Genomic DNA, 57,671 nt, shown 5'->3' with positions numbered 1-57,671 from the left:
CGCCATCACCCAGATAAAGCCCGACGGCAGCGATATGATGCTTCTTCGCCCACGCCAGCAGGGTTTTGTTCGCCGTGCCCGCCAGCGCGCCGGTAATGATGTCAATCTGGTCGGCAGGCGTCACGCGCAGGCCGTTTTTCTTTTTGACCGGCAGGTTCAGTCCTTTCATCAGTTCGTCGACCACACAGCCGCCGCCGTGAACAATCACCAGCGGGCGTTGATGTGATTCACGATAGTTAACCAGCGCGGTAAACAGACGCTCCAGCGCCTCTTCGCTATCCAGTAATACACCGCCCAGCTTGATAATTAATGGATTCATCATTGCACCCTTAAATAAGAGACTGCGCTTCAGCGAAGCCGAAACGAATATTGGCACACTGCACTGCCTGCGCAGCCGCACCTTTCAACAAGTTATCTTCGGTGGCCACCAGGATCAAATGCTCGTCCTGTACGGCAAAACCGATATCACAGAATGGTAAACCAACCACATTCTTCAGCGCCGGGACGCCTTTGTCATACAGGCGCACCAGGGGCTTATCGCGATACGCCTGCTGCAAGGTCTGGGCAACGTGCGCCTGCGTCACGCCCGGCTTCAGGCGGCAGGTGATGGTTTCAAGGATCCCGCGTGGGAAGTTGCCCAGATGCGGCGTGAAGATCACGTCTGCCCCCAAATGGGTGGCGATTTCCGGCTGGTGACGATGGGTAAACACCCCGTACGGCTGTAAGCTCACTTCGCAGAAACTGTTAGATAGGGCTGCTTTACGCCCTGCGCCGCTCACGCCGCTGGTGGCATTGATCACCGGCCATTGCGTCAGATCCAGCAGTTCGTCATCGATCAACGGCTTCAGCGACAGTTGCGCCGCCGTCGGGTAGCAGCCCGGCACGGCAATCAGGTTCGCTTCTTTTAACGCTTCCGCGTTCCATTCCGCCAGACCATAAACCGCGGTTGCCAGCAGCTCAGGGTATTGATGGGTAAAGCCATAATATTTTTCATAGAACCCGGCGTCATTCACCCGAAACGCGCCGGAAAGGTCGAAGACCACGCAACCGGCGGCAAGAAACTGCGGCGCCAGGTCATGGCTGACTTCGTGGGCGGTGGCTAAAAACACCACGTCCACGCCGTCGGTAAACGCGCTGATGTCGGACATCGGCTGCAAAGGCAGATCGACAATGCCTTTAAGCCACGGATGCAAATCGGAAATTAACTTTCCTGCATCATTGCTTTGCGCTGAGACGGTCAAAGCGGTTATGGTCATATGAGGGTGGCGATTTACGTAGCTTACAAGCTCTGCGCCCGCATAACCGCTAGCGCCTACAATCAGCGTATTCAACATCGGGTTCCTTTATGCTCAACGTTAATGTATTTTTATTCACATTTATTGCATGAATATTGATACTATCACGACCTAAGGTGTGTCAACAATGAAAATGAACTTACCGCCATTTATCGAGATTTACCGCGCCCTGATTGCCACGCCGTCCATCAGCGCCACCGAAGAAGCGCTGGACCAGAGCAACGCGACTTTAATCAATCTGCTGGCGGGGTGGTTCAGCGATCTTGGCTTTAAGGTGGAGGTTCAACCGGTTCCGGGAACCCGAAACAAATTCAATCTGCTCGCCAGCGCCGGACAGGGCGCGGGCGGTCTGCTGCTAACGGGCCACACCGATACCGTGCCGTTTGACGACGGGCGCTGGACGCGCGACCCCTTCACGCTCACCGAGCACGACAACAAGCTCTACGGTCTGGGAACCGCGGACATGAAGGGCTTCTTCGCGTTTATTCTCGACGCCCTGCGTGACGTCGACGTGACGACGCTGAAAAAACCGCTGTACATTCTGGCGACTGCCGATGAAGAAACCAGCATGGCGGGCGCGCGCTATTTTTCTGAAAATACATCGATTCGCCCGGACTGCGCCATCATCGGCGAGCCAACGTCACTGCAACCGATTCGTGCCCATAAGGGCCATATCTCCACGGCGGTGCGGGTGCTCGGTCAGTCCGGTCACTCCAGCGATCCGGCGCGCGGCGTGAACGCCATTGAGCTGATGCATGACGCGATAGGCCGCATCATACAACTGCGCGACTCGCTAAAAGAACGCTACCACTATGACGCGTTCACCGTACCGTATCCGACACTGAACCTCGGCAGCCTGCACGGCGGCGACGCCTCGAACCGCATCTGCGCCTGCTGTGAGCTGCACATGGATATCCGTCCCTTGCCGGGCATGACGCTGAGCGATCTTGACGGCCTACTGAACGAAGCGCTGGCTCCGGTGAGTGAACGTTGGCCGGGTCGCCTGACGGTGGCGGAACTGCATCCGCCTATTCCGGGCTACGAATGTCCCCCGGATCACCAGTTGGTTGAAGTGGTGGAAAAACTGCTCGGCGAAAAAACCGACGTGGTGAACTACTGCACCGAAGCGCCATTTATTCAAACGCTGTGTCCGACGCTGGTCCTCGGTCCGGGTTCTATTAATCAGGCCCATCAGCCGGATGAATATCTGGAGACGCGTTTTATTAAACCGACCCGGGAATTAATCACTCAGGTCGTGCATCACTTTTGCTGGCATTAAATGTTCATCGCCGCGTTAACACTTTTGAGTTAATCGCGGCGTTTATTTTACATTTTCATAAGTAATGCTTATTTGATCCACGAGGAATTAACTTTCGTAAATTGGCCGCGATTTATCGGTTTGCTGAACCGATTTCGCAGCAATTGACGACAGGGGTTTTACGTGGCTTTATAAAAGACGACGAAGAACAATGTCCAACATATTTCGTGGTGTAGCAAGGCGGCAAACAAGCACATCCAGGGGACTGACATAAGCCGGTAACCTCGGGTGTCGAGCGCCGCTACGACGCGAAAAGCGCAGGACAATTACAACAGAGATGGGGTGTCTGGGTTAATATGAACGAACAATATTCCGCGTTGCGTAGTAATGTCAGTATGCTCGGCAAAGTGCTGGGAGAAACCATCAAGGATGCGCTGGGAGAGAACATTCTTGATCGCGTAGAAACAATCCGTAAGCTGTCTAAATCTTCACGCGCTGGCAATGAGGCAAACCGCCAGGAGTTGCTCACCACGTTACAGAATTTGTCGAACGATGAGCTGCTGCCCGTTGCCCGCGCGTTCAGCCAGTTCCTCAATCTGGCCAATACCGCCGAGCAATACCACAGCATTTCGCCGAAAGGCGAAGCCGCCAGCAACCCGGAAGTGATTGCCCGCACCCTGCGTAAACTCAAAAATCAGCCGGATCTTAACGAAGCGACCATCAAAAAAGCGGTGGAATCCCTGTCGCTTGAACTGGTGCTAACCGCCCACCCGACGGAAATTACCCGCCGCACGCTGATCCACAAAATGGTGGAAGTTAACGCCTGCTTAAAACAGCTCGACAACAAGGACATCGTCGATTACGAACGTCACCAGCTGATGCGCCGTCTACGCCAACTGATCGCCCAGTCCTGGCATACCGATGAAATTCGTAAGCTGCGCCCCAGCCCGGTAGACGAAGCAAAATGGGGCTTCGCGGTGGTGGAGAACAGTCTCTGGCAGGGTGTTCCTAACTACCTGCGCGAGCTAAACGAACAGCTTGAAGAGAATCTGGGCTACCAGTTGCCGGTTGATTTCGTGCCCGTGCGATTCACCTCGTGGATGGGCGGCGACCGTGACGGTAACCCGAATGTTACCGCCGACATTACCCGCCATGTCCTGCTACTGAGCCGCTGGAAGGCCACTGACCTGTTCCTGAAAGATATTCAGGTTCTGGTCTCAGAATTGTCGATGGTTGACGCCACGCCGGAACTGTTAGCGATGGTGGGTGAAGAAGGCGCCTCGGAGCCTTATCGCTATCTGATGAAAAATCTGCGCGCCCGCCTGATGGCGACACAGGCCTGGCTGGAGGCACGCCTGAAAGGCGAAAAGCTACCGAAACCGGCGGGTTTGCTGACGCAAAACGAACAGCTTTGGGAACCGCTTTACGCCTGCTATCAGTCCTTACAGGCTTGCGGTATGGGGATTATCGCCAACGGCGAACTGCTCGATACCCTGCGCCGCGTGAAATGTTTCGGCGTACCGCTGGTGCGTATTGATATCCGTCAGGAAAGCACTCGCCACACCGAAGCGCTGGGTGAACTAACCCGCTATCTCGGCATCGGCGACTATGAAAGCTGGTCAGAAGCGGACAAACAGGCGTTCCTGATCCGCGAACTGAATTCCAAGCGTCCATTGCTGCCGCATCACTGGGAGCCAAGCAACGACACCCGTGAAGTGCTCGACACCTGTAAAGTCATCGCTGAAGCGCCGAAAGGGTCTATTGCCGCCTACGTGATTTCCATGGCGAAAACGCCGTCTGACGTGCTGGCGGTACACCTGCTGCTGAAAGAAGCGGGCATTGGTTTCGCCATGCCGGTTGCCCCGCTGTTTGAAACCCTCGACGACCTGAACAACGCCGACGATGTCATGACCCAACTGCTGAACATCGACTGGTATCGCGGTTTGATCCAGGGCAAGCAGATGGTGATGATCGGCTATTCCGACTCGGCGAAAGACGCCGGAGTCATGGCGGCGTCCTGGGCACAGTATCAGGCACAGGATGCGCTCATCAAAACCTGTGAGAAAGCGGGTATCGAACTGACGCTGTTCCACGGTCGCGGCGGCTCGATTGGTCGCGGCGGCGCGCCAGCTCACGCCGCATTGCTGTCGCAGCCGCCAGGCAGCCTGAAAGGCGGTTTGCGCGTGACCGAACAGGGCGAAATGATCCGCTTTAAATACGGTTTGCCGGAAGTGACCGTCAGCAGCCTGTCGCTGTACACCAGCGCCATCCTGGAAGCGAATCTGCTGCCGCCGCCGGAACCGAAAGACGGCTGGCGTCATATCATGGACGAGCTGTCGGTGATCTCCTGCGATCTGTACCGGGGCTATGTGCGTGAAAACAAAGACTTCGTGCCTTACTTCCGCTCTGCAACGCCGGAACAGGAACTGGGCAAACTGCCGCTCGGTTCACGTCCGGCGAAACGCCGTCCGACCGGCGGCGTGGAATCACTGCGCGCCATTCCGTGGATCTTCGCCTGGACACAAAACCGTCTGATGCTGCCCGCCTGGCTGGGCGCCGGTACCGCGCTGCAAAAAGTGGTTGAAGATGGTAAGCAAAGCGAACTGGAAGCCATGTGCCGCGACTGGCCGTTCTTCTCCACCCGTCTCGGCATGCTGGAAATGGTGTTCGCAAAAGCGGATTTGTGGCTGGCGGAATATTACGATCAGCGTCTGGTGTCGAAAGAACTGTGGCCGCTGGGTAAAGAGCTGCGTGACCTGCTGCAAGAAGACATCAAGGTGGTGCTGGATATCGCGAACGATTCACATCTGATGGCCGATCTGCCGTGGATTGCCGAATCTATCCAGTTGCGTAATATCTACACCGACCCGCTAAACGTCCTGCAGGCAGAGTTACTGCACCGCTCGCGTCTGACGGAAGAACAGGGTAAAGAGCCGGATCCGCGCGTTGAGCAGGCGCTGATGGTGACCATCGCTGGGGTGGCGGCTGGTATGCGTAACACCGGCTAACGTTCCTTCTCTCGTCACCCTCGTGCGATGGCGCGAGGGTGATCTGAAATATAACTGTCATAAATACTTCGTTTTAAATATATTCCTGTCTGTTTTTTCCACCGTAAGAATTTTCAGGCGCTCCCTTCCCCCTTCGGGCGGGGAGCGCTTCAGAATTTCTTAAGGTTTTGTCGTTACGTTTTGCATCACGTTTAAAGACAGGCTATTCACATGCATTCCACAAAACTCCCGTCTCCCTCTGCGTTTAGCGGAAAAGCGCTGGGCTGGGCGCTTCTCTATTTTTGGTTTTTTTCAACTTTACTTCAGGCAACCATTTTTATCAGCGGCTACAGCGGCACTAACGGGCTGCGGGACTCTCTGCTGTTCAGTTCCCTGTGGCTGATTCCGGTGATCCTGTTTCCGAACCGCATCCGCGTCATTGCGGCGGTCATCGGCATTATCCTGTGGGCAACGTCACTGGCCGCGCTCAGTTATTACGTCATTTACGGCCAGGAGTTCTCGCAAAGCGTCCTGTTCGTCATGTTTGAAAGCAACGCCAATGAAGCCAGCGAGTATCTGGCACAGTATTTCAGTCTGAAACTTGTGCTTATCGCACTGGCCTATACGGCGGTCGCGATCTTCCTGTGGACGCGTCTGCGCCCGGTTTATATTCCTTCGCCGTGGCGCTATCTGGTGTCATTTGCCCTGCTTTACGGGCTGATCCTGCATCCGATGGCGGTGAATACGTTTATCAAGCACAAGCCGTTTGAGAAGACGCTGGACAGCCTGGCGTCACGCATGGAGCCCGCCGCGCCGTGGCAGTTTATCTCGGGCTATTATCAGTACCAGCGCCAGCTTTCTTCGCTGAATAACCTGCTCAGTGAAAACCACGCTCTGCCGCCGCTGGCGAATTTCAAAGACAGCAGCGGCGACGCGCCGCGCACGCTGGTACTGGTCATTGGCGAATCCACTCAACGTGGTCGCATGAGCCTGTACGGCTATCCGCGAGAAACCACGCCGCAACTGGACGCGCTTCGTAAGACTGACCCGAATCTGACCGTCTTCAATAATGTGGTGACCTCGCGCCCCTACACGATTGAGATTCTTCAGCAGGCGCTGACCTTCGCTAATGAGAAGCATCCGGACCTGTATCTGACCAAACCGTCGCTGATGAACATGATGAAACAGGCGGGATATAAGACCTTCTGGATCACTAATCAGCAGACGATGACCGCGCGTAATACCATGCTGACGGTGTTCTCTAAACAGACTGATAAGCAGTTCTATATGAACCAGCAGCGCACGCAGAGCGCGCGTGAATATGACACCAATGTGCTTGCGCCGTTTAAAGAAGTCATGGCCGACCCGGCGCCGAAAAAATTCATCATCGTCCATTTGCTGGGAACACACATAAAGTACAAATTCCGCTATCCCGAAAACGAGGGGAAATTTGATGGAAATACCGACCACGTCCCGCCAGGTCTGAGCGAAGAGGAGCTGGAGTCGTACAACGATTACGACAACGCCAACCTGTACAACGACAAGGTGGTGGCGAGTCTGATCCGCGATTATAAAGCGACCGACCCGAACGGCTTCCTGCTCTATTTTTCCGATCACGGTGAAGAAGTGTACGACACGCCGCCGCACAAAACGCAGGGACGCAACGAAGACAATCCGACGCGCCATATGTATACCGTACCGTTCCTGCTGTGGACGTCGGAAAAATGGCAGGCGGCGCATCCGCGCGACTTCTCGCAGGACGTAGACAGGAAGTACAGCAGTTCTGAACTGATCCACACCTGGTCGGACTTAGCAGGTTTAAGCTACGACGGTTTCGATCCTACTCGCTCTGTCGTCAACCCGCAGTTTAAAGAGATCACGCGCTGGATTGGCAATCCGTACAAGAAAAAAGCGTTGATTGATTACGACACCCTGCCGTATGGCGATCGCCCCGGCAATCAGTAACCCACGGCAGTGCCGAATGGCGGCAGCCCCCTTACCCGGTCTACAAATGTAGGCCGGGCAAACGACGCGCATCCGGCAATAATCACTTGAGACCATCGGTTTTCAACGATACTGTTTCCCTGTCTGCGCTCTGCAAGGGATCAACATGTTTCAAGACGTCAGCCATCTTCTTTCCCGCCTGATTAATGGCCCCGCTCCGCTGCGCCAGATTTACTTTGCTGGTACCAGCGCGCCTTCACCGGAACTGGCCTATCAGGTGGATTTTCCTCGGCTGGAGATCGTACTGGAAGGCGAACTGACCGACGCCAGCGTTGGCGATACGCTGACAGACTGCGACGCGCTCTACGTTCCGGCGAGCGGCTGGAACCTCCCACGCTGGCAGGCGCCGACAACGACGCTCAGTATTCTGTTTGGCAAACAGCAGCTAGGCTTCAGCGTTGTGCAATGGGACGGAACAACCTTTCAGAACCTGACGAAGCAGCACGTTGCGCGACGCGGCCCACGCATCGGCTCTTTCCTGCTACAAACGCTTAATGAAATGGAGATGCAGCCGCAGGAGCAGCAAACCGCGCGGTTAATTGTCGCCAGCCTGCTTAGCCACTGCCGCGACCTGCTCGGCAGCCAGATTCAGACCTCATCCCGGAGCCAGGCGCTGTTTGAAGCCATTCGCGATTATATCGACGAGCATTACGCCTCGCCGCTCACCCGTGAGTCAGTGGCCCAGGCGTTTTATATTTCGCCTAACTATCTCTCGCACCTGTTTCAAAAAACAGGCGCTGTCGGCTTTAACGAATACCTTAATCACACACGGCTGGAACACGCGAAAACGTTACTGAAGGGCTACGATCTGAAAGTAAAAGAGGTGGCTCACACCTGTGGATTTGTGGACAGCAATTACTTTTGCCGCCTGTTTCGTAAAAATACGGAACGCTCGCCGTCTGAGTACCGTCGCCAGTACCACAGTCAATTGACGGAAAAGCAGGCTAGTTCAGAATAAAATGGGTTTGCTGCGGGGCGGAAAGCAGTTTACGTACCACGCTGATTACCCGCTGCGGTTCGCGCAAAAAAGCGCTGATCCCCGACTGCACGTAACGGCTATGAATAAAACGCTCCGCGCCAGCCAGCTCGATGTCGGTAATCAACAGAACGGCGTCGGCCCGGCTGATATCCTCTTCCGTTAACCGGTTTTCTATCCCCAGCGCGCCCTGCGTTTCAATTTTAATGCTCCACTTTTCCTGCTGACAGAGCTTCTCCAGACGTTCTGCCGCCATGTAAGTATGCGCCACGCCGCTGACGCACGCGGTCACCGCAACCAGATAGCGTCCCGTTGAGCTGGACATATTAACCTCCTGTGGTCACCTCAAAACCAGCTCTCTCGGCCATGGCGCGGTAAATCGCCACGGTTTCTGCCGTCGGGGCCGGAATATCCTTCATCGCCCACGCCTGCCCGAGCAGGCGATATTTCGGTTCACCATATAAATGAAACGGTAACAGGTGAACGTGTTTTATACCAAGCGATAACAGCAGGCTCAGCGCGTGCTGCATATTCCCGGGCGTGAGGGTATAACCCGGGATCAGCGGCAGACGCGGAATGACATGAACACCTTCCGCCACCAGCAGTCGCAGATTCGCCAGCACCCGCGGCTGGTTCATGTTTACGATATCGCGCGCCTGCTCCGACGACATGATTTTTAAATCAAAGAGCACCTCATCGCAGGCTTTCGCCAGCGGCAGAAGACGACTGGCAGGCGCATCACCCGCGGTTTCAATCGCGCAGCGCACGCCCCAGCGCCGCAGGCGGTGCAGGAAGCGGGTTGCGAAGGGAGCCTGCATCAAGACCTCGCCGCCGGAGAGGGTCACGCCGCCACCGGACGTGCGAAAGAAAATGTCGTCTTTCATGACTTCACCCTCCAGCTCATCCAGCGTGATATCACGCCCAATTCGCTCAAACGCCCCGGAAGGACACTCGTCAGCATCCCGCAGACACGGCGCGCAATGCAGGCATTTGCTTTCCCGCCGCACGGTTTCGATACGCGGCGAAATAGATTCAGGATTGGCGCACCACGGACAGGTATGTGGGCAGCCTTTAAAAAAGACTACCGTGCGTATCCCCTGTCCGTCATTCAGCGAGTAACGCTGAATATTGAAGATGCGCGCAACGTCTTCGCTACGCGGATCCAGCACCTCACAACTGATGCGCGGTGCGCCGAATGATGTCATCCTGGATCTCCTTCGACAGCTCAACAAAGAAGGCGCTGTAGCCCGCCACGCGAACCACCAGACCAGCAAAATCCTGAGGACGTTGTTGCGCTTCGCGCAGCGTTTCGGCGTTCACGACGTTAAACTGGATATGCTGCAGCTTCAAATGGGTAAATGCACGCAGGAAATCGGCCAACTTGCGCAGGCCCGCTTCGCCTTCGAGGGTCGCTGGCGTAAACTTCACGTTCAGCAACGTGCCATTAGAAAGCAGCATGTTGTCGAGTTTACTGACTGATTTCAGCACCGCCGTCGGCCCTTGCATATCCTGCCCAAGCATGGGCGACAGCCCCCCGTCCGCCAACTGTTCTCCGGCGAAGCGACCGTCTGGCGTCGCTCCAACTACCGCGCCCAGCGGCACATGCGCGGAAACGGTATAAGAGCCAGGCGTAAACTGGCCGCCGCGCGGGTTCTGATATTTTTCGACTTCTTTGCAGTAATGACGCAACAGTTCAGCGCTAATGTTATCGACATCATCAATGTCGTTACCGTATTTTTCGAAGCGGTTGATCAGCCGGGCGCGGATTTTTTCCCCTTCCGGCGTCGCAAAATTGGCTTTCAGCACTGCGAGCAGTTCATCGAAACTCAGGCGCTGCTGCTCAAACACCAGCCCGTTCAGGGCATGCAAAGAGTCGCTCAGGTTGGCGATGCCAATTCCCTGAACGCCCGAGAAGTTATAGCGCGCACCGCCGTCGGTAATATCGCGGCCCTTCTCCAGGCAGTCGCTAATAAACGATGAAAGCAGCGGCACCGGCGCCCAGTCGCGATGGCCGATATCGCAAATATTGCTGCCTTCCACCATCAGAGTGATGTAGTGGCTGATTTTAGCGCGAATATGCGCCAGCAGGCTTTCATAGCTGAGTTCGTTATTGCCTTCGTTTTCAAACAGGCTGATTTCCATAACTTTCAGCAGGTTAAACATGGCGATGTCATGCAGACCATAGGTTCGTCCCGGTATCGACAGCTCCACGCAGCCTACCACGGCATAATCTCGCGCATCTTCCAGCGACACGCCGCGATTCAGAAAAGCCGGTACCACCACTTCATCATTGAAAATTTGTGGAATACCGGTGCCGAGACGAATGGTCTCCGCCGTTTTCATCAGGAATGGCGTATCGATTAACGCATTGGTGCGCACGCCGAGGTTTGGCTGCGGCAATTGAACGCTCTGGTAGGCATCAAGACACAGGAAAGAGAGGATGTTTACCGCGCTGCGTCCGTTTTCGGTTAATCCGCCAAGCAACGCAGTGTAACCCGTTGGGAAACCGGCGAAATAGCGGGCGCTGCTGGTCGAGCGCAACAACACGATGTCGTTGCACTTTACCCACAGGGACTCGAGCAACTCTTTCAGAAACGCAGGATCGTCTCCCTGCGTCAGCGATGCCTGATAAAACGGCAGCATATACTGGTCGAAACGCCCAAGCGACAGCGAACTGGCGTTAGACTCATATTGCAAAATGATGTTCATGTACCAGAACAACTGACACGCCTGCCAGAAGGTCTGTGGTTTATGCGCGGCGTTATGCCGCGAATTTGCCGCGATGGTGAGTAATTCCTGACGACGCGTCTCGTCTGCGCAACCTTCTGCCATCTCCTCCGCCAGCGCGGCATAGCGCAGAATATGACGCTGCGCCGCCTCCAGCAGCAACAGCGCGGCCTGATAAAAGTGATTATCCGGCGCCCGCTGACAGTGCGCGCGCATTTGCGCCACCAGTTCACCCAGCCCGTTATTCAGCAAGCGCGGATAATCAATGATAATGTGCCCCTGCCCTTTATCCGTCTGGTTGACGCTAAAAATCTGCGTGCTGACGGCGGCTTTGACCTCATCAGTCATCTGACCGTTGATGAAGTCCTTCATCGAACGCTTCTCCCAGTACGGGTACAGCGTTTCGCGATAAAGGCGTTTGTCCTCATCGCTGATATCAAAACGGTCCTGCGGTCGCGTCGGAAACTGATCGAGTTCCTTGAGCAACCAGTACGGATCCATTTCCGGAGACATAATGCCTGCGCGCGGTTTAACGGTACGGTTTCCGGCAATCAATTCTTCATCACGAATCGAAATGGCAACATGTTCAAGAATATACGCTGTCGCTTTAGCACGGCGCAGAATAACCGGCTCGCCTTCGGTTTGCTGGTGGCTGGCGGTGTAAAGCAGCGCACGTTCCAGCGAGATTTCCCGGTTGTTCTGGAACAGCGCGCTTTTCAGGCGTTGGATACGGTCTGTCATAAGGAACTCCCTGAAGCCTGACCATCAGGCTCTTAAATCCAAAAACGGTTACGCGGTTTGCGCCAGATGCGCGTCAATCTTATTCATGATGGCGTCGGCACGTTTAACCGCATCGCTGATGTTGACGCGCACGATGGTCTTCCCGGCAAAACGCTCTTCAAACTTAATGCCGATATCTTTGGTCAGGATCACCATATCCGCGCTCGCCACGTCGTCTGGCGTCAGTTCGTTTTCCAGGCCAATCGAACCCTGGGTCTCCACTTTCACTTCCCACCCCTTGGCTTTCGCAGCGCTTTCCAGCGCTTCGGCTGCCATATAGGTATGCGCAACGCCAGAAGGGCATGCGGTCACGACAATAATTTTCGTCATGGTTTATTCCTCACTTAATTCATTTCAAAATCTAAATCGAGATCGTCTTCTTTTTCATCGGCCTGAGAGATATTCTTCCGCGCCAGGCTTTTCAGTACGTTCACGCAGAGCGCAGTAACGAGCGCGCCAACCACAACCGCAGCGATATACCCCAGTTTTCCTTCTACCACCGGCAACACGATTAACCCGCCCCAACCGGCGTAGCACTGCGCGCCGAACAGCGCGGCGGTAACCGCGCCGCAGGCAGAACCGAGCATGATGGAGGGGATCACGCGCAGCGGGTCAGCGGCGGCAAACGGTATCGCCCCTTCGGTGACGCCCACACAGCCCATCACCAGCGCCGCTTTTCCGGCTTCGCGTTCTTCAGAAGAGAAGTTTTTACGCCCCAGCAGCGTCGCCAGCCCTAAGCCCAGCGGCGGTACGCAGATTGCGACGGCGGCAATCGCCACGACGGTATAGACCCCCTGCGCTACGCAGATGAGCATGAAGGCATAGGCCACCTTGTTCACCGGACCGCCCATATCAAAGGCCAGCATCAGCCCCATAATGACCGCTAGCATGACGATGCTGCCTTGCTGCATCCCTTGTAACCATTGCGTCAGGCTGCTGGTCAGTGCGCCCACCGGCTCACCCAGCCCCCACATCATGATACCCGCGGTGATAAAGGTGCCGATGATAGGGATAACGAAGATCGGCATGACCGAACGCAGCACCTTATGCACCGGGATTTTTTTCAGGTAATGCACCACGATACCGCCGATAATCCCGGCAATCAGCGCACCAAAAAACCCGGCGCCAAAGCTGTTGCCCACCCAGGCGCCAATCGCGCAGGGCGCCAGCGCGGAACGTTCAGCTATGGAATAACCTATATACGCGGCGAGGAAAGGCACCATCAGCGTCAGCCCGGCGACGCCGATGTCGAACAGTTTCTTCAGATTCGGGTCAGTTGCGGCATCCGGCACCGCACCTTTGCCATACAGCATGACGGAGACCGCCAGCAAGATGCCGCCCGCGACAACAAAGGGGATCATATGCGACACCCCCGTCATCAGATGCTGACGGGTATTTTTCAGGATCTGCACCAACTCTTTCATACGTCGCTCCCGGGCCAGTGAAAGCCCATATCCATAACGTTGTTGTGGCAAACAATAGGCAATCCGCAGCGACGCAGACAGTGGATAAAAAGGCCATTTACTGGATTTTTGTAATATCAGTACAAAAATGCGATCCGCCTCATAACTTCTACTCTACGACAGATGACAGCTAACGCGTCGAGTTGTGAGGCGACTCGCACTTTTCACCTTACATTACATTTATCCAGTTTTTGGCAGATTTGTCACATGGCAGAGCTCAACCAAGCCCTTTTATCCTGTAAGCAGAAATCCGTTATGGGAGAGAGGCAATGGCCCTGATTGTGGAATTTACCTGTGAACTGCCCAATGGCGTCCATGCGCGCCCGGCAAGCCACGTGGAAACGCTGTGCAATACCTTTACGTCTCAGATTGAATGGCACAATCTGCGCACTGGCCGAAAAGGTAACGCCAAAAGCGCGCTGTCGCTGATCGGCACCGACACGCTGGCAGGCGACCGTTGCCAGTTGCTGATTACCGGCGCAGATGAAGCCAATGCCCACCAACGACTGAATCAGTGGCTACGCGATGAATTTCCGCATTGCGATGCGCCGCTCGCAGAGGTTAATAACCGTGAATTAGACGCGCTTCCGGCCTCGCTGACTCACCTTAACCCGCAGTTATTCCGCGCCCGCCCCGTCTGCAACGGTAGCGCGGGTGGCGTGCTGACTCCTCTCTCTTCGCTGGATCTTAACGCGCTCGGCGAACTTCCAGCAGCGAAAGACGTGGAGCAGGAACAGTCAGCGCTGGATCGCGGTCTGACGTTGTTAACGAAAAACATTGCGTTCCGTTTGCTGGACAGTGACGGTCCTACCAGCGCGATTCTGGAAGCCCACCGTTCACTGGCAAGCGACGCATCCCTGCGTCAGCATCTGCTGGCTGGCGTTTCGCGCGGCTTAAGCTGCGCGCAGGCGATTGTCGAAAGTGCGAACCATTTCTGCGACGAATTCGCCCGTTCCAGCAGCAGTTATCTGCAGGAACGCGCGCTGGATGTCCGTGACGTCTGCTTCCAGCTGTTACAGCATATTTACGGCGAAACACGTTTTCCGCCGCCGGGCCAACTGACCCAGCCAGCCGTGTGTATGGCGGACGAACTGACGCCAAGCCAGTTTCTGGAGCTGGATAAAACGTACCTGAAAGGGTTGTTGTTAAAAAGCGGCGGCACCACGTCGCACACGGTCATTCTCGCCCGCTCGTTCAATATCCCGACGCTGGTGGGCGTAGAGACAGAGGCCTTAACACCGTGGCGGCATCAGAAAGTGTATATCGACGGAAACGCAGGCGCGGTAGTGGTGTCGCCGAGCGAAGCCATCGAGCGCTATTATCAACAAGAAGCCCGGGTACAGGAGACGCTGCGTGAACAGCAGCGCATCTGGCTGACGCAGGAAGCGCGCACCGCTGACGGCATCCGGATGGAAGTCGCCGCTAACATCGCCCACGCCGTTGAAGCCCAGGCGGCATTCAGTAACGGTGCGGAAGCGGTCGGTCTGTTCCGCACGGAAATGCTGTATATGGATCGCGCCAGCGCGCCGGACGAAAACGAGTTATACAATATTTTTTGCCAGGCGCTGGAGTCCGCGCGGGGACGCAGCATTATCGTGCGCACAATGGACATCGGCGGCGATAAGCCGGTGGACTACCTGAACATTCCTGCCGAAGCCAACCCGTTCCTCGGCTATCGCGCTGTACGCATCTACGAAGAATACGCCGCGCTGTTTACCACCCAACTGCGATCGATTCTGCGCGCATCCGCCCACGGCAGTCTGAAGATCATGATTCCGATGATCTCCTCCATGGAGGAGATCCTGTGGGTCAAAGAGAAACTGGCGGAAGCCAAACAGCAGTTACGCAATGAACACATCCCGTTCGATGAGAAAATCCCTCTTGGCATTATGCTGGAAGTGCCGTCGGTAATGTTCATTATCGACCAGTGCTGCGAAGAAATTGATTTCTTCAGCATCGGCAGCAACGACCTGACGCAATATCTGCTGGCCGTCGATCGCGATAACGCCAAAGTCACCCGCCACTACAACAGCCTGAATCCAGCCTTTTTACGCGCGCTGGACTACGCGGTGCAGGCGGTGCATCGCCAGGGAAAATGGATTGGCCTGTGTGGCGAACTGGGCGCCAAAGGCTCCGTACTGCCGCTGCTCGTGGGGTTAGGCCTGGATGAAATCAGCATGAGCGCACCGTCAATCCCCGCCGCTAAAGCGCGGATGGCGCAACTGGACAGCCGTGCCTGTCGCCAGTTGCTGAATCAGGCGATGGCCTGCCGTACGTCGCTGGAAGTGGAACATTTGCTGGCGCAGTTCCGCATGAGCCAGCAGGACGCCCCGCTGGTCACCGCCGAGTGCATCCGGCTTGACAGCGACTGGCGCAGTAAAGAGGAGGTGATCAAAGGAATGACCGACAACTTATTGCTGGCGGGCCGTTGCCGCTATCCACGCAAACTGGAAGCCGATCTCTGGGCACGCGAAGCAGTATTCTCCACCGGTTTGGGCTTTAGCTTCGCCATTCCACACAGCAAGTCTGAACACATTGAGCAATCGACCATCAGCGTGGCGCGCCTCAACGCGCCGGTGCGTTGGGGAGACGACGATGCGCAGTTCATCATCATGCTCACACTCAACAAACACGCCGCTGGCGATCAGCATATGCGCATTTTCTCGCGCCTGGCCCGCCGGATTATGCATGAAGAATTTCGTAACGCGCTGGTGAACGCCGCGTCCGCCGACGCCATCGCCAGTCTGCTGCAACATGAACTTGAACTCTGAGAGGAAGGAAAATGGAGCTGTATTTAGATACCGCCAATGTGCGGGAAGTCGAACGTCTGGCGCGCATCTTCCCGATTGCGGGCGTGACCACCAACCCGAGCATTGTGGCGGCAAGTAAAGAGTCTGTTTGGGATGTGCTGCCTCGCTTACAAAACGCCATTGGCGAAACCGGCATTCTGTTTGCCCAGACCATGAGCCGCGACGCGCAGGGCATGGTGAGCGAAGCGAAGCGACTGAACAACGCCATACCGGGCATTGTGGTGAAAATCCCGGTGACGTCCGAAGGACTGGCCGCAATCAAGCAGTTGAAAACCGAAGGGATTACCACGCTCGGCACCGCCGTCTACAGCGCATCGCAGGGGCTGCTGGCCGCGCTGGCAGGCGCAAAATACGTCGCGCCCTACGTCAACCGCGTCGACGCGCAGGGCGGAGACGGCATCCGTACGGTGCAGGAACTGCAAACGCTGCTGGAACTGCATGCCCCGGACAGCAAAGTGCTGGCGGCCAGTTTCAAAACCCCCCGCCAGGCGCTGGACTGTTTGCTGGCAGGTTGCGAAGCGATCACCCTTCCTTTAGATGTAGCGCAACAAATGCTTGATACCCCTGCGGTACAGTCGGCTATTGAGAAGTTTGAGCAAGACTGGAAAAACGCTTTCGGAAACATCAACCTGTAAAGGGGATAACGTATGGATCGCATTATTCAATCACCTGGTAAATACATCCAGGGAGCAGATGTCATCACACGTCTTGGCGACTACCTCAAGCCGCTGGCGGAACGCTGGCTGGTTGTCGGCGACAAATTTGTTCTGGGTTTTGCCCAGAGCGCGCTGGAAAAAAGCATCCAGGACGCCGGACTGACGCTGGAAATCGCACCGTTTGGCGGCGAATGTTCCCAGAACGAGATTGACCGACTGCGCGACGTGGCTGAAAAAGCGCAATGTGCGGCAGTGCTCGGCATCGGCGGGGGTAAAACGCTTGATACCGCAAAAGCGCTTGCACATTTTATGAACGTACCGGTCGCTATCGCGCCGACGATTGCCTCCACCGATGCGCCATGCAGCGCCCTGTCCGTTATCTACACCGACGCCGGAGAATTCGACCGTTATCTGATGCTGCCGCATAACCCGCACATGGTGATCGTCGACACTAAAATTGTCGCTGGCGCCCCGGCGCGTTTGTTAGCCGCAGGTATTGGCGATGCGCTGGCAACCTGGTTTGAAGCGCGCGCTTGTTCACGTAGCGGCGCGGTTACCATGGCGGGAGGGAAATGCACCCAGGCCGCGCTGGCGCTGGCTGAGCTGTGCTACAACACGCTGCTGGAAGAGGGCGAAAAAGCGATGCTGGCCGCCGAGCAGCACGTTGTGACGCCCGCTCTTGAGCGCGTAATCGAAGCGAACACCTACCTGAGCGGCGTCGGTTTTGAAAGTGGAGGTCTGGCGGCAGCCCACGCGATTCATAACGGCCTGACGGCGATTCCTGATGCGCATCATTACTATCATGGTGAAAAAGTGGCGTTTGGTACGTTGACGCAGTTGGTGCTGGAAAATGCCCCGGTAGAAGAAATTGAAACTGTCGCCGCGCTGTGTCACTCCGTCGGTCTACCAATCACACTGGCGCAACTGGATATTAAACAGGATATTCCGGCGAAAATGCGCACTGTGGCAGAAGCCGCCTGTGCGGAAGGAGAAACGATCCATAACATGCCTGGCGGTGCGACGCCGGACGAAGTGTATGCCGCCCTGCTGGTGGCCGATCAATACGGTCAGCGCTACCTGCAAGAGTGGGAATAAGTTGAGTTTGCCGGATGGCGCTAACGCCATCCGGCATCCAGGCTTACATTTACAGCAGGTCGAAACGGTCGAGATTCATCACTTTCACCCATGCCGCGACAAAGTCCTTCACGAACTTCTCGCGAGCGTCGTTGCAGGCATACACTTCAGCCAGCGCACGCAGCACGGAGTTAGAACCAAACACCAGGTCAGCGCGGGTTGCGGTATACTTCACTTCACCGCTCAGACGATCGCGCCCTTCAAACAGTTCGCCAGACTCATCGGTCGCTTTCCATTCGTAGCGCATATCCAGCAGATTCACGAAGAAATCGTTGCTGAGTACGCCGACACGGTCAGTGAAGACGCCGTTCTGGCTGCCGTCGAAGTTTGTGCCGAGCACGCGCATCCCGCCGACCAGGGCCGTCATCTCCGGCGCGGTCAGGGTAAGCTGTTGTGCTTTATCAATCAGCAGTGACTCGGTGGTGGAGACATCCAGACGCGCACGGTAGTTACGGAAACCGTCAGCAATCGGCTCAAGCAGTTCAAAGGTCTCGATATCCGTCTGATCCTGACGGGCATCCACCCGGCCCGGCGTAAACGGTACGCCAATGCTCACGCCAGCATCACTCGCCGCCTTCTCAATCCCCACCACCCCGGCCAGCACGATGATATCGGCCAGAGAGGCTTTACCCGTCGACTTTTGAATCTCTTCCAGCACCGGCAATACGCGCGCCGCCGTGGCGTTAACATCCCAGTCGCGCTGCGGCGCTAAAGCCAGACGCGCACCGTTGGCGCCGCCGCGTTTGTCACCGCCGCGGAAGGTGGACGCCGACGCCCAGGCAACAGAAACCAGTTCGCTGACAGACAGCCCGGAAGATGCAATCGCCGCCTTCAGGTTAATGATGTCTTCTTCGGTTGGATGATAAACCGGCTGTGGCAGCGGATCCTGCCAGATCAGATCTTCTTTCGGTACTTCCGGACCGATATAGCGCGCTTTCGGCCCCATATCCCTGTGCGTTAATTTGAACCACGCGCGGGCGAAGGCTTCGTTAAAGGCCTGCGGATCGTTGAGGAAGCGACGGGAAATCTTTTCGAATTCCGGATCAAAACGCAGCGTCAGATCGGTCACCAGCATCGTCGGCTTACGTTTCTTCGACGGATCAAACGGATCCGGAATGATTTCCGGGGCATCCACCGCTTCAAACTGGATCGCCCCTGCCGGGCTGCGCGTTTGCACCCACTCGTATTTAAACAGGTTCTCGAAGAAGTAATTGCTCCACTGGGTTGGGGTTTGCGTCCACACAACTTCCAGACCGGAGGTAATCGCATCCGCGCCTGAACCGCTGCCAAAAGAGCTTGCCCAACCTAAGCCCTGGGCTTCAATCGGCGCCGCTTCCGGATCCGGCCCAACGTGAGAGGCAGCTGCCGCGCCGTGGGTTTTCCCAAGCGTATGTCCGCCGCCGATCAGCGCGACGGTTTCTTCGTCATTCATCCCCATGTTGCCAAAGGTGGCGCGAATAGCCGCCGCCGCAGACAATGGTTCACCGCTGTGATCCGGACCTTCCGGGTTCACGTAGATCAGCCCCATCTCAGTGGCGCCCAGCGGCGCTTTCGCCAGCGCTTCCGGGTGGCGGTGAGTCAACCAGGCTTTCTCATCGCCCCAGTTCACATCGAGATCCGGTTCCCAAACGTCTTCACGTCCTGCGCCGAAGCCAAAGGTGCGGAAGCCCGAGTTTTCCAGCGCCACGTTGCCCGCCAGAATAAACAGATCCGCCCAGGAAATTTTTTGCCCGTATTTTTGTTTGATTGGCCACAGCAGACGACGTGCTTTGTCGAGGCTGACGTTGTCAGGCCAGGAGTTCAGCGGGGCGAAGCGCTGTTGACCGCGACCTGCGCCGCCTCGTCCGTCAATCGAACGGTAAGTGCCCGCGCCATGCCAGGCCATACGAATAAACAGACCGGCATAGCTGCCCCAGTCGGCAGGCCACCACGGTTGCGATTCGGTCAGCAACGCTTTGAGATCGCCTTTAAGGGCGGAGTAATCTAATTTGCTGAATTCTTTGCGGTAGTCAAAGTCCTCACCCAGCGGGTTGGAACGATTGGAATGTTGATTCAGAAGGTCCACGCGAAGTTGGTTAGGCCACCAGTCGCGGCTGGTGGTTCCTGCGCCAGCGCTCTGGTCGTGACCGCCCTTATGGAACGGGCATTTTCCGGTGGATAAGGTGTTATGGGTATCGTCAGACGTGCTCATATCTCAGCTCCCTTTTCAATGTTACCGTTACGATATACACCACAGGAGCTTAGATATAGTCGATATAATCCACAGATTCGATAGTCGATACCTTTTATATTTTACGTTAACAAGATGTGGATCAAAACGAGGCGTAAAAAAGCCCTCCAGGGAGGGCCGGGGTATTTACAGGGCAGGTCTGACGCCCAGTGTGTGGCAGATTGCGTAACTCATCTCCGCGCGGTTAAGTGTATAGAAATGAAAATCTTTTACCCCTTCACGGCTGAGAATCTTAACCATATCCATAGCAATATTGGCGCCGACCAGCTTCCGTGTTTCCGCATCGTCATCAAGACCGTTAAACATTTGTGACATCCATGCCGGAATACGCACATTGGTCATATCCGCGAACTTCTTCGCCTGTTTAAAGTTAGAGACCGGCAGGATGCCAGGGATAATTTCCACATCAATGCCTGCCGAAACGCAGCGATCGCGAAAACGCAGGTAGCTTTCGACGTCAAAGAAGAACTGGGTAATCGCGCGGTTGGCGCCAGCATCCACTTTACGCTTCAGGTTCAGCAGATCTGCCTGAGCGCTTTTCGCTTCCGGATGCACTTCCGGATAGGCCGCCACGGAGATATCAAAATCCGCCACTTCTTTCAGCAGGCTGACCAGGTCAGTTGCGTACATATCCGGCTTGCCGCTGCCCGGAGGCAGGTCGCCGCGCAGGGCAACGATATGGCGAATGCCGTTATTCCAGTAGTCACGGGCGATGGTACGCAGTTCATCGCGTGTCGCGTCGATGCAGGTCAGATGCGGCGCGGCTTCCAGCCCGGTACGATCTTTAATGCCTTTAATGATGCTGTGCGTACGGTCGCGTTCACCGGAATTGGCTCCGTACGTTACCGACACAAACTTCGGCTTCAGACTGCTCAGGCGATCGATAGAATTCCACAGGGTTTGCTCCATTTCACTGGTGCGCGGCGGGAAAAACTCGAACGAAACGTTAATCTGACCCTGGACTTCCGCCAGGCTCTGATTCAGGGCTTCCCGCTGGTTGGCGTGAAAAAAGCTCATACCTTACCTCATCAATCGCGTGTCATTATATGTTGTGTTGTGAACATCTATCCGTTTAGACGTCCAGATGTAAAAATGACGGAAAAGTGCGATGCCGTCAACCTAAAAATCAGCGTAAAAGGTGAGGAAAACTCAGGGAAGATGAAAATAATTCATGACGCCAGGGATACCCCGGTATCAGAACCGGACTGACGCTAGCCACTGCCACCGCGCAACGTCCTCTGGCAGCGTCGCCAGGCCAGCCTGAAGCGTCAGTTCACCGTTGCATAGCGGGCGGAAAACTACGCCCCGGCGCTGAATAGCGGCGAACGACGCGGGAAGTAAACTCAGACCGTCGCCGTGGGCGATGCGGGCGAGCAGCACATCGTGCTCCAGCGGTTCTTCTATACAGGCGGGGAAATAGCCAGCGCGATGAAAAATTTTCCGCGTGTAGTCAAAGAACGCCGGATTGCGCTCACGCTTAAACCAGAATAACGGTCGGTGGTTCAGCCCCTTCAGGGAAAGTGAGGCGGTTTCCGCTTCCGGCCAGCTGGCGGGCAGTGCGGCTATCAGCGGCTCCTGCCAGTCTACTGGCGTAACAGCGAGCCCGGCGGTCTCCAGCGGTAGCGCCACCAGCGCGGCATCCAGCTTGCCCCGGCGCACCAGGCGCGCAAGTTCTGGCGATCCGTGGCGTACGATATGCAGTCGCTGCACGCGCGTGCGCAACTGCGTTTCCAGCGGTGCAAACACGCCTTGTTCGAATGCGGTGCTTAATCCCAGTCGTAGCGCGCGATCACCGCGTTGTGCGACCCGTTGCAGCATCGCGTAGGTTTTTTCCTGCATCTCCAGCAGAGGACCGACGATTTCAAGCACCCGCCGCCCTTCTTCTGTCAACGTTAACCCTTTGGTATGACGAACAAAAAGCGTTACCCCCAGCCGTTCTTCAAGCTGGCGAATATGGCGACTCAGTGGGGGCTGCGACATAAACAATCGCTGCGCCGCACGGCTCATGTTGTTCTCTTCTGCTACCACGGCAAAGTAGCGCAGCAGACGGATATCCAGAGCATGTATCAGCGGTGGTGTCATACCAAAAAGGTATCACGAAAACGGTATTATCGATATTTTTTCGGACATCCTATCCTCACGCCACATACTGTGCACCAGGAGAAAAAGACCATGTATTCCGAGCGTTTTATAAAGGGCCGGCAGATGCTGCAACAGGTAGACGGTAAAGGCGGCGATGCGGTTATCGACAGTTTGCGGGATATCGCGCCGGACTTCGCCCGCTATCTGATTGAATTTCCGTTTGGCGATATTTATTCCCGCTCAGAGCTGGATTTACGCAGTCGGGAAATCGCCACGGTCGCGGCATTAACCGCCATGGGCAACGCCGCGCCGCAGCTAAAAGTGCATATCGAAGCCGCCTTACATGTCGGACTCACGCAGGCGGAAATCATTGAAGTCATGATGCAGATGGCGGTCTACGCCGGATTTCCGGCTGCGCTAAACGGGCTGTTCGCCGCAAAAGAGGTTTTTGCCCGACAATAAAATAGCGTCGACCACAGGCAAATTACATGAATCGCCAGCCGGTATCGCGCCCGATGACAACGCTGATGCAGCCGGATAAGGCGAAACCGCCCTCCGGCCTGCAACACAGGTTATAACAGTTGCGCCAGACGGTTGATGTCCGACTGAATCGCCCCGGCGGTCACGTCGCGTCCCGCGCCCGGCCCGCGGATCACCAGCGGGTTGTCGCGATACCAGCGGCTTTCGATGGCAAACACGTTATCACACGGCAGCAGCGCCGCCAGCGGATGCTCCGGGCGCACGGCTTCGACGCCAACGCGCGCTTTACCGTTAGCGTCAAAACGCGCCACGTAGCGCAGCACCAGTCCCATCTCGCGGGCGGCCTCCAGACGCTGAACCATCTGCTCATTCAGCTCATCGCCGTTTTCAAAGAAATGGTCGATGGAGCCCTCTTCGCAATGCGCGGGTACCAACGACTCGACGCGCACCTGATCCGGCTCGATATCGTAACCTGCTTCACGTGCCAGAATCACCAGCTTACGCATCACGTCTTTACCGGACAGATCCACACGCGGGTCCGGCTCGGTCAGCCCCTGCTGCCAGGCCTGATCCACCAGTTCGGTGAACGGCACGGTGCCGTCAAACTGCAGGAACAGCCACGAGAGCGTACCGGAGAAGATCCCACTGATCGACAAAATGGTATCGCCACTGTCGATGAGATCGCGCACGGTATGGTTGATCGGCAATCCGGCCCCCACGGTGGCGTTATACAGCCAGTGGCGACCCGTTTTATCAAACGCGTCGTGAATTTGCCGGTACTTGTCACTGTTGCTCGCCCCGGCCAGTTTATTGGCGCTGATAACGTGAAAACCATGGCTGGCAAAGTCGAGATATTGATCCGCCAGTTGCTCGCTCGCCGTCACGTCCAGCACCACCAGATCATCGTAGGGGTGCGCGCGCATCCATAAAAACAGCGACTCTTCATCCTGTTCAACGGCTTCGTCGCCAAAGAACGCCAGCGCACGGCTGGCATCCAGTCCTTCGTAGTTCAGCAGGCTGCGGCGACTGTCCACCACGCCCGCCAGCACAAATTCAAACCCGGTACGCGCCGACAACGTGCTCTGCTCGCGGGCAAACAGTTCCAGCCAACGGGAGCCAATGTTGCCCTTACCAAACAGCACCAGACCGATACGCTTTTCGGCGCGGAAAAGAGACTGATGTAAGCCCTGAATCAGGCTTTCGGTCGGGCCTGTACGTAACACCGCGACCAGGCTGATGCCCTCTTCCGATTGCCAGGTGAACTCGACCGGCTGACCTTTTAGTTGCTGCCAAAAACGGTGGCAGTGCAGCGGGTTGCGGGTGACCCCCGCGCCGACCATTGCCACCAGCGCAAGCCCCTGCCGCAGGCGCAGTTCTCCCGGTAAGCCCGCCTCGTCAAGGATCCTCAGCGCGCTGTCGGCGACTTCAGAGGTGTAACAGAACTGAAGCAGTTGACGATCGTGATGGACGCCCACCGCCAGCGGACGCACCTGCGCGCGTTTCAGGATCTGGTCGATATCCTTATACGCCAGCTTAAAGTCCTGGCTCGCGGGCACCTGAAACTCAATCAGGCACACATCATCATGACTGGTAACGATACGCGCGCCTGTCCCGGAGGCCAGCACACGTTCAATGCGCGTGGACCCCTGATCCGGCGTGTAGCTACAGCGTAATTGCAGATCGATATCGCTGCCGGAAACGGGCTGAAGCGTGCGCGCGTGCAGCACCGGCGCGGCCAGACGCGCCAGCTCGCTGGCTTCATCCAGACGCAACAGGGGCAGCAGGCAGGCATCTTTCACCTTGCGCGGATCGGCGCTGTAAACCCCGGCGACGTCGCTCCAGATGGTGACCCGGGAAACGCCCGCCAGCGCGCCTATCTGCGTCGCCGAGTAGTCAGAACCGTTGCGCCCCAGCAGTACCGTTTCACCCGCATTGCTGCGGCTGATAAAACCCGTGACCACCAGACGTTTGCCCGGATGCTGCACCAGCAACTGTTGCAACAACGGATAAGATAAACCTTCGTCGACCTGCGGCTGCGCGGCGCGCTCGGCGCGGAGAAATTCGCGCGCGTCCAGCCAGGCGGATTCCATTCCCTGCTGATTGAGTACCGCGGACATCAGCCGCGCGGACCAGACTTCGCCGTGGCCGACCACTTCCGCGTAGACCGCATCGGTGACGCCGCTGTCCAGCAGCGCCGCCAGACGTTCCAGGTCGCTGATGAACAGACTGATCAAACTGTCCGCCACATCGGCAGGCAGCAGACCGCTGATTAGATCGCACTGATAGCGACGAAGGGTTTGTTGCACCTGATGCGCAGAGAGGCGATCGGTCTGACTGAGTTTCAGCCAGCTAATCAACTGGTTGGTGGTGCTGCCTGCGGCGGAAACCACCATCATATCGTCAGGCTGTGAGTATTCCGCCATAATGCCCGCCACGCGCAGATAACACTTCACGTCAGCCAGACTACTGCCACCAAATTTATGCAGTTGGCGACCCTTCGCCCCTGCCTGCGCAATCACACTCATGTTTACCCCTTGTTTGCAGCCCGGAAGCCATTTTCCAGGTCGGCAATTAAATCTTCGCCATCTTCAATACCGGTGGAGATACGCAGCAGCGTCTCGGAGATCCCGGCGGCAGCGCGCGCCTCGGGCGCCATGCCTGCATGGGTCATCGTCGCGGCGTGAGAGATCAAACTTTCCACTCCCCCTAAGGATTCCGCCAGCGTAAACAACGACAGCCCGCCGAGGAAACGACGCAGCGTCTGCTCATCGCCATCCAGTTCAAAACTCAACATCGCGCCAAAGCCTTTTTGCTGGCGCGCGGCAATTTCATGGCCCTGATTTTCCGGCAGTGATGGATGATACAGTTTTTTCACCAGCGGCTGGGTTTGCAGGTAATCGACAATCGCCTGCGCGTTACGCTGCGCCACTTCCATGCGCGGCGACAGCGTGCGCAGCCCGCGCAGCAGCAAATAGCTGTCAAAGGCGCTACCGGTGACGCCGATATTATTCGCCCACCATGCCAGTTCAGTAACGGTATCCGGATCTTTCGCAATCACCACGCCCGCCACCACGTCAGAGTGACCATTCAGATATTTCGTGCATGAATGCAACACCAGATCGGCGCCCAATGCCAGCGGATTTTGCAACGCTGGGCTTAAAAACGTGTTATCGACGACGCTCACCGCCCCGGCGTCCCGCGCCAACTGGCAGATCTTCGCAATATCCACCACGCGTAACAGCGGATTACTCGGGCTTTCTACCAGTACCAGCTTCGGTTTTTCCGCCAGCGCGGCCCGTAGCGCTTGCTCGTTGCCCTGGTCGACAAACAGGACGCGATAGCACCCCCGCTTCGCCAGACTGTCAAACAGGCGATAGCTGCCGCCATAGCAGTCGTGCGGCGCCACCAGCAGGTCGCCAGGCTTCAGGAATACCGTCGTCACCAGATGGATCGCCGACATGCCGGTATTGGTCAACACCGCGCCCGCACCGCCTTCCAGTTCCGCCAGCGCACGCTGAACCACATCGCGCGTCGGGTTGCCGCGGCGAGAATAGTCATGAGCGCGAGGTTCATTAAAACCGGTGAAATTGTAGGTGCTGGAAAGATGAATCGGCGGGACGACACAACCGTACTGTTCGTCGTCATTTAACCCGCTACGCACTGCGATGGTGGCCTGTTTACGCGTCATGTTAGGGTGTTCCTGAGCTGAGTCGGTGAAAAGTCAGGCTTCAGAGTAAACATTGTGACAATAGACGTCAATACATCTGGACATCTAAACTTCTTTGCGTATAGATTGAGCAAACAGCAAATAGCCGTTAAAATTATATGCATTAGCGCACAACTACAGGCGCTTTACCCGTGTCATGGGATCGCCTGTACGGTAAACTATGCGGAATTCCGGCTGATAGCCACACCGCGTGTGGTCTGGCCCCATATTAATGACAAAGAGGATTAAGGTATCTCATGGCTGAATGGAGCGGCGAATATATCAGCCCATACGCTGAGCACGGTAAGAAGAGTGAACAAGTTAAGAAAATTACGGTTTCCATTCCTCTGAAGGTGTTAAAAATCCTCACCGATGAACGTACGCGTCGTCAGGTGAACAACCTGCGTCACGCCACCAACAGCGAGCTGCTGTGCGAAGCGTTTTTGCACGCCTTTACCGGGCAACCTCTTCCGAACGATGAAGATTTGCGAAAAGAGCGCAGCGACGAGATCCCGGAAGCGGCAAAAGAAATCATGCGTGAACTGGGTATCGATCCGGAGACGTGGGAATACTGATTTACAGAGACAAAAAAAGCGCCTTTCGGCGCTTTTTTCTTTGACAGCAGAATCTTATTTGCTGCCCGGGATGCTGAAACGCTTGTTGAAGCGGTCAACACGGCCACCGGTTGCAACGTCACGCTGTTTGCCCGTGTAGAACGGGTGGCATTTACCGCACACGTCCAGGTTCAGATCGTGACCAACGGTAGAGCGGATTTTCATGACGTTACCGCAAGAACAGGTAGCAGTAATTTCTTCGTATTTCGGGTGAATATCTTTTTTCATGGGGAAACCTCAGTTTAAGGCCGCGTCGCTCTTCCAGCCCTAACGCCAGACACCACGCGATGTTAATTATTTCCCGTCGCCTTCCACTCTACACCAGCAGCGCGAAATTCTCGGGTAATGGTCAATTTTTGACGCGATCAATTTGCATCAAAGGCGGCGAATCATACAGAAATTAGCCAGCTCATGCAAACTGATTCACTTGTCCACCGCAACTAATGTGTATACTAACCCGCCAGATTTCAAGTCAGGATGATGTCATGCCCGTTGCGCACGTTGCCTTACCCGTTCCGCTTCCCCGCACCTTTGACTACCTTCTGCCGGAAGGGATGAACGTCAAAGCCGGGTGTCGCGTGCGCGTTCCGTTTGGCAAGCAGCAGGAGCGTGTCGGGATCGTCGTGTCGGTCAGCGACAAGAGCGAACTGCCGCTGAATGAGCTCAAAGCGGTGGTTGAGGTGCTGGACGGCGAACCGGTTTTCTCGCCGTCCGTCTGGCGGCTGCTGATGTGGGCGGCGGATTACTATCATCATCCTATCGGCGATGTGCTGTTTCATGCCCTACCCATTCTGCTGCGCCAGGGGAAACCGGCAACCAATACGCCAATGTGGTACTGGTTCGCCACCGAAGACGGTCAGGCGGTCGACCTCAACAGCTTAAAGCGTTCACCCAAACAGCAACAGGCGCTGGCGGCGCTGCGGCAGGGTAAAATCTGGCGCGACCAGGTGGCGGACCTCGAATTTAACGACACCGCGCTACAGGCGCTACGTAAAAAAGGTCTGTGCGAGCTGGCAAGCGAAACACCGGGCTTTAGCGACTGGCGCGCCGGTTACGCGGTTTGCGGCGATCGTTTGCGTCTGAACACAGAACAGGCCACCGCCGTAGGCGCAATTCATAGCGCCTCGGACAGTTTCTCCGCCTGGCTGCTGGCAGGCGTCACCGGCTCCGGTAAAACAGAAGTCTACCTGAGCGTGCTGGAAAACGTCCTCGCCCAGGGAAAGCAGGCGCTGGTGATGGTGCCGGAAATTGGCCTGACGCCGCAGACCATCGCCCGCTTTCGCGAACGCTTCAACGCGCCGGTGGAAGTGCTGCATTCCGGTCTTAACGACAGTGAACGCCTTTCCGCCTGGCTGAAAGCGAAAAACGGCGAGGCGGCGATTGTAATCGGTACGCGCTCTTCTTTATTTACGCCGTTCAAAAACCTGGGCGTCATCGTGATTGATGAGGAACACGACAGTTCCTATAAACAGCAAGAAGGCTGGCGCTATCATGCGCGCGATCTGGCCGTCTATCGCGCCCATAGCGAACACATTCCGATTATCCTCGGTTCCGCTACGCCCGCGCTGGAAACGCTGTGTAACGTTCGGCAGAAAAAATACCGTCTGCTGCGTCTGACGCGGCGTGCGGGAAATGCCCGCCCCGCCACGCAGCATGTGCTGGATTTAAAGGGCCAGCAGATACAGGCCGGGTTAGCGCCAGCGCTGATCGCCCGGATGCGCCAGCATTTGCAGGCAGACAACCAGGTGATCCTGTTCCTCAATCGTCGGGGTTTCGCACCCGCGCTGCTATGTCATGACTGCGGCTGGATTGCCGAATGCCCGCGCTGCGATCACTACTACACCCTCCATCAGGCCCAGCATCACCTGCGCTGCCATCACTGCGACAGCCAGCGCCCTGTGCCGCGCCAGTGCCCAACCTGCGGCTCTACACACATGGTGCCGGTCGGTTTAGGCACCGAGCAGCTTGAACAGGCGCTGGCGCCCTTCTTCCCCGGGGTGCCGATTTCCCGTATCGACCGCGACACAACCAGTCGCAAAGGCGCGCTGGAGCAACATCTGGCGGAAGTGCATCGCGGCGGCGCGCGGATCCTGATTGGCACGCAAATGCTGGCAAAAGGCCATCACTTCCCGGACGTCACGCTGGTCGCCTTGCTCGACGTGGACGGCGCGCTGTTTTCCGCAGACTTCCGATCCGCTGAACGGTTTGCCCAACTGTATACCCAGGTGTCCGGACGCGCAGGGCGCGCAGGCAAACAGGGTGAAGTGGTGTTGCAAACCCATCATCCGGAACATCCACTGCTCCAGACGCTGCTGCATAAGGGCTATGACGCGTTTGCCGAGCAAGCGTTGGCGGAACGTCAGACGATGCAATTGCCGCCGTGGACCAGCCACGTCATCGTGCGGGCGGAAGACCATAACAATCAGTTGGCCCCGCTGTTTTTACAGCAGTTGCGCAATCTGATTCAGGCCAGCCCCCTGGCAGACGAGAAACTGTGGGTGCTGGGCCCGGTTCCTGCGCTGGCGCCAAAGCGCGGCGGACGCTATCGCTGGCAGATTTTATTGCAGCATCCTTCACGGGTTCGCCTGCAACATATTGTCAGCGGCACCCTTGCGCTCATCAACACGCTGCCGGACGCGCGCAAGGTGAAATGGGTGCTGGATGTCGATCCGATCGAGGGATAACGCCTTCACGATGCGAGGCGGATCGTAAAATTCAACACCCATCACACTTTTTATGAAAATTCTGTAACCGTTTCCATTCGCTATCTGATAAAAATGTTTTCGATGTGATTTCAACAGGGATAGTGCTGCGCCGGATTACCCTGGCGAGGAGAAAGAGTGAAACCGAAGAAGCAGGTTGTTGCCGCTACAATGAAAGATGTTGCCGAGAAGGCGAAAGTCTCAACGGCAACCGTGTCCCGCGCGCTGATGAACCCGGAAAAAGTCTCCCAGTCCACCCGAAACCGGGTCGAACAGGCCGCAATGGAAGTAGGCTATTTACCGCAGGCGGCGGGACGCAACGTTAAACGAAATGAATCACGGACGATCCTGGTGATTGTGCCGGATATTTGCGATCCCTTCTTTAGCGAGATCATCCGTGGCATTGAGATCACCGCCGCAAGTCATGGCTATCTGGTGCTCATTGGCGACTGCGCGCATCAGAACCAGCAGGAAAAAACGTTCGTTAACCTGATCATCACCAAGCAAATCGACGGGATGCTGCTGCTCGGTTCGCGCCTGCCGTTTGACGCCAGTATTGAAGAACAGCGCAATCTGCCGCCGATGGTGATGGCAAACGAATTTGCCCCAGAGCTGGAACTTCCTACGGTACATATCGATAACCTGACCGCCGCCTTTGATGCCGTGAATTATTTACATGAGCTGGGGCATCAGCGCATCGGGTGTATTGCCGGGCCGGAAGAGATGCCGCTGTGCCATTATCGCCTGCAGGGTTATGTACAGGCGTTGCGCCGCTGCGGCATTACCGTCGACCCGCACTATATCGCCCGTGGCGACTTCACTTACGAAGCGGGGGGCAATGCGTTAAAACAGCTGATGTCGCTGCCTCAGCCGCCGACGGCGGTATTCTGCCATAGCGATGTGATGGCGTTAGGCGCGCTCTCCTGGGCCAAACGCCAGGGAATGAAAGTGCCAAACGATCTGTCGATCATTGGCTTCGACAATATCGCCCTGTCAGAATTTTGCGATCCGCCGCTGACGACGGTCGCACAGCCGCGTTTCCAAATCGGCTGCGAAGCAATGCTGCTGTTGCTCGATCAGATGCAGGGGCAAAATGTGAGCAGCGGCTCGCGTTTAATGGACTGCGAACTGATCCTCAGGGGCTCCACTCGCGCCTTAACGTAAACCTTTCAGACACCCGCGTCTGGTCAAAGGCCCGCCGCTTAAGTAACATGGCGGGCTGACGAACGAATAAATACAGCGAAACGATAGTGGCACAACGAGATTATGTACGTCGCGGCCAACCGGCACCTTCGCGGCGCAAAAAGAGCACCTCACGGAAAAAGCAACGCAACACGTCCGCGGTTTCGCCCGCAATGGTCGCCATTGCCGCCGCCGTCCTTGTGGCCTTTATCGGTGGTCTGTACTTCATCACGCATCACAAAAAAGAAGAATCAGAAACGTTGCAGAGCCAGAAAGTGACGGGCAACGGGCTGCCGCCGAAGCCGGAAGAGCGCTGGCGCTACATCAAGGAGCTGGAAAGCCGCCAGCCTGGCGTACGTGCGCCAACGGAACCGTCCGCAGGCGGTGAAGTGATGAAACCGGATCAACTGACCAACGAACAGCGACAGTTGCTGGCGCAGATGCAGGCAGATATGCGCCAGCAGCCTACGCAGCTCAACGAAGTACCGTGGAACGAGCAGACGCCGGAACAGCGTCAGCAAACGCTGCAACGTCAGGCTCAACAGCGTCAGGTTGAGCAGCAGTACACGCAGCCGGTACAGCAACCGCGAACCCAGACACAGCCGCAAACGCGTACGGCTCAGCCAGCGCCGGTACAACAGCCGCCGAAGCAAACCTCGCAGCCGAAGCAAACGGCGTCCCAGCAGCCGTATCAGGATCTGTTGCAGACACCGGCGCATACCGCCGCTTCGCAGCCTAAAACGCAGCAGGCCGCGCCGATTTCCCGTGCGCCAGATGCGCCTAAGCCTGCCGCTGAGAAAAAAGACGAGCGTCGCTGGATGGTGCAATGCGGTTCCTTTAAAGGCGCTGAACAGGCGGAAACCGTGCGCGCCCAGTTGGCTTTCGAAGGCTTTGACTCCAAAATCACCACCAACAACGGCTGGAATCGCGTGGTTATCGGGCCGGTGAAAGGCAAAGAAAATGCCGACAGCACCCTGAGCCGTCTGAAGATGGCTGGCCACACAAACTGCATTCGACTCGCCGCCGGGGGTTGAAACCCCCAAAATCCCCCCCATCTATAGTTGCATTATGCCCCGTACACCGTGCGGGGCTTGTATTCTGCATTTGTAACCAAGGGGTCTGCTCGTGACAACAATAGTAAGCGTACGCCGTAACGGCCATGTAGTTATCGCCGGCGATGGCCAGGCCACGCTGGGTAATACCGTAATGAAAGGCAACGTGAAGAAAGTGCGCCGCCTGTACAATGACAAAGTCATTGCGGGCTTTGCGGGCGGCACCGCGGACGCATTCACGCTGTTCGAACTGTTTGAGCGCAAGCTGGAAATGCATCAGGGTCACCTGGTCAAAGCCGCCGTTGAGCTGGCGAAAGACTGGCGTACCGACCGCATGCTGCGCAAGCTCGAAGCGCTGCTGGCGGTTGCCGATGAAACCGCGTCGCTCATCATCACCGGTAATGGCGACGTCGTGCAGCCTGAAAACGATCTGATTGCCATCGGCTCCGGCGGTCCCTACGCCCAGGCCGCGGCGCGCGCTCTGCTGGAAAACACCGAGCTCGGCGCTCGCGACATTGCTGAAAAAGCGTTGGATATTGCAGGCGATATCTGCATTTATACCAACCACTTCCACACCATCGAAGAATTGACCTCTAAAGCGTAAGGATCTCCCATGTCTGAAATGACCCCACGCGAAATCGTCAGCGAACTGAACAAGCACATCATCGGCCAGGATAACGCCAAGCGCTCCGTGGCGATTGCGCTGCGTAACCGCTGGCGCCGTATGCAGCTCGACGAAGAGCTGCGCCATGAAGTGACGCCTAAAAATATCCTGATGATTGGCCCGACCGGCGTCGGTAAAACCGAGATCGCCCGTCGTCTGGCGAAACTGGCCAACGCGCCGTTCATCAAAGTTGAAGCGACCAAATTCACCGAAGTCGGCTACGTTGGTAAAGAAGTCGACTCCATTATTCGCGATCTCACCGACGCCGCCGTCAAAATGGTGCGCGTACAGGCGATCGAAAAAAACCGCTACCGCGCGGAAGAGATGGCGGAAGAGCGCATTCTCGACGTGCTGATCCCGCCGGCAAAAAACAACTGGGGCCAGGCGGAACAGCAGGCCGAGCCGTCTGCGGCGCGCCAGGCATTCCGTAAAAAACTGCGTGAAGGCCAACTCGACGATAAAGAAATCGAGATCGACCTTGCCGCAGCGCCAATGGGCGTTGAAATCATGGCGCCGCCGGGAATGGAAGAGATGACCAGCCAGCTGCAGTCAATGTTCCAGAACCTCGGCGGACAGAAACAGAAACCGCGTAAGCTGAAAATCAAAGACGCGATGAAGCTGTTGATCGAAGAAGAAGCGGCCAAGCTGGTGAATCCGGAAGAGCTTAAGCAGGATGCCATCGACGCCGTGGAGCAGCACGGGATCGTGTTTATCGACGAGATCGACAAAATCTGTAAGCGCGGCGAATCGTCTGGTCCGGACGTCTCCCGTGAAGGCGTACAGCGTGACCTGCTGCCGCTGGTGGAAGGCTGCACCGTCTCCACCAAACACGGTATGGTCAAAACCGATCACATTCTGTTTATCGCGTCTGGCGCATTCCAGGTGGCGAAACCGTCTGACCTGATCCCGGAACTGCAGGGTCGTCTGCCGATTCGCGTTGAGCTTCAGGCGCTGACCACCAGCGACTTCGAACGCATTCTGACCGAACCGAACGCTTCTGTTACCGTTCAGTACAAAGCGCTGATGGCGACCGAAGGTGTGAACATTGAGTTTACCGATTCCGGTATTAAGCGCATTGCCGAAGCCGCATGGCAGGTGAACGAAACCACCGAGAACATCGGCGCCCGTCGTTTGCACACCGTTCTGGAGCGTCTGATGGAAGATATTTCCTACGATGCGAGCGATTTGAATGGCCAAAGCATAACAATTGATGCGGATTATGTGAGCAAACATCTGGATGCGCTGGTCGCAGATGAAGATCTGAGCCGTTTTATCTTATAATCGCGTTCAATGCATTTTCATCACTGTTGATGGGGCTGAAAGGCCCCATTTTTATTGGCGCTAACTATGACTGAACAACACATTAGCCGCACTCAGGCCTGGCTGGAAAGTTTACGACCCAAAACCCTGCCGCTGGCCTTCGCGGCCATTATCGTCGGCACCACGCTGGCGTGGTGGCAGGGATATTTCGATCCGCTGGTGGCTCTGCTGGCGTTAATTACCGCCGGGCTGCTGCAAATCCTGTCGAATCTTGCCAATGACTATGGCGACGCGGTAAAAGGCAGCGACAAGCCGGACCGCATCGGGCCGCTGCGCGGAATGCAAAAAGGGGTGATTACCCAGCAGGAGATGAAACGCGCGCTGATTATCACCGTGGCGCTCATTTGCCTGTCAGGGCTGGCGTTGGTGGCTGTGGCTTGCCATACCCTGACTGATTTTGTCGGTTTCCTCGTGCTCGGCGGGCTGTCGATTATCGCCGCCATCACTTACACCGTAGGTAATCGTCCGTATGGTTATATTGGTCTGGGTGATATTTCCGTGCTGGTTTTCTTCGGCTGGCTCAGCGTGATGGGAAGCTGGTACCTGCAGGCGCACACCTTAATCCCGGCGTTGATTTTGCCAGCGACCGCCTGCGGCCTGCTGGCAACGGCGGTATTGAACATCAATAACCTGCGTGATATCAACAGCGACCGCGAGAACGGCAAAAACACGCTGGTGGTCCGCTTAGGCGCGGTAAACGCCCGCCGTTATCACGCCTGTCTGTTGATGGGAACGCTGGTCTGCCTGGCGTTGTTCAATCTGCTTTCCCTGCAAAGTCCGTGGGGCTGGCTGTTCCTGCTGGCCGCGCCGCTGCTGGTAAAACAGTCGCGTTACGTCATGCGCCAGATGGACCCGGCGGCCATGCGTCCCATGCTGGAACGCACCGTAAAAGCGGCATTGCTGACTAACCTGCTGTTTATTGTAGGGATTATCTTAAGTCAGTGGGGCAGATAACTGACAAATATCAATTAACAATTGATGATTTTGCCAACAGTGCACTTAGCGCGATATACTAAAAATTCTCGCAGCAACTGAACGTTAAGCCTATGAAATACGATACTTCCGAGCTTTGTGACATCTATCAAGAAGATGTCAACGTCGTGGAACCGCTGTTCTCTAACTTTGGAGGACGGTCGTCGTTTGGCGGACAAATCGTCACGGTGAAATGTTTCGAGGACAACGGGTTGCTGTACGATCTGCTCGAACAAAATGGCCGTGGTCGCGTTCTGCTGGTCGACGGCGGCGGTTCTGTCCGTCGTGCGCTGGTCGACGCCGAACTGGCGCGCCTGGCGGCACAGAATGAATGGGAAGGTCTGGTGATCTACGGCGCGGTGCGTCAGATAGACGACCTGGAAGAACTGGATATCGGTATCCAGGCGATTGCCGCGATTCCGGTCGGCGCGGCAGGAGAAGGAATTGGCGAAAGTGATGTCCGCGTCAACTTCGGCGGCGTGACGTTCTTCTCCGGTGACCACCTCTACGCCGACAATACCGGCATCATCCTTTCCGAAGACCCGCTGGACATTGAGTAAAGAAAAAGGCCATCTTCATTTCGGATGGCCTTTCTTTTATTTCTCGTCATCTAAATCGTAATGGATGATACGAAGTTCGAACATCCCATTTCTCTCTTCAACAGCGATGCTCATCGTTTCATGTCGATTCGGATAATGATCGATGTAAGTCTGTAACTTTTCACTCAGACTCTGCATTTCACTACGCTGAATGCCAGTGAAATTGAGCGTACTGATCTGCAAACCACTCCCTTCAACGGTTTGATTCGTAAAGTACCAACTCGATGCGACCCTGGGGGCTTCCATAAGTGGTTTCGGCGTAAGCAGGTAATATTTAATAAAATTGCGTTGATCATACTCATCGTCAGTAAAAGGACTCATGGCAATCAGGCAGACGATCAGCGCAACAGAAACAAGTAAAGTAGTGATGATGGGTGTTCTGTATTTATTCAAATGCGAATCTCCCTGACACAGAAGGGATCAGCGACAGGCTCAATTGCACTCATAAATACCGGCAGGTGCCCTAATAGAATTATCGATAATATCGCTTCGTTTTGTCATCTCGCATTCCTTGAGAACACTATGTTGAGCGATCATATTCTCCCATAACAAAAAAGCATCCATTAAGGATGCCTTTTGTACGAATTCGGAATTAAACCTCTTCCATGCGCCCCAGCAGGGCCTGCAACCGATCCTGCCAGCCGCTCTGCTGCTCTTTCAGAGAATGGTTCTCGCGCTCCAGCTCTTCACGGCTGTGCTGTGCAGACTGCACTTCCTGCGCCAGCGAGTTATTCTTTTCTTTCAGCTCTTCGATTTCCATCTGCAGCAAAGTGATGGTATCAATCGCCTGCTGTACTTTTGCTTCCAGTTTCTCAAACACTTCTAAAGACATGGTCATACTCTCCTGAATTGCAAGGCGACGCTTCACGCATACGCGCACAATATCGCATAATCTATAGTGCCCGATTGTATGAAGCCCCGCCGCCCCTGTCCAGCAGCATCCCGCGCAGATTGCGGTTTGCCACACTTTTCATCCTTCTCCTGGTGACATTCTCCCTATAACTCCAAAGTGTTAACACATTGGTTAAAGAAATGATTCAGCTCACAGTTCTTATGTATTGCAAAACGCGCTTTATGGCGCGATAACGCTCATTTTATTGACGGAGCACACACATTTTAATTTCGATATTTCTCGTTTTTGCTCGTTAACGATAAATTAACAGTATGCCTACAGGGCATCGCGGACGTCAGTGACCTCCTCGCTTACAATAAACACTAATCTCTTCAGGATCCGATTATGAGTCAAACATCAACCTTAAAAGGCCAGTGCATTGCTGAATTCCTCGGTACCGGGTTGTTGATTTTCTTCGGTGTGGGGTGTGTCGCTGCGCTAAAAGTCGCCGGAGCGTCTTTTGGACAGTGGGAAATCAGCGTCATCTGGGGGCTGGGGGTAGCGATGGCTATCTACCTGACCGCAGGCGTGTCTGGCGCGCACCTGAATCCGGCAGTCACCATTGCGTTATGGCTGTTTGCTTGTTTCGACAAGCGTAAAGTTGTTCCTTTTATTATTTCTCAGTTTGCCGGCGCGTTTTGCGCAGCGGCGTTAGTTTACGGGCTTTATTACAATCTTTTCGCGGACTATGAGCTGACGCACCACATCGTACGCGGCAGCGTTGAAAGTGTTGATCTGGCTGGCACTTTCTCGACATATCCCAATCCACATATCAATTTTGTGCAGGCCTTCGCGGTTGAAATGGTGATTACCGCTATTCTGATGGGGCTTATCCTGGCGCTGACCGACGACGGTAACGGTGTTCCTCGCGGCCCGCTGGCGCCGCTGCTGATTGGCTTGCTGATTGCGGTTATCGGCGCATCAATGGGGCCACTGACCGGCTTTGCAATGAACCCGGCGCGTGACATCGGTCCGAAAGCGTTCGCCTGGCTGGCCGGTTGGGGTAACGTGGCCTTCACCGGCGGCAAAGATATTCCTTACTTCCTGGTGCCGCTGTTCGGCCCCATCGTTGGCGCTATTCTGGGCGCGTTTGCCTATCGCAAGCTCATTGGCCGCCATTTGCCGTGCGATACCTGTGTCGTGGAAGAGAAGGAAACCACGGCCGCTACACAACAAAAAGCTTCGCTGTAATGTGACTACGGGACAAAAATTATGACTGACAAAAAGTATATCGTTGCGCTCGACCAGGGCACCACCAGCTCCCGCGCCGTTGTGATGGATCACGATGCGAATATCGTGAGCGTTTCCCAACGCGAATTTGAGCAGATCTACCCGAAAGCAGGCTGGGTAGAGCACGACCCGATGGAAATCTGGGCGACGCAAAGCTCTACGCTGGTGGAAGTCCTGGCGAAAGCAGACATCAGTTCCGATCAAATTGCAGCGATCGGTATCACCAACCAGCGTGAGACCACCATTGTCTGGGAGCGTGAGACCGGCAAGCCGATCTATAACGCCATCGTCTGGCAGTGTCGTCGTACCGCCGACATTTGCGAGCACTTAAAACGCGACGGCATGGAAGAGTATGTCCGTAGCACCACCGGTCTGGTGATTGACCCTTACTTCTCCGGCACCAAAGTGAAGTGGATCCTCGACCACGTTGAAGGCTCACGCGAGCGCGCGCGTCGGGGCGAATTGTTGTTCGGTACAGTGGACACCTGGCTTATCTGGAAAATGACCCAGGGACGCGTACACGTGACGGATTACACCAACGCCTCGCGCACCATGCTGTTCAACATCCACACCCTGGACTGGGACGACAAGATGCTGGATGCGCTGGATATTCCGCGCGCGATGCTGCCGGAAGTGCGCCGTTCTTCTGAAGTGTACGGCCAGACCAATATCGGCGGTAAAGGCGGCACGCGCATTCCTATCGCCGGTATCGCCGGTGACCAGCAGGCGGCACTGTTCGGCCAACTGTGCGTTAAAGAAGGGATGGCGAAGAATACCTACGGCACCGGCTGCTTTATGCTGATGAACACCGGCGAGAAAGCAGTTAAGTCCGAAAACGGGCTTTTGACCACCATCGCCTGTGGCCCGACCGGCGAAGTGAACTACGCGCTGGAAGGTGCGGTGTTTATGGCCGGTGCGTCTATCCAGTGGCTGCGTGATGAAATGAAGCTGATCAGCGACGCTTTCGACTCTGAATATTTTGCCACCAAAGTGAAGGACACTAACGGCGTGTATGTGGTGCCGGCGTTTACTGGCCTCGGCGCACCCTACTGGGACCCGTATGCCCGTGGCGCGATCTTCGGCCTGACCCGTGGGGTGAATTCCAACCACATCATCCGCGCGACGCTGGAATCGATCGCTTATCAGACCCGTGATGTGCTGGAGGCAATGCAGGCAGACTCCGGTATTCGCCTACACGCTCTGCGTGTTGACGGCGGCGCGGTCGCTAATAACTTCCTGATGCAGTTCCAGTCGGACATTCTCGGTACGCGCGTCGAGCGCCCGGAAGTGCGCGAAGTCACCGCGCTGGGGGCGGCGTACCTTGCGGGTCTGGCGGTTGGCTACTGGCAGAACCTCGATGAGCTACAGGAAAAAGCGGTCATTGAGCGTGAATTCCGCCCTGGCATTGAAACTACCGAGCGTAACTACCGTTACAGCGGCTGGAAAAAAGCGGTGAAACGCGCGCTGGCGTGGGAAGAACACGACGAGTGATTGTGGAATGCCGGATCGAGTCTTCGCCTTATCCGGCCTACCACGACAAGCAGGATCCCGGCTGGATGGGACACGTTAGCGTCGCCATCCGGAAAAATCTTTATGCGGGGGCAACCCCGCACACACATCAATAATCAGGCCTCTTCCCCTGTGCTACACTGCGCGCCATTCCTTTCTGCTACGAGTTTGCTATGAGACGAGAACTTGCCATCGAATTTTCCCGCGTAACCGAAGCGGCGGCGCTGGCTGGCTACAAATGGTTGGGACGCGGTGACAAAAACACCGCAGACGGCGCGGCGGTAAACGCGATGCGCATTATGCTTAATCAGGTCAATATTGACGGCACCATCGTGATTGGTGAAGGCGAGATCGATGAAGCGCCAATGCTCTACATCGGCGAAAACGTGGGAACCGGTCACGGCGATGCGGTGGATATCGCTGTCGATCCAATCGAAGGCACGCGTATGACGGCGATGGGCCAGGCCAACGCGCTGGCGGTGCTGGCAGTCGGCGATAAGGGGAGCTTCCTGAACGCGCCGGATATGTATATGGAAAAGCTCATTGTCGGACCGGGCGCGAAAGGCGCTATCGACCTGAATCTGCCGCTGGCGGACAACCTGCGCAACATCGCCGCCGCGCTTGGCAAGCCGCTGTGTGATTTAACGGTGACCATTCTGGCGAAGCCGCGTCACGATAATGTGATTGCGCAGATGCAAACCCTCGGCGTGCGCGTATTCGCCATTCCTGACGGCGACGTAGCAGCCTCCATTCTGACCTGTATGCCTGACAGCGAAGTCGACGTGCTGTACGGCATTGGCGGCGCGCCGGAAGGCGTGGTCTCCGCGGCGGTGATCCGTGCGCTGGATGGCGACATGCAGGGCCGTCTGCTGGCGCGTCATGACGTCAAAGGCGACAGCGAAGATAACCGCCGCATTGGCGAACAAGAGCTGGCACGCTGTAAAGCGATGGGGATCGACGCGGGAAAAGTCCTGCGTCTGGACGAAATGGCGCGTAGCGACAACGTGATTTTCTCCGCCACCGGCATCACCAAAGGCGATCTGCTGGAAGGGATTAGCCGCAAAGGCAACATCGCCACCACCGAGACGCTGTTGATTCGCGGAAAGTCCCGCACCATCCGCCGTATCCAGTCCATTCACTATCTGGATCGCAAAGACCCGGACGTGCAGGCGCATATCCTGTAATTGATTTGTTCGTTCGAGCCTTCCAGCCCATCCGGGCTGGAAATCTTGCGGCCAAGGAACGAAGATAAAGGGACGAGATCAGAACAGGAGAAAACCATGGCAGATTGGGTAACAGGCAAAGTCACGAAGGTACAGAACTGGACCGATGCCCTGTTTAGTCTGACCGTCCACGCCCCCGTTCATCCTTTTACCGCCGGTCAGTTTACCAAGCTTGGGCTGGAAATTGACGGCGAGCGCGTCCAGCGCGCTTACTCCTACGTGAATGCCCCCGATAACCCGGATCTGGAGTTTTACCTCGTCACCGTTCCCGACGGCAAGCTAAGCCCGCGTCTGGCGGCGCTGAAGCCCGGCGATGAAGTCTTGGTGGTGAGTGAAGCCGCTGGTTTCTTTGTGCTGGAAGAGATCCCCGACTGCGACACGCTGTGGATGCTGGCGACCGGCACCGCCATTGGCCCGTATCTGTCGATTCTGCAGTGGGGAAAAGATCTGGACCGCTTTAAAAATCTGGTGCTGGTCCATGCCGCGCGCTACGCCGCCGATTTAAGCTATTTACCGCTCATGCAGGAACTGCAAAAACGGTATGAAGGCAAGCTGCGGATCCAGACGGTGGTCAGTCGGGAAACCGTCGCTGGTTCGTTAACCGGTCGCGTTCCGGCGCTCATAGAAAGCGGCGAGCTGGAAAAAGCCATCGGGCTACCGATAGATAAAGAGACCAGCCATGTGATGCTCTGCGGTAATCCGCAGATGGTGCGCGATACCCAGCAGTTGTTGAAAGAAACCCGGCAGATGAGCAAACACTTGCGTCGTCGCCCAGGTCATATGACCGCAGAGCACTACTGGTAAATATTTTGCCGGAGGGCGGCATCGCCGGATCCGGCCTGCTGTTTACCGTTCCGCTTTATACTTAACGTCCTGGGTGTCTTTGCCGAACTTATTTTCCCCCTGGGTGCCGATAAACGCGCCCAGATCGATAATCATCATGATAAGAATCAGCGTCGGTACAAAGCGCCCCACCGCCCATTGCCACATACCTGGCAGGACTGCCCAGTTTCCAGCCAACAACATCCACGCCAGAATCATCAAGAGCGCCCACAGTCCGGAACGCCCACGGTCGTGAAGGCGTTTTACTGTCACCGCCGCTGTCGGCCAGAGCAGGCAGACCAGGCAAAACGCCGCGGTTTGGATATCGAGCAACGACTGGCTCGCCAGCGAAAACAGGACCACCATGCCGACAAGCCACAGAACCATCCAGATCCAGAAATCACGGCGGCCAATACGCCCTTTAAATGAGAATAACCACTGCTGTATGGTCATGAAAGTTCCTTTAAAATAGAAAACGCCGACAGTTTACCCTTTTGACAAGCCAGACGGTTATCGTTTTAATCGTGAGCAGTCATAACGAAAGGTAAGATTGATGAAGCCAGGATGTTCACTGTTTTTAATGTTATTTTCAGCGATGACGTTCAGCGTGACCGCGCTGTCGGCGGAGCCTCTGGTCGCCCCCACAGCGCCATACTTGCTTGCCGGAGCGCCAACATTTGATCTCTCTATCAGCCAGTTTCGCGAAAACTTTAACCAACAGAACCCAAAGCTTCCGTTAAACGAATTCCGTTCTATCGACAGCAGTCGCGATAAAGCCAATCTCACCCGCGCAGCCAGCAAAATTAACGAGAATCTGTACGCTTCTACCGCCCTTGAGCGGGGAACGTTGAAGATCAAGAGTATGCAGATCACCTGGCTGCCGATCCAGGGGCCGGAACAAAAAGCGGCGAAAGCGAAAGCGCTGGAGTACATGACGGCCGTGATCCGCACCGTCGCACCACTGCTGACCAAAGAACAAAGCCAGAAAAAGCTGCAAAAACTGCTCGCCGCAGGAAAAAATAAACGCTACTACGCCGAAACCGAAGGCGCAATTCGCTATGTTGTGGCAGATAACGGCGAAAAGGGGCTGACCTTCGCGGTTGAACCGATTAAGCTGGCGTTATCTGAGGATCTTGAGGGGCTTAATTAGTGATAAAAAGCAAAGCCTCTCAGGGGAAAATCTCTATACTGTTTCACAGACCATGCTGCTCGAAAGAGTGGCCATCTTCCTTAATTCGCTGACAAAGCGTGGAGAATTACAATGCGACATCCTTTAGTGATGGGTAACTGGAAACTGAACGGCAGCCGCCATATGGTAAACGAGCTGGTGGCTAGCCTGCGTAAAGAGCTGGCTGGCGTTGCTGGCTGTGCGGTTGCGATCGCTCCGCCGGAAATGTATATCGATCTGGCGAAGCAGGCCGCGGCCGGTAGCCACATCATTCTGGGCGCGCAGAACGTTGACCTGAATCTGTCTGGCGCATTCACCGGTGAAACTTCCGCTGAAATGCTGAAAGACATCGGCGCGCAGTACATCATTATCGGCCACTCTGAGCGTCGTACTTACCATAAAGAGTCTGACGAGCTGATCGCGAAAAAATTCGCCGTACTGAAAGAACAGGGCCTGACGCCAGTTCTGTGCATCGGTGAAACCGAAGCCGAAAACGAAGCAGGCAAAACCGAAGAAGTGTGCGCACGTCAGATCGACGCCGTGCTGAAAACCCAGGGCGCAGCAGCGTTCGAAGGCGCGGTCATCGCGTACGAGCCGGTATGGGCTATCGGTACCGGTAAATCAGCGACGCCTGCGCAGGCACAGGCGGTGCATAAGTTTATCCGTGACCACATTGCCAAAGCGGACGCGAAAATCGCTGAGCAGGTCATCATCCAGTACGGCGGTTCCGTAAACGCGTCCAACGCGGCGGAACTGTTCGCTCAGCCGGACATCGACGGCGCGCTGGTTGGCGGTGCTTCTCTGAAAGCGGATGCCTTCGCTGTCATCGTAAAAGCGGCGGAAGCAGCTAAACAGGCGTAAGTTGTCGGGACGGGAGGAGCTCTCCTCCCGTCACTATCGCTTTACCAGTAACCCAGCCAGCGCCACCAGAAGGCGCCGGTCACTCCCCAGATGGTCAGATTGACCACACTCATGACCAGCCCCGTTTTCCACCATTCCGCCAGCGTGACATAGCCCGATCCAAAGATGATAGGTGCAGTGCCCGTACCATAGTGCGTGAGCGACATCATCAGAGAGGATGAAAAACCGAGCATCAGCCCAAGCAGTGCGGGTGGCGCGCCAAGGCCTAATCCCGCGGCGAAGAACGCAGCAAACATCGCCGTAATATGCGCGGTGGTGCTGGCAAAAAAGTAGTGCGAGTAGACGTAAAGCAGAATCAGCAAAAGCGTCGCGATGCTCCAGTGAACGCCGAGATGGTCAATGGCGCTTCCGACGCTGGTCGCCAGCCAGCCCACCAGACCCAACTTACTGAGAAAATCCGCCATCATCACCAGTGCGGCAAACCAGACGATAGTATCCCATGCCCCACGGCACTTAAGCATATCGTCCCAGCTTAATACGCCGGTCAGCAACAAAATCGATAAGCCAATTAACGCGGCACTGGTGGGATTAACAGTCCAGCCGCTGCCCATGAGCATCGCAGGGACACCCGCCCACAGGCAGAGCAACAAAATGAAAACCGCCAGGGTGATTTTTTCCGCCAGCGAAAGCGGGCCAAGCGCATCCAGTTTTTCCCGTGCGAACTGCGGCGCATTCGGCGTGCGCGTAATCGCGGGCGGATAGAGCCACCAGATAACAATGGGCATCACGACCAGTGATACGACCGCAGGAAGCAGCGCGGCAATAGCCCACATCCCCCAGGTCATATTCAGTACCCCATCCGTCCCCTTCAGCAGAAAGCTGACAATTAGCGGGTTAGGCGCGGTTGCGGTGATAAACATCGCAGAACTGATCGGGTTAATGTTGTAGTTCACCAGCGCGAGATAGCGTCCCGTGGAGCCATTTTCACTGTTTCCCGGCTGCGAGCCGAGGCTTTCCGCAATGGCCCGCATCACCGGATGAATAATGCCGCCGCCGCGCGCGGTATTGCTCGGCGTGACTGGCGCAATCAGCGTTTCAGCGAGGGTGAGCGCCCAGGCGATACCCAGCGTTCTTTTACCAAACAGCGCAATAAATCCGTAGCCAATGCGCGCGCCCAGCCCGGTTTTCAACAGACTTTGCGACAGCATGATCGACAGGCCAATTAACCAGATCAGCTGGTTTGAAAAGCCGCTTAACGCATCATTAAGCGCTGCCGAAGGTTTACCCGGATTGGTAACACCGGTCATTGCCACCAGCATAATCGCCACAACTGCGATAGCGCCAATCGGCATTGCTTTACCGATAATTGCCGCAATCGTGCCGATAAACAACGCCAACAGATGCCACGCCTCTGGGGTGACCTCAGGTGGGCAAGGGATAACAAACCAGATTGTCAGCGTAATCACAAGCGAGATGATGGCAGGCCAACAGCGGATGGGGGTTAATCTGTCCATGAATCTGTCCTTGAATTTCCAGTGCGCAAATCAGCGCTTCGCTATTAACCGCCATCGCTCCATATAAAACAATTCACCATCTCACAAAACAAAAAATTAACACCGTATTGAAACTATAATTTCCCCAGCACGCTGAACCAGGCGTAATCCAATGGGAGCAGCACAAAATAAGTTGCCAGCGCCAGTGCGATACACAGCAACATGCCTGCCCTTGCCGGTACTTTCCCTAACGCCATCGCCACCACTATCGGTGACGCCTGATACGGCAACAGCGGAGTGGAATAACCCAGCACCTGAATCATAATCACCGACAGAAGCGGAAAACCGGTGGCCTCAGAGAAACTCTGCGCCAGTGTGGTGTAAAGCGCCGGGACACCATTAGCGGTCATAATGAAGTTGAGCGCGGTGGTAATGCCGGTCAATGCGAGGAAGCTGGTAAACGGCGCCTGCGGATCGAGCGGCATGACGTGCAGGAGCGCCTCACCCACCGCATCGCCAATTCCCGTTTGCGTGACGGTCATCGCCAGCCCAAGTATGCCTGCAACGTACAGGCAGGTACGGAAGTTCACGCCCGAGGCAAACTCGTCTCCGCTGATAAAACCGATACGCGGCAGCAAAGTTATCACCGCCGCCGCCAGCCCGGTCCATGCAGGACCAATACCGTGCCAGCTCTCACTAACCCACATCACCAGCACCACCGCTAACATCCAGGCCAACCGTTTTTCGGCGCGACTCATCGGCTCAGGCGGCGTTAATTCGCGCGGCGCCTGAGGCTTGCCTGGAAATAATCCGCAGATCAGTACAATGAGCAAAGCGCCTTTCAACCAGCCCAATACCGGCGTGTGCAGAAGCAGATAGGGGAGATAATTGAGATGGATGCCGTATGCGCCTTCCGCCGCGCCGCTCATCACCAGATTCGGCACGTTAGCCGGCAGGATCGTGGCAGAAAGCTGGAAAGTGCCGAAACCGACAGCAAGCGCCAGGCCGTACCATGCGCGGGTTCCGTCCTTAATTCCGGCACGCTTCGCCATCGCCGCGACGACAGGCATCAACAGTGCGATGCGCCCCATGTTAGACGGCATCACAAAGGCCAGCGCGTAGCTCAGTAGCACCACGCTCGCCACCATTAGTGGCCAGGAGTCGGTCAATCTTGAAGACAGTGCCCTCGCCGCCCGGTCTGCCAGTCCCGTTTTCCGGATCGCCACGCCAAGTACAAAACCGCTGAACACCAGCCAGAACGCCGACGAAGCAAAACCACCGAAGATGACGTCCGGCGGCGCGATCTTTGCCATCATCGCCACGGTAAAGAACAGCAGTGCGGTGATGAACTCCGGCAACAGCGAGGTTGCCCAGAGCAGAATGGTGATGCCAATCACCAGCGAAGGAAGAAAAAGAGGATGCGAAAGCCAGAGCGACATGCCTGTCTCCTGTCGTTTTTTTCATCAAGAATACGGGGACAGGCAGGTCGAGTAAATGACAGATTAGCAGGGGCTAGCGGAGAATATCACACTGATGATCCTGAATTTCCTCTGCCGAGGCACGGTTCAGCGTGAGCAGATTGCGTTGCGTCGCCAGTAAAACAAACGCGTTATCGCTCTGGCGAGCCATCGCCAACGCATAGCTTCCCATATGGTCACGCGCGTCCGGCACTTCTTCCGCCAGCATCATAAACGGACTACGCTGTGCCAGTTCGCTTTCGGTCACACGACGCGCCAGATACACATGTCCGCGCAATCCGCCTGGCAGGGGGAGCCAACGGGAACTGACATTCGCGAGATTTGCGTCCAACTGCGCGCGAACATCGGGACGCAGGCAGGAGATATGGATGTGGAAATGGTTCTGTGTCCGCCCGGTACGTGAGTTTATCGTCAAGGAAACGGCGCTGTCCGGTATCTCCTTACCGTACTTCTGGCTCATAAAGCTGCGCGCCTGCCAGGCCAGCCAGAAAAAATTGGGCGTGTACGGCTCGGTCAGTAACGGACTTTCTGTACCGTTGATGCGATACGTTGGCATCAGGAGATATTGCAGCGGACCGTTGCGGTCTTTGAACACCACGTAACCGGCATCGGGTTTTACTTCGGCACACGGCGCCGGATTTTGCCGCTGCAGTTGGTTTGGCAGACATTGCTCAAAAACGATGTCGCGTAATGCGTCAGGATTACGCATAAATTTCCAGTAACCCACACCCGCAGCGGCAACAAACACCAGCAGTGCCAGCAATCCATAAACGATTTTTTTCATGACGCGTTCCCTGTATCTAAACGACCTGCAAGAGTAACGCAAAATGATGACAAATAAAAAAGCCCGGCGGCAATTGCCCCGGGCCGATGCTCAACACACAGATTAACGTTTACTGATCTGATCGAACGTGCCGCCATTCGAGAAATGGTCTTTCTGCGCTTTCGTCCAGCCGCCGAAGACGTCATCAATGGTAAACAGCTTTAGCTTCGGAAAGACATTTTCATATTTCTTCGCCACCTCCGCATCGCGCGGACGGTAGTAGTTTTTCGCGGCGATCGCCTGGCCTTCCGGCGAGTACAGGTATTTCAGGTAAGCTTCCGCGACCGTCTGTGTTCCCTTTTTATCCACCACTTTGTCGACGATGGAGACGGTCGGTTCGGCGAGGATCGATTCGCCAGGCGTCACAATTTCGAATTTATCTTTGCCCAGTTCGTTGGCAGCCAGCAACGCTTCGTTCTCCCAGGCGATCAGTACGTCGCCAATGCCGCGCTCAACGAAGGTGTTAGTTGAACCGCGTGCGCCGGAATCCAGCACTTCCACGTTTTTATACAGCGCTTTCACGAACGCCTGGGCTTTGGCCTGGTCGTTATTGTTGTGATGCAGCGCGTAGCCCCAGGCCGCCAGATAGTTCCAGCGCGCCCCGCCAGAGCTTTTTGGATTTGGGGTAATCACCGAAACGCCCGGCTTGACCAGATCGCTCCAGTCACGGATTTGTTTGGGGTTGCCTTTACGAACAAGGAAAACAATGGTGGAGGTATACGGTGCAGAGTTGTCCGGCAGGCGTTTGATCCAGTTTTTATCAATGCGGCCCCGTTCGGCAATAGCATCAACGTCATAGGCCAGCGCCAGCGTCACCACATCGGCTTCGATACCGTTTATCACCGACGTGGCCTGTTTGCCGGAACCACCGTGAGACTGGCGGATCACCACATTATCGCCCGTCTCCTGCTTCCAGTGGGCGCTAAACGCTTTATTGTACTGCTCGTACAGCTCACGGGTTGGATCATAAGACACGTTAAGTAACTGAATATCCTTTGCCAGAACGCTGGTCGATGCCAGCAATAATGTTAACCCCACGCCCCATTTGTTCATCGCCCAACTCTCTTATGTTGTGTTGTGATGAAGAAAGCGTGCCAGAAAGGTATTCAAACATTAAAGAATAAAAAAAGATTGGCTATAACTTGGGGGAATATGAAAAACGGGGAATTTTGTCTGATCAACGCAGACTGCCAGCCGGCAGTCTGCGGTACACGCGTTAGTACAGTTTCTTCGCGCAGTCCAGCCAGTCACCTTTAAACGGACGCTTCATGTTCTCAATTGCGTCGATGATGTCATGGTGCACCAGTTTTTCGTTCTGAATGCCAACGCAACGACCGCCAAAGCCTTCCAGCAGCAGCTCAATGGCGTACGCGCCCATGCGGGAAGCCAGGATCCGGTCATAAGGCACCGGCGAACCCCCACGCTGAATGTGGCCCAGAACGGTTGCACGGGTTTCACGGCCTGTCTCTTTCTCGATGTAATGCGCCAGTTCATCGACATCACACATATGCTCAGTGATCGCGACGATGGCGTGTTTTTTACCTTTCGCGATACCGGCTTTGATCTCAGCAACCAGATCGTCACGGCTAAATTCCACTTCCGGCACCACCACAAATTCGCAGCCACCGGCAATAGCCGCTGCCAGCGTCAGGTCGCCGCAGTAACGGCCCATCACTTCAACGATGGAGATACGCTGGTGGGAAGACGAGGTGTCGCGCAGACGGTCAATGGCTTCTACCACGGTACCCAGAGCGGTGAAATAACCAATGGTATAGTCGGTGCCTTTGATATCGTTATCGATAGTGCCCGGCAGACCGATGCATGGGAAACCCATTTCAGTCAGGCGTTTCGCCCCCATGTAGGAACCGTCGCCGCCGATAACCACCAGCGCGTCGATCCCCCGTTTTTTCAGGTTTTCGATAGCCACGGCGCGGATGTTTTCGTCACGGAATTCCGGGAAGCGCGCGGAGCCCAGGAAAGTACCGCCACGGTTGATCATGTCGGACACGCTGTAACGGTCAAGCTGCACCATGCGGTCTTCATACAGACCCAAGTAGCCATCATAAATGCCCATGACTTCCAGTCCTTCCGTCAGTGCTGCGCGCACCACACCACGGATTGCTGCGTTCATGCCCGGCGCATCACCGCCGCTTGTCAACACACCGATTTTCTTAATCATGACTACCTCTGAACTTTGGAATGCAAATTGAAATCTGTTGCCGGAAGTCGATTCTGCACATCGAGACGATCCAACGAATATGCAAATAGTATAACAATCGCTCCCTGCTGAATTGATTCAGGTCAGGCCAAATGGCGGTAATTTATACACAAAATGCGGGCCTGGCTCTCTTTTTTTACCAACACTTACGAAAGCTCAAACCGTTTGCCTTCCCTGGGGACGACAGAACAGGGATCCTGATGAATAATCACATCCGACCCTGGAAAACGCCGCAAAATCGCCTGCTCTACCTGTTCAGCCACCAAATGCGCCTGAACGAGCGGGAGATTATCTTCCATTTCCAAATGAATCTGAATAAAGCGGGTCGGCCCTGACTGCCGCGTTCGTAGATCGTGAGCACCGCTGACGCCCGGCCAGGAGGTCACGATTTCAATAATTTCCTGACGTTCATCATCGGGTAAGGCGCGATCCAGCAACGACTGCACTGCATCATAGCCCATACGTAAGGCGCTATATAAAATATAGATGCCAATCCCTAATGCAAACAACGCATCCGCACGATGCCAACCGTACCAGGCAAGCCCGAGCGCCACGAGAATAGCGCCGTTCATCATAACATCAGACTGATAATGAAGCATATCCGCCCGCACCGCCTGGCTTTGCGTCCGTTTCACCACCCAGCGCTGAAACGTGACCAGCATAATCGTCGATATCAGGGCGATAATCGTCACGATTACCCCTACGCCGGGCTCATTCATTGGCGTAGGCGTGATCAGATGCTGAATGCCGGTCAAAAACAGAAACAGCGCCGAACCGGAAATAAACATGCTTTGCGCCAGCGCGGCCAGCGATTCCGCTTTTCCGTGTCCAAATGTGTGTTCATCGTCCGCCGGTTGCAGCGAATAGCGCACCACTAACAGGTTGGTGAGCGACGCGGCGATATCCACCAGCGAATCGACAAGCGCAGCCAGAATACTTACTGACCCGGTGTACCACCACGCAAAAATTTTGATCAAAAGTAACAGCGATGCCATCACCGTCGCGGCGATCGCGGCCCGGCTGACTAACCGCCCATAAGATTGATTCATAAACACTCCTGCCTTTACATGCCGGTAGTATAACGGAAGGCGATAAACAGTAATGGAATATGACGATGACAATTTTCAGGCAAAAAAAACCCCCACATCATGTGGGGGAAGACAGGGATGGTGTCTATGGCAAGGAAAACAGGGTTTGTTACTGGGAACGTGAGTTGCTACTACTCAATAACTTCAACGATGAACTTTTTTGCCATTGCGTCACGTCGCGCAACTGCTCCATTCGTTGTTGATGTTTCTCGTTTAAAACCGCTTGTTGCTCGGGCGTAAGCAGGCGATACATCTGATTGCGGACTTTAGCCATTTCGACCTGTCGGGCAACCTGGGCCTGCGCCATTTTTTCTGCCTGAGCGCGTACAGCGTTTTCATCAAATTTTTCTGCGGTGACAAGGCGATGCATTGTCTCCATTTCGCTAACATTAACAGGAGGCTGTTCGTGCCGGGCCTGTTGCATCAGATCTCGCATCTGTTGACGTTGATGTTCGGTTAAACTTATGCCGTCAAACATATGGCTTTGTACAGTGCGCGGCGCCGAAGGTTCGCCCGGGTGCCAGTTATCGCCTGTAACGACTTCAGCAGCATGGCTCAATGTACTGAGTGCCAGCGTTGAGGCCATGACGGCAGCGGTAACTTTGCGCATCACTTGCTCCCAAAATCTTTTCTGTCGCGATTCAACGAGAGACAGTCTACGATTCGGGCTGCAAACATGCGTCAGGGGGTGTAAAACAACGTAAAGTCATGGATTAGCGGCGCTTGATGTCGTAATTTCTGCCTCGGAGGTACGTAAACAATGAATAAAATCCTGTTAGTTGATGATGACCGAGAGTTGACATCCCTTTTAAAGGAACTGCTCGAAATGGAAGGCTTCACGGTGCTGGTTGCCCATGATGGGGAACAGGCGCTGGAGCTTCTGGACGACAGCATCGATTTACTTTTGCTTGATGTGATGATGCCGAAGAAAAACGGTATCGATACGCTGAAAGCGCTTCGTCAGACACACCAGACCCCCGTAATTATGCTGACCGCCCGCGGCAGCGAACTGGATCGCGTTCTCGGCCTTGAGCTGGGCGCAGATGATTATTTACCCAAACCGTTTAACGACCGCGAACTGGTTGCGCGTATCCGCGCGATTCTGCGCCGTTCACACTGGAGCGAACAGCAGCAGAGCAGCGATAACGGCTCGCCGACGCTGGAAGTCGACGCGCTGAGCCTGAATCCGGGCCGCCAGGAGGCCAGCTTTGACGGCCAGACCCTGGAGCTCACCGGCACCGAGTTCACCCTGCTTTACCTGCTGGCGCAGCATCTTGGGCAGGTGGTCTCGCGTGAACATTTAAGCCAGGAAGTGCTGGGTAAACGCCTGACGCCATTCGACCGCGCTATTGATATGCATATCTCGAACCTGCGCCGCAAGCTGCCGGAACGTAAAGACGGGCATCCGTGGTTTAAAACCCTGCGTGGTCGTGGCTATCTGATGGTCTCCGCTTCATGATAGGGAGCTTAACCGCGCGCATCTTTGCCATCTTCTGGTTGACGCTGGCGCTGGTGTTGATGCTGGTACTGATGTTGCCCAAGCTCGACTCGCGTCAAATGACCGAGCTGCTGGACAGCGAACAGCGCCAGGGGTTGATGATAGAGCAACACGTAGAAGCTGAACTTGCGAACGATCCACCCAATGATTTGATGTGGTGGCGTCGCTTGTTCCGCGCGATAGACAAGTGGGCGCCGCCGGGACAGCGGTTATTGCTTGTGACCACCGAAGGACGGGTGATCGGCGCAGAACGCAGTGAAATGCAGATCATTCGTAACTTCATTGGTCAGGCGGATAACGCCGATCATCCGCAGAAGAAAAAGTATGGTCGCGTAGAGATGGTAGGGCCGTTCTCGGTGAGAGACGGCGAAGATAACTACCAGCTTTACCTGATTCGGCCGGCCAGCAATTCCCAATCCGATTTTATTAACCTGCTGTTTGACCGCCCATTGTTGTTGTTGATTGTCACCATGCTGGTGAGTTCGCCACTGCTGCTGTGGCTGGCCTGGAGCCTGGCGAAACCAGCGCGCAAGCTGAAAAACGCGGCGGATGAGGTGGCCCAGGGTAACCTGCGTCAGCATCCGGAGCTGGAAGCTGGCCCGCAGGAATTCCTTGCAGCAGGGGCCAGTTTCAACCAGATGGTGACCGCGCTGGAACGCATGATGACCACCCAACAGCGTCTGCTGTCGGATATCTCGCATGAACTGAGAACGCCGCTCACTCGCCTGCAGTTGGGCACCGCGCTGTTGCGCCGCCGCAGCGGCGAAAGCAAAGAGCTTGAGCGCATCGAGACCGAAGCACAGCGTCTGGATAGCATGATCAACGACCTGTTAGTGATGTCGCGCAATCAGCAGAAAAACGCGCTGGTCAGCGAAACGATGAAAGCAAATCAGCTGTGGGGTGAGGTGTTGGATAACGCCGCCTTTGAAGCTGAGCAGATGGGTAAATCGTTCACGGTGAACTTCCCGCCGGGACCCTGGCCGCTGTATGGCAACCCGAACGCGCTGGAAAGCGCGCTGGAAAATATTGTTCGTAACGCGCTGCGCTATTCCCATACGAAGATCGAAGTTGGCTTCGCGGTGGATAAAGACGGCATTACGATCACTGTGGATGACGACGGGCCGGGCGTTAGCCCAGAAGACCGGGAACAAATCTTCCGGCCGTTTTACCGGACAGACGAAGCGCGCGATCGCGAATCTGGCGGAACAGGACTGGGGCTGGCGATTGTTGAAACTGCAATTCAACAGCACCGTGGCTGGGTGAAAGCCGAAGACAGCCCGCTCGGCGGGCTACGGCTGGTGATCTGGCTGCCGCTGTATAAGCGTTCGTAACTCACGTTGTCGTGCCGGACGGCGACGAAAACGTCTTGTCCGGCCTGCACATCCTTGTATGCCCGTAGGTCTTGTTAAGCAACGCCATCAGGCACGTTTCGTTGCCGGATGGCGATAAAGGTTTCAGCCGCGCAGACGCCGCGACTGATCTTCTATCTTGCCGCTCAGGCGGCGTTTCTGCATTGTTCTGGTCCAGCTTTTCGACAGCCCTGCCGCTGACAGCAAACGATGATACTGCTCATCATCGAACGGCATATGCCATGCAATCGCGATGGCTTCCTGCACCGACACGTCGCTAATACGGGAGACCAGCTCCAGCGGCGCGTCCGTCGACACGTTCCCGGCGGCAATCACGCTGCACAGCCAGCCGGTTTTGCCGCTGTTTTGCATCTGGCTTGCCATATCGCTGATGCCGAAATGGAAGTTAAGCTTATGACACGGCGAACGAGGCTGCGTAACCTGGATCAGCGCCTCGCCCCAGCGAAAAATATCGCCAATAAAGACGTTCTCTTCGGTGAGTCCTTCGGTTGAGAGATTTTCACCAAATGCCGGCGCCACGAACCGCTCCGCCTGCACGGGGAATTCACGCGCCCACCAGCCGTAATGCTCGCGGGGGTAATGACACAGCGCGCGATCCGGCCCGCCGTGGATTTTCTTTTCCGCCTGCTGGTCGCCTTCCAGACCGAGTTCGGTGAGCTTAAGTTCGCCATCCACCTGAATTTTGGCGATCGCACTGGGGCGGTTTCCCGCGTAGTCCTGAATCTTGCCGGTAAATACCTCTACTGGATAGCGCATCTGGTCCCTCTCCCCGATAAATTTGCTCTATTTAACCATAATTATTTTACCTCAGGTGCGCAAAATGAGAGCACGGTTCACATGATGCAGTAAGAGACATGTTATCAATGAATGGTCTTTTGAAACGCCATTTCAGAATAAGGAGTCAACAACGTGACAGGTCAAACGCAGTTTGCTGGCGTCTGGTGTCCCTCCATTACGCCAATGGATAATGACGGCAAAATCGATCTCAACGGGCTTAAGCAACACCTGAGCCGCCTGACAGAGGCCAGAATCGACGTCATTTTACTGATGGGCAGTATCGGGGAATTCGCCTCCTTCTCGTTAGAAGAGCGTCTGTTATTGATTCGTGAGGCGCGCGCCATGAGCACGCTAAAAATGGTTGCTAACGTCTCCTCAACCTGTACGCAGGACGTGCTGCTGATGGCGAAGGAAGCGTATCTCACAGGCTATGACGCGGTGATGGTTTTGCCGCCGTATTACTACGGCCAGACGCCAACCCAGCTATTGCGCTATTTTCGCCAGCTTGGGCAACAGCTCAGCGGCAAATGGTTCGCCTATAACTTTCCGGCGCGTACCGGCTGCGATTTAACGCCGGAGCTGGTCGCAACCCTCGCCGGCGAATTCCCGAACTTCGCCGGCATTAAAGATACCGTCGACTGTCAGTCGCATACCCGCAGCATGATCCAGGCGACGCGCGCGGTACGCGATGATTTCGCGGTACTGTCCGGTTATGACGAATATTACATTCCTAACCTGCTGGCAGGCGGTGCGGGGATTATTTCCGGGCTGAACAACGTAATGCCGGAGTTGTTTGTCAGCGCGCGCGAGGCATTCAGGGCGGGCGACCTCGCCACCCTGCGCGATATCCAGCAGAAGATCGGCGTTTATATGTCGATTTACGCCATCGGCGAGGATTTTGTCACCACCATTAAAACAGTGGTATCGCGCAAGTTTGGCTATTGCACCGGCGTGTCGCGCAACGCGGGTGGGGAACTGAATGCGCAACAATGCCAGACGATCGATACCGTTTTTGGCAGATAAAAAAACAGGCCCGGCGGCGCTCTCGCTCACCGGGCCTGCTGATGCGTACCGGATGGCGTCACCGCGCCATCCGGCAGACAAATTATTTTTTAGCCGCGAAACGCGCCGCAGCTTCGTCCCAGTTCACCACGTTCCAGAACTCTTTGATGTAGTCCGGACGGCGGTTCTGGAATTTCAGGTAGTAAGCGTGCTCCCACACGTCCAGACCCAGGATCGGGAAGCCGGATGCGCCAGAAATCGCTTCACCCATCAGCGGGGAGTCCTGGTTGGCGGTAGAAACAACAGCCAGTTTATCGCCTTGCAGCACCAGCCACGCCCAGCCGGAGCCGAAACGGGTGGCAGCGGCTTTCTCGAATTCCGCTTTGAAGTTATCAACGGAACCGAAGTCGCGCTCGATAGCGGCTTTCAGGTCGCCCTGCAGGGTGGTGCCTTTTTTCAGGCCTTTCCAGAACAGGCTGTGGTTAGCATGGCCGCCCGCGTTGTTACGCAGAACCGTTTTCTTGTCCGCAGGCACCTGATCCAGCTTCGTAATCAGTTCTTCAACCGGCAGCGCGGCCAGTTCCGGCAGGCTTTCCAGCGCTGCGTTAGCGTTGTTAACGTAAGTCTGGTGGTGTTTGGTATGGTGGATTTCCATCGTCTGCTTATCGAAGTGCGGTTCCAGTGCATCGTAAGCGTACGGCAGGGATGGCAGTGTATAACTCATAATCATCTCCATTATTGTCGAGCGGCTGGGTGTTAATGCCGCGTAAGCAGTTGGTTCATTATAGTTAATTAAATGATATTGAAAATGATTATCAATGCCGTAGTTTTTGTAGGGATATCTTTTTTTCTCACTTTACCTGATATGTGAGCCAAATCACTCAGTTAACGTCCTGATTGCCATCAACGCCGTGACTGCGGCAACCGTTAAAAGGTTATGTATCTGCGCACTTTTTAAACTCATGACGTCGGATGGGTAAAACCGACGATAAAAACAATGAGGATGACGTGATGAGTAACGCGATTACGATGGGTATCTTTTGGCATTTGATAGGTGCGGCCAGTGCAGCCTGTTTCTATGCCCCGTTCAAACAAGTTAAACAGTGGTCATGGGAAACCATGTGGTCGGTGGGGGGCATAGTCTCCTGGCTGATCCTGCCCTGGGCCATCAGCGCCATGTTGTTGCCTGACTTCTGGGGCTATTTCAGCTCCTTCAATCTTTCTACTCTGCTGCCCGTGTTCCTGTTCGGCGCCATGTGGGGTATCGGCAACATCAACTATGGCCTGACAATGCGCTATCTCGGCATGTCGATGGGCATTGGTATCGCGATTGGCATCACGCTGATTGTCGGTACGCTGATGACGCCTATCATCAACGGCAATTTTGATGTGCTGATCAACACCGAAGGCGGGCGGATGACGCTGCTGGGCGTGCTGGTGGCGCTGATTGGCGTCGCGATCGTCACCCGCGCCGGTCAGCTTAAAGAGCGTAAAATGGGCATCAAGGCCGAGGATTTCAATCTGAAAAAAGGCCTGTTGCTGGCAGTGATGTGCGGCATCTTCTCTGCCGGGATGTCCTTTGCGATGAACGCTGCAAAACCGATGCACGAAGCGGCTGCCGCGCTGGGTGTCGATCCGCTGTATGTCGCTCTGCCAAGCTATGTGGTGATTATGGGCGGCGGCGCGCTGGTTAACCTTGGCTTCTGCTTTATTCGTCTGGCAAAAGTAAAAGATCTGTCGATAAAAGCCGACTTCTCGCTGGCAAAACCGCTGATCGTCTCCAACATACTGCTCTCCGCGCTGGGCGGTCTGATGTGGTACTTACAGTTCTTCTTTTACGCCTGGGGCCACGCGCGCATTCCGGCGCAGTACGACTACATTAGCTGGATGCTGCACATGAGCTTCTACGTACTCTGCGGCGGGATCGTCGGACTGGTACTGAAAGAGTGGAACAACGCCGGACGTCGTCCTGTCGGTGTACTGAGTCTGGGCTGTGTGGTCATCATTATTGCCGCCAATATCGTTGGTCTGGGAATGGCCAGTTAATCGGTTTGAGTACTGAGATGACGCCACTGACTGGGCGTCATCCCGGTTTCCCGGGTGAACACCACCGAAAAATAGTTACTGTCCTCAAACCCGCACTGCATCGAAATTTCACTGATCATCAGGCGGCTGTGCTGAAGCAAATATTGCGCATGGCAGACGCGCACCTGGCGCTGATACTGGTTGATGGTCATACCGGTCTGATTGCGGAACTGCTGGCGCAGCACGCGCTCGCTACACCCTTCCCGATCGCAAAATGCATCCAGCGCGAACGGGCGCTCAAGGCTACCCGCCAGCGCGGTGATCAGTTTATCAAGCAGGGTTTCGCTGGAAGTGGCTGGCAGGTTGTCGGTAGCGTAGCGGTGACGCTTCAACGTCATCACCAGTTGCCCGAACAACAGTTCCGCCATGTCATTAACCAGCGGATCGTGCTGATGACTTTCATGCTCAAGCTGGTTAATCACCTGGCGCGCCTGGGTCATT

The 57,671-nt window shown here is 55.6% G+C and carries 52 protein-coding genes (2 of these 52 cut by a window edge); 26 read left to right on the top strand and 26 right to left on the bottom strand.

Annotated elements, in window-relative coordinates:
• Together argB and argC are read right to left on the bottom strand one after the other, a co-directional pair.
• Positions 1–322 carry the 5' portion of an acetylglutamate kinase gene (gene argB / locus CSE01S_RS20710; protein ID WP_120714924.1) on the bottom strand. It extends 455 nt beyond the left edge of the window, so only the first 322 of its 777 coding nucleotides appear in the window; its start codon is at positions 320–322; the stop codon falls past the left edge of the window.
• A 7-nt stretch (positions 323–329) separates the two neighbouring features.
• The gene (argC, locus tag CSE01S_RS20705) at positions 330–1,334 is read right to left on the bottom strand and encodes an N-acetyl-gamma-glutamyl-phosphate reductase (protein ID WP_042292648.1); all 1,005 of its coding nucleotides are present in this window, start codon (positions 1,332–1,334) and stop codon (positions 330–332) included.
• 88 nt (positions 1,335–1,422) lie between these two features.
• On the opposite strand from argC, the gene argE reads away from it, so the two are divergent.
• The 4 genes from argE (at position 1,423) to CSE01S_RS20685 (ending at position 8,502) form a co-directional block, all read left to right on the top strand.
• Complete coding sequence (gene argE / locus CSE01S_RS20700) at positions 1,423–2,574, top strand: acetylornithine deacetylase (RefSeq protein ID WP_042292646.1); 1,152 nt, start codon at positions 1,423–1,425, stop codon at positions 2,572–2,574.
• 335 nt (positions 2,575–2,909) lie between these two features.
• A complete protein-coding gene (ppc, locus tag CSE01S_RS20695; protein ID WP_042292644.1) occupies positions 2,910–5,561 on the top strand; it encodes a phosphoenolpyruvate carboxylase in 2,652 nt (883 codons plus the stop codon).
• 210 nt (positions 5,562–5,771) lie between these two features.
• Positions 5,772–7,505, top strand: coding sequence for a phosphoethanolamine transferase CptA (locus tag CSE01S_RS20690; RefSeq protein ID WP_042292642.1), 1,734 nt, complete (start codon positions 5,772–5,774; stop codon positions 7,503–7,505).
• A 145-nt stretch (positions 7,506–7,650) separates the two neighbouring features.
• Positions 7,651–8,502 (top strand): helix-turn-helix transcriptional regulator, encoded by an 852-nt coding sequence (locus CSE01S_RS20685; protein WP_042292639.1) that lies wholly within the window; start codon positions 7,651–7,653, stop codon positions 8,500–8,502.
• Here the strand turns inward: CSE01S_RS20685 and CSE01S_RS20680 are convergent.
• From CSE01S_RS20680 to CSE01S_RS20660, 5 genes are read right to left on the bottom strand one after another with little or no spacing between them, the layout of a single operon-like run.
• Entirely contained in the window at positions 8,489–8,845 is a 357-nt protein-coding gene (locus CSE01S_RS20680; RefSeq protein ID WP_042292636.1) for a PTS fructose-like transporter subunit IIB, read from the bottom strand. The genes CSE01S_RS20685 and CSE01S_RS20680 overlap by 14 nt on opposite strands.
• Before the next feature lies 1 nt (position 8,846).
• On the bottom strand, positions 8,847–9,725 hold the full coding sequence (locus CSE01S_RS20675; protein WP_042292635.1) for a [formate-C-acetyltransferase]-activating enzyme: 879 nt from the start codon (positions 9,723–9,725) through the stop codon (positions 8,847–8,849).
• A complete protein-coding gene (locus CSE01S_RS20670) occupies positions 9,691–11,988 on the bottom strand; it encodes a formate C-acetyltransferase (RefSeq protein ID WP_042292633.1) in 2,298 nt (765 codons plus the stop codon). The genes CSE01S_RS20675 and CSE01S_RS20670 overlap by 35 nt, the downstream gene beginning before the upstream one ends.
• A gap of 48 nt (positions 11,989–12,036) precedes the next feature.
• The gene (locus tag CSE01S_RS20665) at positions 12,037–12,357 is read right to left on the bottom strand and encodes a PTS fructose-like transporter subunit IIB (RefSeq protein WP_042292631.1); all 321 of its coding nucleotides are present in this window, start codon (positions 12,355–12,357) and stop codon (positions 12,037–12,039) included.
• Positions 12,358–12,371: 14 nt separating this feature from the next.
• A complete protein-coding gene (locus tag CSE01S_RS20660; protein WP_042292628.1) occupies positions 12,372–13,451 on the bottom strand; it encodes a PTS fructose transporter subunit EIIC in 1,080 nt (359 codons plus the stop codon).
• A gap of 308 nt (positions 13,452–13,759) precedes the next feature.
• On the opposite strand from CSE01S_RS20660, the gene ptsP reads away from it, so the two are divergent.
• Genes ptsP through gldA form a run of 3 tightly spaced genes read left to right on the top strand, consistent with a single transcriptional unit; the run spans position 13,760 to position 18,051 of the window.
• Positions 13,760–16,261, top strand: a complete 2,502-nt coding sequence (ptsP, locus tag CSE01S_RS20655) for a phosphoenolpyruvate--protein phosphotransferase (protein ID WP_042292626.1) — start codon at positions 13,760–13,762, stop codon at positions 16,259–16,261.
• 11 nt (positions 16,262–16,272) lie between these two features.
• Positions 16,273–16,935 carry a fructose-6-phosphate aldolase gene (fsa, locus tag CSE01S_RS23210; RefSeq protein ID WP_042292623.1) on the top strand — a complete coding sequence of 221 codons (663 nt, stop codon included), beginning with the start codon at positions 16,273–16,275 and terminating at the stop codon, positions 16,933–16,935.
• A 12-nt stretch (positions 16,936–16,947) separates the two neighbouring features.
• Positions 16,948–18,051, top strand: a complete 1,104-nt coding sequence (gene gldA, locus CSE01S_RS23205) for a bifunctional L-1,2-propanediol dehydrogenase/glycerol dehydrogenase (RefSeq protein WP_042292621.1) — start codon at positions 16,948–16,950, stop codon at positions 18,049–18,051.
• A gap of 49 nt (positions 18,052–18,100) precedes the next feature.
• Here gldA and katG read toward each other — a convergent pair whose 3' ends face one another.
• From katG to CSE01S_RS20630, 3 genes are all read right to left on the bottom strand, one after another.
• Positions 18,101–20,281 carry a catalase/peroxidase HPI gene (katG, locus tag CSE01S_RS20640; RefSeq protein ID WP_042292618.1) on the bottom strand — a complete coding sequence of 727 codons (2,181 nt, stop codon included), beginning with the start codon at positions 20,279–20,281 and terminating at the stop codon, positions 18,101–18,103.
• A 165-nt stretch (positions 20,282–20,446) separates the two neighbouring features.
• Positions 20,447–21,337: a methylenetetrahydrofolate reductase gene (gene metF, locus CSE01S_RS20635; protein ID WP_042292615.1), complete on the bottom strand. Its 891-nt coding sequence runs from the start codon at positions 21,335–21,337 to the stop codon at positions 20,447–20,449.
• A 177-nt stretch (positions 21,338–21,514) separates the two neighbouring features.
• Positions 21,515–22,402 (bottom strand): LysR family transcriptional regulator, encoded by an 888-nt coding sequence (locus CSE01S_RS20630; protein WP_042292614.1) that lies wholly within the window; start codon positions 22,400–22,402, stop codon positions 21,515–21,517.
• A 90-nt stretch (positions 22,403–22,492) separates the two neighbouring features.
• On the opposite strand from CSE01S_RS20630, the gene CSE01S_RS20625 reads away from it, so the two are divergent.
• A complete protein-coding gene (locus CSE01S_RS20625; RefSeq protein ID WP_042292612.1) occupies positions 22,493–22,864 on the top strand; it encodes a carboxymuconolactone decarboxylase family protein in 372 nt (123 codons plus the stop codon).
• 110 nt (positions 22,865–22,974) lie between these two features.
• Here CSE01S_RS20625 and metL read toward each other — a convergent pair whose 3' ends face one another.
• Complete coding sequence (metL, locus tag CSE01S_RS20620) at positions 22,975–25,407, bottom strand: bifunctional aspartate kinase/homoserine dehydrogenase II (RefSeq protein ID WP_042292609.1); 2,433 nt, start codon at positions 25,405–25,407, stop codon at positions 22,975–22,977.
• A gap of 2 nt (positions 25,408–25,409) precedes the next feature.
• Positions 25,410–26,570, bottom strand: coding sequence for a cystathionine gamma-synthase (metB, locus tag CSE01S_RS20615; RefSeq protein WP_042292605.1), 1,161 nt, complete (start codon positions 26,568–26,570; stop codon positions 25,410–25,412).
• Between the two features lie 275 nt (positions 26,571–26,845).
• Between metB and metJ the strand changes: the two genes are divergently transcribed.
• Positions 26,846–27,163 (top strand): met regulon transcriptional regulator MetJ, encoded by a 318-nt coding sequence (gene metJ, locus CSE01S_RS20610; protein ID WP_012907792.1) that lies wholly within the window; start codon positions 26,846–26,848, stop codon positions 27,161–27,163.
• Positions 27,164–27,217: 54 nt separating this feature from the next.
• Here the strand turns inward: metJ and rpmE are convergent, their stop codons facing one another.
• Positions 27,218–27,430 carry a 50S ribosomal protein L31 gene (rpmE, locus tag CSE01S_RS20605; RefSeq protein WP_012907796.1) on the bottom strand — a complete coding sequence of 71 codons (213 nt, stop codon included), beginning with the start codon at positions 27,428–27,430 and terminating at the stop codon, positions 27,218–27,220.
• A gap of 257 nt (positions 27,431–27,687) precedes the next feature.
• On the opposite strand from rpmE, the gene priA reads away from it, so the two are divergent.
• The 7 genes from priA (at position 27,688) to rraA (ending at position 35,654) form a co-directional block, all read left to right on the top strand.
• Entirely contained in the window at positions 27,688–29,886 is a 2,199-nt protein-coding gene (gene priA, locus CSE01S_RS20600) for a primosomal protein N' (protein WP_042292602.1), read from the top strand.
• A gap of 156 nt (positions 29,887–30,042) precedes the next feature.
• Entirely contained in the window at positions 30,043–31,068 is a 1,026-nt protein-coding gene (gene cytR / locus CSE01S_RS20595) for a DNA-binding transcriptional regulator CytR (RefSeq protein WP_042292599.1), read from the top strand.
• Positions 31,069–31,154: 86 nt separating this feature from the next.
• Complete coding sequence (ftsN, locus tag CSE01S_RS20590) at positions 31,155–32,120, top strand: cell division protein FtsN (protein ID WP_042292598.1); 966 nt, start codon at positions 31,155–31,157, stop codon at positions 32,118–32,120.
• 91 nt (positions 32,121–32,211) lie between these two features.
• On the top strand, positions 32,212–32,742 hold the full coding sequence (gene hslV / locus CSE01S_RS20585; RefSeq protein ID WP_042292596.1) for an ATP-dependent protease subunit HslV: 531 nt from the start codon (positions 32,212–32,214) through the stop codon (positions 32,740–32,742).
• Between the two features lie 9 nt (positions 32,743–32,751).
• On the top strand, positions 32,752–34,083 hold the full coding sequence (gene hslU / locus CSE01S_RS20580; protein WP_042292592.1) for an ATP-dependent protease ATPase subunit HslU: 1,332 nt from the start codon (positions 32,752–32,754) through the stop codon (positions 34,081–34,083).
• A gap of 66 nt (positions 34,084–34,149) precedes the next feature.
• Positions 34,150–35,076 carry a 1,4-dihydroxy-2-naphthoate polyprenyltransferase gene (menA, locus tag CSE01S_RS20575; RefSeq protein ID WP_042292589.1) on the top strand — a complete coding sequence of 309 codons (927 nt, stop codon included), beginning with the start codon at positions 34,150–34,152 and terminating at the stop codon, positions 35,074–35,076.
• A 92-nt stretch (positions 35,077–35,168) separates the two neighbouring features.
• Positions 35,169–35,654: a ribonuclease E activity regulator RraA gene (rraA, locus tag CSE01S_RS20570; RefSeq protein ID WP_042292586.1), complete on the top strand. Its 486-nt coding sequence runs from the start codon at positions 35,169–35,171 to the stop codon at positions 35,652–35,654.
• 36 nt (positions 35,655–35,690) lie between these two features.
• Here rraA and CSE01S_RS20565 read toward each other — a convergent pair whose 3' ends face one another.
• Together CSE01S_RS20565 and zapB are read right to left on the bottom strand one after the other, a co-directional pair.
• Entirely contained in the window at positions 35,691–36,086 is a 396-nt protein-coding gene (locus CSE01S_RS20565; protein ID WP_042292583.1) for a hypothetical protein, read from the bottom strand.
• Positions 36,087–36,285: 199 nt separating this feature from the next.
• Positions 36,286–36,531, bottom strand: a complete 246-nt coding sequence (gene zapB, locus CSE01S_RS20560) for a septal ring assembly protein ZapB (protein WP_148365448.1) — start codon at positions 36,529–36,531, stop codon at positions 36,286–36,288.
• A 399-nt stretch (positions 36,532–36,930) separates the two neighbouring features.
• Between zapB and glpF the strand changes: the two genes are divergently transcribed.
• The 4 genes from glpF (at position 36,931) to fpr (ending at position 41,351) form a co-directional block, all read left to right on the top strand.
• Complete coding sequence (gene glpF, locus CSE01S_RS20555) at positions 36,931–37,776, top strand: glycerol uptake facilitator protein GlpF (protein ID WP_042292580.1); 846 nt, start codon at positions 36,931–36,933, stop codon at positions 37,774–37,776.
• Between the two features lie 21 nt (positions 37,777–37,797).
• Positions 37,798–39,306, top strand: coding sequence for a glycerol kinase GlpK (gene glpK, locus CSE01S_RS20550; RefSeq protein WP_042292577.1), 1,509 nt, complete (start codon positions 37,798–37,800; stop codon positions 39,304–39,306).
• A gap of 191 nt (positions 39,307–39,497) precedes the next feature.
• Complete coding sequence (gene glpX, locus CSE01S_RS20545) at positions 39,498–40,508, top strand: class II fructose-bisphosphatase (protein ID WP_042292574.1); 1,011 nt, start codon at positions 39,498–39,500, stop codon at positions 40,506–40,508.
• Positions 40,509–40,604: 96 nt separating this feature from the next.
• Positions 40,605–41,351 carry a ferredoxin--NADP(+) reductase gene (gene fpr / locus CSE01S_RS20540; RefSeq protein WP_042292566.1) on the top strand — a complete coding sequence of 249 codons (747 nt, stop codon included), beginning with the start codon at positions 40,605–40,607 and terminating at the stop codon, positions 41,349–41,351.
• A 42-nt stretch (positions 41,352–41,393) separates the two neighbouring features.
• Here fpr and CSE01S_RS20535 read toward each other — a convergent pair whose 3' ends face one another.
• The gene (locus CSE01S_RS20535; RefSeq protein ID WP_042292565.1) at positions 41,394–41,822 is read right to left on the bottom strand and encodes a DUF805 domain-containing protein; all 429 of its coding nucleotides are present in this window, start codon (positions 41,820–41,822) and stop codon (positions 41,394–41,396) included.
• Positions 41,823–41,922: 100 nt separating this feature from the next.
• Between CSE01S_RS20535 and CSE01S_RS20530 the strand changes: the two genes are divergently transcribed.
• Positions 41,923–42,519: a YiiQ family protein gene (locus CSE01S_RS20530; protein ID WP_042292561.1), complete on the top strand. Its 597-nt coding sequence runs from the start codon at positions 41,923–41,925 to the stop codon at positions 42,517–42,519.
• Between the two features lie 111 nt (positions 42,520–42,630).
• Entirely contained in the window at positions 42,631–43,398 is a 768-nt protein-coding gene (gene tpiA, locus CSE01S_RS20525; protein ID WP_042292559.1) for a triose-phosphate isomerase, read from the top strand.
• A 41-nt stretch (positions 43,399–43,439) separates the two neighbouring features.
• Here tpiA and CSE01S_RS20520 read toward each other — a convergent pair whose 3' ends face one another.
• The 7 genes from CSE01S_RS20520 to cpxP all read right to left on the bottom strand — a co-directional run bounded on the left by CSE01S_RS20520 (position 43,440) and on the right by cpxP (position 51,108).
• On the bottom strand, positions 43,440–44,912 hold the full coding sequence (locus CSE01S_RS20520; RefSeq protein ID WP_042292556.1) for a DASS family sodium-coupled anion symporter: 1,473 nt from the start codon (positions 44,910–44,912) through the stop codon (positions 43,440–43,442).
• A gap of 113 nt (positions 44,913–45,025) precedes the next feature.
• Positions 45,026–46,330, bottom strand: coding sequence for an SLC13 family permease (locus CSE01S_RS20515; protein WP_042292554.1), 1,305 nt, complete (start codon positions 46,328–46,330; stop codon positions 45,026–45,028).
• A 73-nt stretch (positions 46,331–46,403) separates the two neighbouring features.
• Positions 46,404–47,153, bottom strand: a complete 750-nt coding sequence (locus CSE01S_RS20510; RefSeq protein ID WP_042292552.1) for a CDP-diacylglycerol diphosphatase — start codon at positions 47,151–47,153, stop codon at positions 46,404–46,406.
• 102 nt (positions 47,154–47,255) lie between these two features.
• Positions 47,256–48,245, bottom strand: a complete 990-nt coding sequence (locus CSE01S_RS20505) for a sulfate ABC transporter substrate-binding protein (RefSeq protein WP_042292550.1) — start codon at positions 48,243–48,245, stop codon at positions 47,256–47,258.
• Positions 48,246–48,408: 163 nt separating this feature from the next.
• Positions 48,409–49,371 carry a 6-phosphofructokinase gene (pfkA, locus tag CSE01S_RS20500; protein ID WP_042292548.1) on the bottom strand — a complete coding sequence of 321 codons (963 nt, stop codon included), beginning with the start codon at positions 49,369–49,371 and terminating at the stop codon, positions 48,409–48,411.
• A 185-nt stretch (positions 49,372–49,556) separates the two neighbouring features.
• Complete coding sequence (gene fieF, locus CSE01S_RS20495; RefSeq protein ID WP_042292546.1) at positions 49,557–50,459, bottom strand: CDF family cation-efflux transporter FieF; 903 nt, start codon at positions 50,457–50,459, stop codon at positions 49,557–49,559.
• A gap of 148 nt (positions 50,460–50,607) precedes the next feature.
• Positions 50,608–51,108 (bottom strand): cell-envelope stress modulator CpxP, encoded by a 501-nt coding sequence (cpxP, locus tag CSE01S_RS20490; protein WP_042292543.1) that lies wholly within the window; start codon positions 51,106–51,108, stop codon positions 50,608–50,610.
• A gap of 150 nt (positions 51,109–51,258) precedes the next feature.
• On the opposite strand from cpxP, the gene cpxR reads away from it, so the two are divergent.
• Both cpxR and cpxA read left to right on the top strand, forming a co-directional pair.
• Positions 51,259–51,957 (top strand): envelope stress response regulator transcription factor CpxR, encoded by a 699-nt coding sequence (cpxR, locus tag CSE01S_RS20485; protein ID WP_042292540.1) that lies wholly within the window; start codon positions 51,259–51,261, stop codon positions 51,955–51,957.
• Positions 51,954–53,327 carry an envelope stress sensor histidine kinase CpxA gene (gene cpxA / locus CSE01S_RS20480; protein WP_042292539.1) on the top strand — a complete coding sequence of 458 codons (1,374 nt, stop codon included), beginning with the start codon at positions 51,954–51,956 and terminating at the stop codon, positions 53,325–53,327. Before cpxR ends, cpxA begins: the two co-directional genes overlap by 4 nt.
• A gap of 123 nt (positions 53,328–53,450) precedes the next feature.
• On the opposite strand, the gene yiiM is transcribed toward cpxA, so the two are convergent.
• Positions 53,451–54,122, bottom strand: coding sequence for a 6-hydroxyaminopurine reductase (yiiM, locus tag CSE01S_RS20475; RefSeq protein WP_042292536.1), 672 nt, complete (start codon positions 54,120–54,122; stop codon positions 53,451–53,453).
• Positions 54,123–54,275: 153 nt separating this feature from the next.
• Here yiiM and CSE01S_RS20470 point away from each other — a divergent pair, with 153 nt between their 5' ends.
• A complete protein-coding gene (locus CSE01S_RS20470) occupies positions 54,276–55,166 on the top strand; it encodes a dihydrodipicolinate synthase family protein (RefSeq protein ID WP_042292532.1) in 891 nt (296 codons plus the stop codon).
• Between the two features lie 82 nt (positions 55,167–55,248).
• On the opposite strand, the gene sodA is transcribed toward CSE01S_RS20470, so the two are convergent.
• Complete coding sequence (gene sodA, locus CSE01S_RS20465; protein WP_042292530.1) at positions 55,249–55,869, bottom strand: superoxide dismutase [Mn]; 621 nt, start codon at positions 55,867–55,869, stop codon at positions 55,249–55,251.
• 287 nt (positions 55,870–56,156) lie between these two features.
• Between sodA and rhaT the strand changes: the two genes are divergently transcribed.
• Complete coding sequence (rhaT, locus tag CSE01S_RS20460) at positions 56,157–57,191, top strand: L-rhamnose/proton symporter RhaT (protein WP_042292685.1); 1,035 nt, start codon at positions 56,157–56,159, stop codon at positions 57,189–57,191.
• Here the strand turns inward: rhaT and rhaR are convergent.
• On the bottom strand, positions 57,188–57,671 hold the 3' portion of the coding sequence (rhaR, locus tag CSE01S_RS20455; RefSeq protein WP_042292682.1) for an HTH-type transcriptional activator RhaR. Its footprint extends 365 nt past the window's final position; the window shows 484 of its 849 coding nt (coding positions 366–849); its start codon lies off the right edge, out of view — the gene reads right to left on this strand; it ends in the stop codon at positions 57,188–57,190. The genes rhaT and rhaR overlap by 4 nt on opposite strands.

Source organism: Citrobacter sedlakii NBRC 105722, from assembly GCF_000759835.1.
Classification (GTDB): Bacteria; Pseudomonadota; Gammaproteobacteria; order Enterobacterales; family Enterobacteriaceae; genus Citrobacter_A; species Citrobacter_A sedlakii.
This window is presented reverse-complemented; position numbering and strand designations above follow the sequence as displayed.

Coding starts and splice junctions, on each gene's coding strand:
- CSE01S_RS20520 (WP_042292556.1), bottom strand. CDS start 44,912: ATGGACAGATTAACCCCCATCCGCTGTTGGCCTGCCATCATCTCGCTT.
- glpK (WP_042292577.1), top strand. CDS start 37,798: ATGACTGACAAAAAGTATATCGTTGCGCTCGACCAGGGCACCACCAGC.
- CSE01S_RS20665 (WP_042292631.1), bottom strand. CDS start 12,357: ATGACGAAAATTATTGTCGTGACCGCATGCCCTTCTGGCGTTGCGCAT.
- CSE01S_RS20505 (WP_042292550.1), bottom strand. CDS start 48,245: ATGAACAAATGGGGCGTGGGGTTAACATTATTGCTGGCATCGACCAGC.
- CSE01S_RS20685 (WP_042292639.1), top strand. CDS start 7,651: ATGTTTCAAGACGTCAGCCATCTTCTTTCCCGCCTGATTAATGGCCCC.
- CSE01S_RS20680 (WP_042292636.1), bottom strand. CDS start 8,845: ATGTCCAGCTCAACGGGACGCTATCTGGTTGCGGTGACCGCGTGCGTC.
- fieF (WP_042292546.1), bottom strand. CDS start 50,459: ATGAATCAATCTTATGGGCGGTTAGTCAGCCGGGCCGCGATCGCCGCG.
- ptsP (WP_042292626.1), top strand. CDS start 13,760: ATGGCCCTGATTGTGGAATTTACCTGTGAACTGCCCAATGGCGTCCAT.
- CSE01S_RS20670 (WP_042292633.1), bottom strand. CDS start 11,988: ATGACAGACCGTATCCAACGCCTGAAAAGCGCGCTGTTCCAGAACAAC.
- glpX (WP_042292574.1), top strand. CDS start 39,498: ATGAGACGAGAACTTGCCATCGAATTTTCCCGCGTAACCGAAGCGGCG.
- CSE01S_RS20625 (WP_042292612.1), top strand. CDS start 22,493: ATGTATTCCGAGCGTTTTATAAAGGGCCGGCAGATGCTGCAACAGGTA.
- metL (WP_042292609.1), bottom strand. CDS start 25,407: ATGAGTGTGATTGCGCAGGCAGGGGCGAAGGGTCGCCAACTGCATAAA.
- rpmE (WP_012907796.1), bottom strand. CDS start 27,430: ATGAAAAAAGATATTCACCCGAAATACGAAGAAATTACTGCTACCTGT.
- glpF (WP_042292580.1), top strand. CDS start 36,931: ATGAGTCAAACATCAACCTTAAAAGGCCAGTGCATTGCTGAATTCCTC.
- fsa (WP_042292623.1), top strand. CDS start 16,273: ATGGAGCTGTATTTAGATACCGCCAATGTGCGGGAAGTCGAACGTCTG.
- CSE01S_RS20515 (WP_042292554.1), bottom strand. CDS start 46,330: ATGTCGCTCTGGCTTTCGCATCCTCTTTTTCTTCCTTCGCTGGTGATT.
- CSE01S_RS20510 (WP_042292552.1), bottom strand. CDS start 47,153: ATGAAAAAAATCGTTTATGGATTGCTGGCACTGCTGGTGTTTGTTGCC.
- katG (WP_042292618.1), bottom strand. CDS start 20,281: ATGAGCACGTCTGACGATACCCATAACACCTTATCCACCGGAAAATGC.
- metJ (WP_012907792.1), top strand. CDS start 26,846: ATGGCTGAATGGAGCGGCGAATATATCAGCCCATACGCTGAGCACGGT.
- menA (WP_042292589.1), top strand. CDS start 34,150: ATGACTGAACAACACATTAGCCGCACTCAGGCCTGGCTGGAAAGTTTA.
- argC (WP_042292648.1), bottom strand. CDS start 1,334: ATGTTGAATACGCTGATTGTAGGCGCTAGCGGTTATGCGGGCGCAGAG.
- cpxR (WP_042292540.1), top strand. CDS start 51,259: ATGAATAAAATCCTGTTAGTTGATGATGACCGAGAGTTGACATCCCTT.
- CSE01S_RS20530 (WP_042292561.1), top strand. CDS start 41,923: ATGAAGCCAGGATGTTCACTGTTTTTAATGTTATTTTCAGCGATGACG.
- CSE01S_RS20690 (WP_042292642.1), top strand. CDS start 5,772: ATGCATTCCACAAAACTCCCGTCTCCCTCTGCGTTTAGCGGAAAAGCG.
- fpr (WP_042292566.1), top strand. CDS start 40,605: ATGGCAGATTGGGTAACAGGCAAAGTCACGAAGGTACAGAACTGGACC.
- hslU (WP_042292592.1), top strand. CDS start 32,752: ATGTCTGAAATGACCCCACGCGAAATCGTCAGCGAACTGAACAAGCAC.
- CSE01S_RS20630 (WP_042292614.1), bottom strand. CDS start 22,402: ATGACACCACCGCTGATACATGCTCTGGATATCCGTCTGCTGCGCTAC.
- zapB (WP_148365448.1), bottom strand. CDS start 36,531: ATGACCATGTCTTTAGAAGTGTTTGAGAAACTGGAAGCAAAAGTACAG.
- yiiM (WP_042292536.1), bottom strand. CDS start 54,122: ATGCGCTATCCAGTAGAGGTATTTACCGGCAAGATTCAGGACTACGCG.
- CSE01S_RS20535 (WP_042292565.1), bottom strand. CDS start 41,822: ATGACCATACAGCAGTGGTTATTCTCATTTAAAGGGCGTATTGGCCGC.
- argE (WP_042292646.1), top strand. CDS start 1,423: ATGAAAATGAACTTACCGCCATTTATCGAGATTTACCGCGCCCTGATT.
- sodA (WP_042292530.1), bottom strand. CDS start 55,869: ATGAGTTATACACTGCCATCCCTGCCGTACGCTTACGATGCACTGGAA.
- priA (WP_042292602.1), top strand. CDS start 27,688: ATGCCCGTTGCGCACGTTGCCTTACCCGTTCCGCTTCCCCGCACCTTT.
- CSE01S_RS20660 (WP_042292628.1), bottom strand. CDS start 13,451: ATGAAAGAGTTGGTGCAGATCCTGAAAAATACCCGTCAGCATCTGATG.
- metB (WP_042292605.1), bottom strand. CDS start 26,570: ATGACGCGTAAACAGGCCACCATCGCAGTGCGTAGCGGGTTAAATGAC.
- metF (WP_042292615.1), bottom strand. CDS start 21,337: ATGAGCTTTTTTCACGCCAACCAGCGGGAAGCCCTGAATCAGAGCCTG.
- cpxP (WP_042292543.1), bottom strand. CDS start 51,108: ATGCGCAAAGTTACCGCTGCCGTCATGGCCTCAACGCTGGCACTCAGT.
- cpxA (WP_042292539.1), top strand. CDS start 51,954: ATGATAGGGAGCTTAACCGCGCGCATCTTTGCCATCTTCTGGTTGACG.
- rraA (WP_042292586.1), top strand. CDS start 35,169: ATGAAATACGATACTTCCGAGCTTTGTGACATCTATCAAGAAGATGTC.
- tpiA (WP_042292559.1), top strand. CDS start 42,631: ATGCGACATCCTTTAGTGATGGGTAACTGGAAACTGAACGGCAGCCGC.
- rhaT (WP_042292685.1), top strand. CDS start 56,157: ATGAGTAACGCGATTACGATGGGTATCTTTTGGCATTTGATAGGTGCG.
- pfkA (WP_042292548.1), bottom strand. CDS start 49,371: ATGATTAAGAAAATCGGTGTGTTGACAAGCGGCGGTGATGCGCCGGGC.
- ppc (WP_042292644.1), top strand. CDS start 2,910: ATGAACGAACAATATTCCGCGTTGCGTAGTAATGTCAGTATGCTCGGC.
- CSE01S_RS20675 (WP_042292635.1), bottom strand. CDS start 9,725: ATGACATCATTCGGCGCACCGCGCATCAGTTGTGAGGTGCTGGATCCG.
- gldA (WP_042292621.1), top strand. CDS start 16,948: ATGGATCGCATTATTCAATCACCTGGTAAATACATCCAGGGAGCAGAT.